48 protein-coding genes and 3 tRNA genes (1 of these 51 only partly in view) are annotated in these 56,237 nt (G+C 73.3%); 26 read left to right on the forward strand and 25 right to left on the reverse strand.

Annotated features, from left to right (window positions below; all coding sequences use genetic code 11):
- Nucleotides 1-138 precede the first annotated feature (138 nt).
- The 3 genes from ACZ4WV_RS05710 to ACZ4WV_RS05720 all read right to left on the reverse strand — a co-directional run bounded on the left by ACZ4WV_RS05710 (nt 139) and on the right by ACZ4WV_RS05720 (nt 2,191).
- On the reverse strand, nt 139-714 hold the full coding sequence (locus ACZ4WV_RS05710) for a TerD family protein (protein ID WP_465743135.1): 576 nt from the start codon (nt 712-714) through the stop codon (nt 139-141).
- Nucleotides 715-922: 208 nt separating this feature from the next.
- Complete coding sequence (locus ACZ4WV_RS05715) at nt 923-1,381, reverse strand: peroxiredoxin (RefSeq protein WP_465743137.1); 459 nt, start codon at nt 1,379-1,381, stop codon at nt 923-925.
- A gap of 369 nt (nt 1,382-1,750) precedes the next feature.
- A complete protein-coding gene (locus tag ACZ4WV_RS05720; RefSeq protein WP_465743139.1) occupies nt 1,751-2,191 on the reverse strand; it encodes a DUF3052 domain-containing protein in 441 nt (146 codons plus the stop codon).
- A gap of 516 nt (nt 2,192-2,707) precedes the next feature.
- Here ACZ4WV_RS05720 and aceE point away from each other — a divergent pair.
- Both aceE and ACZ4WV_RS05730 read left to right on the forward strand, forming a co-directional pair.
- Nucleotides 2,708-5,458 (forward strand): pyruvate dehydrogenase (acetyl-transferring), homodimeric type, encoded by a 2,751-nt coding sequence (aceE, locus tag ACZ4WV_RS05725; RefSeq protein ID WP_465743141.1) that lies wholly within the window; start codon nt 2,708-2,710, stop codon nt 5,456-5,458.
- Between the two features lie 106 nt (nt 5,459-5,564).
- The gene (locus ACZ4WV_RS05730; RefSeq protein WP_465743143.1) at nt 5,565-6,023 is read left to right on the forward strand and encodes a nitroreductase/quinone reductase family protein; all 459 of its coding nucleotides are present in this window, start codon (nt 5,565-5,567) and stop codon (nt 6,021-6,023) included.
- 114 nt (nt 6,024-6,137) lie between these two features.
- Here ACZ4WV_RS05730 and ACZ4WV_RS05735 read toward each other — a convergent pair whose 3' ends face one another.
- Nucleotides 6,138-7,742 carry an MFS transporter gene (locus ACZ4WV_RS05735; RefSeq protein WP_465743145.1) on the reverse strand — a complete coding sequence of 535 codons (1,605 nt, stop codon included), beginning with the start codon at nt 7,740-7,742 and terminating at the stop codon, nt 6,138-6,140.
- 225 nt (nt 7,743-7,967) lie between these two features.
- Between ACZ4WV_RS05735 and ACZ4WV_RS05740 the strand changes: the two genes are divergently transcribed.
- The 7 genes from ACZ4WV_RS05740 (at nt 7,968) to ACZ4WV_RS05770 (ending at nt 15,111) form a co-directional block, all read left to right on the forward strand.
- The gene (locus ACZ4WV_RS05740; RefSeq protein WP_465743147.1) at nt 7,968-8,648 is read left to right on the forward strand and encodes a TetR/AcrR family transcriptional regulator; all 681 of its coding nucleotides are present in this window, start codon (nt 7,968-7,970) and stop codon (nt 8,646-8,648) included.
- A 121-nt stretch (nt 8,649-8,769) separates the two neighbouring features.
- Complete coding sequence (locus tag ACZ4WV_RS05745; RefSeq protein WP_465743149.1) at nt 8,770-10,071, forward strand: sensor histidine kinase; 1,302 nt, start codon at nt 8,770-8,772, stop codon at nt 10,069-10,071.
- On the forward strand, nt 10,068-10,745 hold the full coding sequence (locus tag ACZ4WV_RS05750) for a response regulator (protein ID WP_465743151.1): 678 nt from the start codon (nt 10,068-10,070) through the stop codon (nt 10,743-10,745). The genes ACZ4WV_RS05745 and ACZ4WV_RS05750 overlap by 4 nt, the downstream gene beginning before the upstream one ends.
- 119 nt (nt 10,746-10,864) lie before the next feature.
- A complete protein-coding gene (locus ACZ4WV_RS05755) occupies nt 10,865-11,989 on the forward strand; it encodes an alpha/beta hydrolase (protein ID WP_465743153.1) in 1,125 nt (374 codons plus the stop codon).
- A 36-nt stretch (nt 11,990-12,025) separates the two neighbouring features.
- Entirely contained in the window at nt 12,026-13,255 is a 1,230-nt protein-coding gene (locus ACZ4WV_RS05760; RefSeq protein ID WP_465743155.1) for an acyltransferase family protein, read from the forward strand.
- 110 nt (nt 13,256-13,365) lie between these two features.
- Nucleotides 13,366-13,731 carry an MmcQ/YjbR family DNA-binding protein gene (locus ACZ4WV_RS05765; protein ID WP_465743157.1) on the forward strand — a complete coding sequence of 122 codons (366 nt, stop codon included), beginning with the start codon at nt 13,366-13,368 and terminating at the stop codon, nt 13,729-13,731.
- A gap of 165 nt (nt 13,732-13,896) precedes the next feature.
- Nucleotides 13,897-15,111, forward strand: a complete 1,215-nt coding sequence (locus ACZ4WV_RS05770; RefSeq protein ID WP_465743159.1) for an alpha/beta hydrolase — start codon at nt 13,897-13,899, stop codon at nt 15,109-15,111.
- Between the two features lie 16 nt (nt 15,112-15,127).
- Here ACZ4WV_RS05770 and ACZ4WV_RS05775 read toward each other — a convergent pair whose 3' ends face one another.
- Nucleotides 15,128-16,108 carry a helix-turn-helix transcriptional regulator gene (locus tag ACZ4WV_RS05775; protein ID WP_465743161.1) on the reverse strand — a complete coding sequence of 327 codons (981 nt, stop codon included), beginning with the start codon at nt 16,106-16,108 and terminating at the stop codon, nt 15,128-15,130.
- 124 nt (nt 16,109-16,232) lie between these two features.
- Between ACZ4WV_RS05775 and ACZ4WV_RS05780 the strand changes: the two genes are divergently transcribed.
- Nucleotides 16,233-16,811, forward strand: coding sequence for a TIGR03086 family metal-binding protein (locus tag ACZ4WV_RS05780; RefSeq protein ID WP_465743163.1), 579 nt, complete (start codon nt 16,233-16,235; stop codon nt 16,809-16,811).
- A gap of 162 nt (nt 16,812-16,973) precedes the next feature.
- Here ACZ4WV_RS05780 and ACZ4WV_RS05785 read toward each other — a convergent pair whose 3' ends face one another.
- Nucleotides 16,974-17,987 (reverse strand): aldo/keto reductase, encoded by a 1,014-nt coding sequence (locus tag ACZ4WV_RS05785; protein WP_465743165.1) that lies wholly within the window; start codon nt 17,985-17,987, stop codon nt 16,974-16,976.
- Nucleotides 17,984-18,487 carry a MerR family transcriptional regulator gene (locus tag ACZ4WV_RS05790; protein ID WP_465743167.1) on the reverse strand — a complete coding sequence of 168 codons (504 nt, stop codon included), beginning with the start codon at nt 18,485-18,487 and terminating at the stop codon, nt 17,984-17,986. Before ACZ4WV_RS05790 ends, ACZ4WV_RS05785 begins: the two co-directional genes overlap by 4 nt.
- A 124-nt stretch (nt 18,488-18,611) precedes the next feature.
- Between ACZ4WV_RS05790 and ACZ4WV_RS05795 the strand changes: the two genes are divergently transcribed.
- Nucleotides 18,612-19,454 (forward strand): serine hydrolase domain-containing protein, encoded by an 843-nt coding sequence (locus tag ACZ4WV_RS05795; RefSeq protein ID WP_465743169.1) that lies wholly within the window; start codon nt 18,612-18,614, stop codon nt 19,452-19,454.
- Between the two features lie 14 nt (nt 19,455-19,468).
- Here ACZ4WV_RS05795 and ACZ4WV_RS05800 read toward each other — a convergent pair whose 3' ends face one another.
- Entirely contained in the window at nt 19,469-20,245 is a 777-nt protein-coding gene (locus ACZ4WV_RS05800; RefSeq protein ID WP_465743171.1) for a pirin family protein, read from the reverse strand.
- A gap of 358 nt (nt 20,246-20,603) precedes the next feature.
- Here ACZ4WV_RS05800 and ACZ4WV_RS05805 point away from each other — a divergent pair, with 358 nt between their 5' ends.
- From ACZ4WV_RS05805 to fabF, 5 genes are all read left to right on the forward strand, one after another.
- Nucleotides 20,604-21,800 carry a PucR family transcriptional regulator gene (locus ACZ4WV_RS05805; protein ID WP_465743258.1) on the forward strand — a complete coding sequence of 399 codons (1,197 nt, stop codon included), beginning with the start codon at nt 20,604-20,606 and terminating at the stop codon, nt 21,798-21,800.
- Between the two features lie 91 nt (nt 21,801-21,891).
- Complete coding sequence (locus ACZ4WV_RS05810; protein ID WP_465743173.1) at nt 21,892-22,851, forward strand: ACP S-malonyltransferase; 960 nt, start codon at nt 21,892-21,894, stop codon at nt 22,849-22,851.
- The gene (locus ACZ4WV_RS05815) at nt 22,848-23,879 is read left to right on the forward strand and encodes a beta-ketoacyl-ACP synthase III (protein ID WP_465743175.1); all 1,032 of its coding nucleotides are present in this window, start codon (nt 22,848-22,850) and stop codon (nt 23,877-23,879) included. Before ACZ4WV_RS05810 ends, ACZ4WV_RS05815 begins: the two co-directional genes overlap by 4 nt.
- A gap of 80 nt (nt 23,880-23,959) precedes the next feature.
- On the forward strand, nt 23,960-24,202 hold the full coding sequence (locus tag ACZ4WV_RS05820) for an acyl carrier protein (protein WP_465743177.1): 243 nt from the start codon (nt 23,960-23,962) through the stop codon (nt 24,200-24,202).
- A 181-nt stretch (nt 24,203-24,383) separates the two neighbouring features.
- Complete coding sequence (fabF, locus tag ACZ4WV_RS05825) at nt 24,384-25,646, forward strand: beta-ketoacyl-ACP synthase II (RefSeq protein ID WP_465743178.1); 1,263 nt, start codon at nt 24,384-24,386, stop codon at nt 25,644-25,646.
- A gap of 126 nt (nt 25,647-25,772) precedes the next feature.
- On the opposite strand, the gene ACZ4WV_RS05830 is transcribed toward fabF, so the two are convergent.
- Nucleotides 25,773-26,267, reverse strand: a complete 495-nt coding sequence (locus ACZ4WV_RS05830) for a DUF3145 domain-containing protein (protein WP_465743179.1) — start codon at nt 26,265-26,267, stop codon at nt 25,773-25,775.
- Nucleotides 26,268-26,619: 352 nt separating this feature from the next.
- Entirely contained in the window at nt 26,620-27,645 is a 1,026-nt protein-coding gene (locus ACZ4WV_RS05835; protein WP_465743180.1) for an NADP-dependent oxidoreductase, read from the reverse strand.
- A 106-nt stretch (nt 27,646-27,751) separates the two neighbouring features.
- On the opposite strand from ACZ4WV_RS05835, the gene ACZ4WV_RS05840 reads away from it, so the two are divergent.
- Both ACZ4WV_RS05840 and ACZ4WV_RS05845 read left to right on the forward strand, forming a co-directional pair.
- Nucleotides 27,752-28,216 (forward strand): MarR family winged helix-turn-helix transcriptional regulator, encoded by a 465-nt coding sequence (locus tag ACZ4WV_RS05840; RefSeq protein WP_465743181.1) that lies wholly within the window; start codon nt 27,752-27,754, stop codon nt 28,214-28,216.
- Nucleotides 28,217-28,335: 119 nt separating this feature from the next.
- Nucleotides 28,336-29,862: an LCP family protein gene (locus tag ACZ4WV_RS05845; RefSeq protein ID WP_465743183.1), complete on the forward strand. Its 1,527-nt coding sequence runs from the start codon at nt 28,336-28,338 to the stop codon at nt 29,860-29,862.
- A 24-nt stretch (nt 29,863-29,886) separates the two neighbouring features.
- On the opposite strand, the gene ACZ4WV_RS05850 is transcribed toward ACZ4WV_RS05845, so the two are convergent.
- Nucleotides 29,887-30,798 carry a 1-aminocyclopropane-1-carboxylate deaminase/D-cysteine desulfhydrase gene (locus ACZ4WV_RS05850; protein WP_465743185.1) on the reverse strand — a complete coding sequence of 304 codons (912 nt, stop codon included), beginning with the start codon at nt 30,796-30,798 and terminating at the stop codon, nt 29,887-29,889.
- 292 nt (nt 30,799-31,090) lie between these two features.
- Nucleotides 31,091-31,164: transfer RNA gene (locus tag ACZ4WV_RS05855), tRNA-Ile, on the reverse strand.
- Nucleotides 31,165-31,354: 190 nt separating this feature from the next.
- Between ACZ4WV_RS05855 and ACZ4WV_RS05860 the strand changes: the two genes are divergently transcribed.
- Together ACZ4WV_RS05860 and ACZ4WV_RS05865 are read left to right on the forward strand one after the other, a co-directional pair.
- Nucleotides 31,355-32,215 carry a trypsin-like serine peptidase gene (locus ACZ4WV_RS05860; protein ID WP_465743187.1) on the forward strand — a complete coding sequence of 287 codons (861 nt, stop codon included), beginning with the start codon at nt 31,355-31,357 and terminating at the stop codon, nt 32,213-32,215.
- 131 nt (nt 32,216-32,346) lie between these two features.
- The gene (locus ACZ4WV_RS05865; RefSeq protein ID WP_465743189.1) at nt 32,347-33,093 is read left to right on the forward strand and encodes a trypsin-like serine peptidase; all 747 of its coding nucleotides are present in this window, start codon (nt 32,347-32,349) and stop codon (nt 33,091-33,093) included.
- A 156-nt stretch (nt 33,094-33,249) separates the two neighbouring features.
- On the opposite strand, the gene ACZ4WV_RS05870 is transcribed toward ACZ4WV_RS05865, so the two are convergent.
- Nucleotides 33,250-33,322: transfer RNA gene (locus ACZ4WV_RS05870), tRNA-Asn, on the reverse strand.
- A gap of 62 nt (nt 33,323-33,384) precedes the next feature.
- Nucleotides 33,385-33,457 (reverse strand) — tRNA-Asn (locus tag ACZ4WV_RS05875).
- Between the two features lie 240 nt (nt 33,458-33,697).
- Here ACZ4WV_RS05875 and ACZ4WV_RS05880 point away from each other — a divergent pair.
- The 4 genes from ACZ4WV_RS05880 (at nt 33,698) to ACZ4WV_RS05895 (ending at nt 38,635) form a co-directional block, all read left to right on the forward strand.
- Entirely contained in the window at nt 33,698-33,994 is a 297-nt protein-coding gene (locus tag ACZ4WV_RS05880) for a hypothetical protein (protein ID WP_465743260.1), read from the forward strand.
- 107 nt (nt 33,995-34,101) lie between these two features.
- Nucleotides 34,102-35,553 carry an FGGY family carbohydrate kinase gene (locus ACZ4WV_RS05885; protein WP_465743191.1) on the forward strand — a complete coding sequence of 484 codons (1,452 nt, stop codon included), beginning with the start codon at nt 34,102-34,104 and terminating at the stop codon, nt 35,551-35,553.
- A gap of 157 nt (nt 35,554-35,710) precedes the next feature.
- Nucleotides 35,711-37,114, forward strand: coding sequence for a glutamate decarboxylase (locus ACZ4WV_RS05890; RefSeq protein ID WP_465743193.1), 1,404 nt, complete (start codon nt 35,711-35,713; stop codon nt 37,112-37,114).
- A gap of 438 nt (nt 37,115-37,552) precedes the next feature.
- Nucleotides 37,553-38,635 carry a helix-turn-helix domain-containing protein gene (locus ACZ4WV_RS05895; protein ID WP_465743195.1) on the forward strand — a complete coding sequence of 361 codons (1,083 nt, stop codon included), beginning with the start codon at nt 37,553-37,555 and terminating at the stop codon, nt 38,633-38,635.
- 18 nt (nt 38,636-38,653) lie between these two features.
- Here the strand turns inward: ACZ4WV_RS05895 and ACZ4WV_RS05900 are convergent, their stop codons facing one another.
- The 5 genes from ACZ4WV_RS05900 to ACZ4WV_RS05920 form a co-directional block, all read right to left on the reverse strand.
- Nucleotides 38,654-39,778, reverse strand: a complete 1,125-nt coding sequence (locus ACZ4WV_RS05900; RefSeq protein WP_465743197.1) for an RNA polymerase sigma factor — start codon at nt 39,776-39,778, stop codon at nt 38,654-38,656.
- Nucleotides 39,779-40,053: 275 nt separating this feature from the next.
- Nucleotides 40,054-41,958, reverse strand: a complete 1,905-nt coding sequence (gene dnaG, locus ACZ4WV_RS05905; protein WP_465743199.1) for a DNA primase — start codon at nt 41,956-41,958, stop codon at nt 40,054-40,056.
- A 113-nt stretch (nt 41,959-42,071) separates the two neighbouring features.
- Nucleotides 42,072-43,382 carry a deoxyguanosinetriphosphate triphosphohydrolase gene (locus ACZ4WV_RS05910; protein WP_465743201.1) on the reverse strand — a complete coding sequence of 437 codons (1,311 nt, stop codon included), beginning with the start codon at nt 43,380-43,382 and terminating at the stop codon, nt 42,072-42,074.
- Between the two features lie 159 nt (nt 43,383-43,541).
- Nucleotides 43,542-44,537: an SGNH/GDSL hydrolase family protein gene (locus ACZ4WV_RS05915; RefSeq protein WP_465743203.1), complete on the reverse strand. Its 996-nt coding sequence runs from the start codon at nt 44,535-44,537 to the stop codon at nt 43,542-43,544.
- A 211-nt stretch (nt 44,538-44,748) separates the two neighbouring features.
- A complete protein-coding gene (locus ACZ4WV_RS05920) occupies nt 44,749-45,693 on the reverse strand; it encodes a PAC2 family protein (protein WP_465743205.1) in 945 nt (314 codons plus the stop codon).
- Nucleotides 45,694-46,415: 722 nt separating this feature from the next.
- Between ACZ4WV_RS05920 and ACZ4WV_RS05925 the strand changes: the two genes are divergently transcribed.
- Complete coding sequence (locus ACZ4WV_RS05925; RefSeq protein ID WP_465743207.1) at nt 46,416-47,150, forward strand: GNAT family N-acetyltransferase; 735 nt, start codon at nt 46,416-46,418, stop codon at nt 47,148-47,150.
- Here the strand turns inward: ACZ4WV_RS05925 and ACZ4WV_RS05930 are convergent.
- Nucleotides 47,140-48,405 (reverse strand): ADP-ribosylglycohydrolase family protein, encoded by a 1,266-nt coding sequence (locus ACZ4WV_RS05930; protein WP_465743209.1) that lies wholly within the window; start codon nt 48,403-48,405, stop codon nt 47,140-47,142. The genes ACZ4WV_RS05925 and ACZ4WV_RS05930 overlap by 11 nt on opposite strands.
- A 109-nt stretch (nt 48,406-48,514) precedes the next feature.
- On the opposite strand from ACZ4WV_RS05930, the gene ACZ4WV_RS05935 reads away from it, so the two are divergent.
- Complete coding sequence (locus tag ACZ4WV_RS05935; protein WP_465743211.1) at nt 48,515-49,510, forward strand: hypothetical protein; 996 nt, start codon at nt 48,515-48,517, stop codon at nt 49,508-49,510.
- 37 nt (nt 49,511-49,547) lie between these two features.
- On the opposite strand, the gene ACZ4WV_RS05940 is transcribed toward ACZ4WV_RS05935, so the two are convergent.
- From ACZ4WV_RS05940 to ACZ4WV_RS05960, 5 genes are all read right to left on the reverse strand, one after another.
- Nucleotides 49,548-50,069: a ribonuclease gene (locus tag ACZ4WV_RS05940; protein WP_465743213.1), complete on the reverse strand. Its 522-nt coding sequence runs from the start codon at nt 50,067-50,069 to the stop codon at nt 49,548-49,550.
- 230 nt (nt 50,070-50,299) lie between these two features.
- On the reverse strand, nt 50,300-53,008 hold the full coding sequence (gene ppdK / locus ACZ4WV_RS05945; RefSeq protein WP_465743215.1) for a pyruvate, phosphate dikinase: 2,709 nt from the start codon (nt 53,006-53,008) through the stop codon (nt 50,300-50,302).
- 563 nt (nt 53,009-53,571) lie between these two features.
- Nucleotides 53,572-54,741, reverse strand: coding sequence for a tRNA dihydrouridine synthase DusB (gene dusB, locus ACZ4WV_RS05950; protein ID WP_465743217.1), 1,170 nt, complete (start codon nt 54,739-54,741; stop codon nt 53,572-53,574).
- 101 nt (nt 54,742-54,842) lie between these two features.
- Complete coding sequence (locus tag ACZ4WV_RS05955; protein WP_465743219.1) at nt 54,843-55,616, reverse strand: DUF4097 family beta strand repeat-containing protein; 774 nt, start codon at nt 55,614-55,616, stop codon at nt 54,843-54,845.
- 2 nt (nt 55,617-55,618) lie between these two features.
- On the reverse strand, nt 55,619-56,237 hold the 3' portion of the coding sequence (locus ACZ4WV_RS05960; RefSeq protein WP_465743221.1) for a response regulator. Its footprint extends 26 nt past the window's final position; the window shows 619 of its 645 coding nt (coding positions 27-645); the start codon falls outside the window, past its right edge — the gene reads right to left on this strand; its stop codon occupies nt 55,619-55,621.

Consider the following 56,237-nt stretch of genomic DNA (forward strand, 5'->3'; position numbering starts at 1 on the left):
CTTTCCCACCCCCCCCCCCCCCCCCCCCCCCCCCCCCCCCCACGCCCCCCCCCCCCCCCCCCCCCCCCCCCCCCCCCCCCCCCCCCCCCCCCCCCCGCCCCGGGAATTCGGCGCACGCAGCCGGGCGCCGACGCGGACTCAGACGTTGACGCCGAAGTCCTGGGCGATGCCGCGCAGGCCGGAGGCGTAGCCCTGGCCGATGGCGCGGAACTTCCACTCGGCGCCGCTGCGGTACAGCTCGCCGAAGACCATCGCGGTCTCGGTGGAGGCGTCCTCGGAGAGGTCATAGCGGGCCAGCTCCGAGTTGTCGGCCTGGTTCACCACGCGGATGAAGGCGTTGCGGACCTGGCCGAAGCTCTGGCCGCGGGTCTCCGCGTCGTAGATCGACACCGGGAAGACGATCTTCTGCACGTCCGCCGGGACGCCGACCAGATTGACCTTGATCGCCTCGTCGTCGCCCTCGCCCTCACCGGTGCGGTTGTCGCCGGTGTGCTCGACCGAGCCGTCCGGGCTCTTCAGGTTGTTGAAGAACACGAAGTTGCCGTCCGAGGCGACCTTGCCCTGGTCGTTGCAGAGCAGGGCGCTGGCGTCCAGGTCGAAGTCCGTCCCGGTGGTGGTCCGGACGTCCCAGCCCAGGCCGACCACGACGGCCTGGAGCCCGGGGGCCTCCTTGGTGAGCGAGACGTTGCCGCCCTTGCTGAGGCTGACTCCCACTTGTCCTCCAAGAATCGGGAGGCACGGCTGGTGCCCCCGTGGTGGTGCGGTTCGGGGCGCCGACCACGGAAACACGGACGCGCGCCCCACCCCGCCAACGGCCCGAGCGTAGTGCCCGGTTCCCGCACGCACCTGCGAACGGCGCCCCAGCGCGTCCGAACGGGCCCGCAGCACATCCGAACGGGCCCGGGAGCCTGCCGGGGCCGTCTCAGAGGGTGGCGAGGACCTTGAGGTACTCCTGCTCGTCCCGGGCGTCGGGGAGGCCGTTGACGACGCTCCAGCGCACCGTGCCGGCCTTGTCGATCACGAAGGTGCCGCGCAGCGGGCAGCCCTTCTCCTCGTCCAGCACGCCGTAGGCCCGGGCGACCTCGCCGTGCGGCCAGAAGTCGGCGAGCAGCGGGAACCCCAGGCCCTCGCGGTCGGCCAGGACGCGCTGGCTGAACTGCGAGTCGCAGGAGACGCCGAGCACCTGGACCTCGTCGTTCTGCAGCCCGGCCAGCTCCCGCTGGATCGCGCCCAGCTCGCCCGTGCACACCCCGGTGAAGGCGAACGGGTAGAAGACCAGCACCACGTGCTTGTCGCCCCGGAAGTCGGCGAGCCGGACGCTCTCCCCGTGCTGGCTGTTGAGCCGGAAGTCCGGAGCCGGGGTGCCGACCGGGACGGCCATGAGCGAACCTTTCTGACGCGACTCCGGCACGGGCGGGGCGCGGCCGGGCCGCGCGGCGGGCGCGGCAGGGCCCATCCTCGCATCCGTTGACCGGCATTGGGCCGAACGGATGACCCCGCTCCGCCGGGCGGCCCAATCCTTTCGCCCTCGGCGAACACCGGTGAACCGAAGCCAGACACTCCCAATCCCGAATCCCGTATTTCGAATCCCGACCCCGGAGCCGGACCGGCCGCACGGAACCGGGACCACCCGCGCGGCAGCCCGCCGCCAACCCCGGCCCCCAGCCCGGCCCGGCCCGGCCACGCGAAAAGCGCCGGGCCCCGCCGGAGGAGTGCTCCGACGGGGCCCGGCGCGGGGCCCGGGGCCCGTTCAGCGCTGCTTGGGCTGCTTGGCCGTCGACTTGGTGGCCAGCCGGGTGGCCGCCCAGTCCTTGGCGATCGCGATCGAGCTGGTCTGCGAGAGGCCGGCGGTGCGGGCCGCGTCCGCGATCTCGGAGGCCTCGATGTGGCCGTCGCGTCCGGTCTTCGGCACCAGCAGCCAGATCACACCGCCCTCGGCCAGGTACTCCAGGGCGTCGACGAGGGAGTCGGTGAGGTCCCCGTCATCGTCGCGGTGCCACAGCAGGACGGCGTCCGCGACGTCGTCGTAGTCCTCGTCGACGAGATCCGTCCCGGTGATCTCCTCGATGCCCTCGCGGAGGTCCTGGTCAGTGTCTTCGTCGTACCCCAGCTCCTGGATGATCTGGCCCTCTTCGAAGCCGAGACGGGTCGCCGGGTTGGACTTGTCCGCGGGGTCCGCGGTCGCGCTCACGGGAATAACCTCCAGTATTCGGCTCGGCATCCATGCCGAGGCTGTGGCCGTAGTCCACACGGGAGCGGCGGTTCGCGCAAGTACCCGACCCCCGATCCCCTCCAAAGGTTGACGTCTCCCGGCGGAACTCGCCGGTCGAGGTGTCGGGAATCACACCGATTTGCCCTTCTCTGCGTGGGACAAGGATGCTTCGGGTGGTCCCGGCCAACAGGCCGTACGCGTGCCCGAGATGCGAACGGCATTCGGGGTCCGCGTGTGCGCGGGCGTAGAGTCTCCTGTTGGCCCTCACCCCGGCCGCCCGCCATCGGGCGGACGGGACACCAGGTCGGACCACCTCTTTTCGTAACACCCGGGGTGTACGGAGCGGACGAAGACGCCCGCGCCGTGCGCCACCAGACCGGCCCGCCAACCAGGCGGAACGGTTACCGATCGGTAGAGATGACGGATCTCCGAGCGCGGTAGCACGATGGAGGCGGCGCGACACACCTCAGTTTCGACCGACAGTGAAGGAACAGCGTGGCTTCCGGATCCGATCGCAACCCGATCATCATTGGCGGCCTTCCGAGTCAGGTCCCGGACTTCGATCCCGAGGAGACCGCGGAATGGCTGGAGTCGCTCGATGCGGCCATCGACGAGCGGGGGCGTGAGCGTGCCCGTTACCTGATGCTGCGCCTGATCGAGCGCGCCCGCGAGAAGCGTGTCGCCGTGCCCGAGATGCGCAGCACGGACTACGTCAACACCATCGCGACCAAGGACGAGCCGTTCTTCCCCGGCAACGAGGAGATCGAGCGCAAGATCCTCAACGCGACCCGCTGGAACGCGGCCGTGATGGTCTCCCGGGCGCAGCGTCCGGGCATCGGTGTCGGTGGCCACATCGCCACCTTCGCCTCCTCCGCGTCGCTCTACGACGTCGGCTTCAACTACTTCTTCCGCGGCAAGGACGCCGACGGGGAGTCCGGCGACCAGATCTTCTTCCAGGGTCACGCCTCCCCCGGCATCTACGCCCGCGCCTTCCTGCTGGACCGGCTCACCGAGCAGCAGCTCGACGCGTTCCGCCAGGAGAAGTCGAAGGCGCCGTACGGCCTGTCGAGCTACCCGCACCCGCGGCTGATGCCGGACTTCTGGGAGTTCCCGACCGTCTCGATGGGCCTCGGCCCGCTCGGCGCGATCTACCAGGCGCGGATGAACCGCTACCTGGAGCACCGCGGCATCAAGGACACCTCCGACTCGCACGTGTACGCCTTCCTCGGCGACGGCGAGATGGACGAGCCCGAGTCGCTCGGCCAGCTGTCGCTGGCGGCCCGCGAGGGCCTGGACAACCTGACCTTCGTGGTCAACTGCAACCTGCAGCGCCTCGACGGCCCGGTCCGCGGCAACGGCAAGATCATCCAGGAGCTGGAGTCCCAGTTCCGGGGTGCCGGCTGGAACGTGATCAAGCTCATCTGGGACCGCAGCTGGGACCCGCTGCTCGCGCAGGACCGCGACGGCGTCCTGGTGAACAAGATGAACACCACCCCGGACGGCCAGTTCCAGACCTACGCCACCGAGTCCGGCGACTACATCCGCGAGCACTTCTTCGGCGGCGACCTGCGCCTGCGCGCCATGGTCGAGAACATGACCGACCAGCAGATCCAGCACCTGGGTCGCGGCGGCCACGACCACAAGAAGATCTACGCGGCCTTCAAGGCGGCCCGCGAGCACAAGGGCCAGCCGACGGTCATCCTCGCCCAGACGGTCAAGGGCTGGACGCTGGGCCCCAACTTCGAGGGCCGCAACGCCACCCACCAGATGAAGAAGCTGACGGTCGAGGACCTCAAGCGCTTCCGCGACCGCCTGCACCTGCCGATCACCGACAAGCAGCTCGAGGAGGGCTACCCGCCCTACTACCACCCGGGCCGCGACTCGGAGGAGATCCAGTACATGCACGACCGCCGGCAGGAGCTCGGCGGCTACGTGCCGACCCGCAAGGTGCGCCCGCGCAAGCTGGAACTGCCCGGCGACGACGCCTACAAGGCGGTCAAGAAGGGGTCCGGCAACCAGACCATCGCCACCACCATGGCGTTCGTCCGGCTGCTCAAGGACCTCATGCGGGACAAGGGCATCGGCAACCGCTTCGTGCCGATCGCGCCGGACGAGTACCGCACCTTCGGCATGGACTCGCTGTTCCCGTCGGCGAAGATCTACAACCCGCTGGGCCAGACCTACGAGTCGGTCGACCGCGACCTGCTGCTGGCCTACAAGGAGTCGCCGAACGGCCAGATGCTGCACGACGGCATCTCCGAGGCCGGCTGCACCGCCTCGCTGATCGCCGCCGGCTCGTCCTACGCGACCCACGGCGAGCCGCTGATCCCGGTGTACGTCTTCTACTCGATGTTCGGGTTCCAGCGCACCGGTGACCAGTTCTGGCAGATGGCCGACCAGCTGGCCCGTGGCTTCGTGCTCGGTGCCACCGCCGGCCGCACCACGCTGACCGGTGAGGGCCTGCAGCACGCCGACGGCCACTCGCACCTGCTGGCCTCGACCAACCCGGGCGTCGTCGCGTACGACCCGGCGTACGGCTTCGAGATCGCGCACATCGTCCAGGACGGTCTGCGCCGGATGTACGGCTCCAGCGCCGAGCACCCGAACGGCGAGGACGTGTTCTACTACCTCACCGTCTACAACGAGCCGATCAAGATGCCGGCCGAGCCCGAGAACGTGGACGTCGAGGGCATCCTCAAGGGCCTGCACCGGTACGCGCCGGGCACCGCCGGCCAGATCCCGGCCCAGATCCTCGCCTCCGGCGTGGCGGTGCCGTGGGCCCTGGAGGCCCAGCGCATCCTCGCCGAGGAGTGGAACGTCAAGGCCGACGTCTGGTCCGCGACCTCCTGGAACGAGCTGCGCCGCGACGCGGTGGAGACCGAGGAGTTCAACCTGCTGCACCCCGAGGAGCAGCAGCGCGTGCCGTACGTGACCCGCAAGCTCCAGGGCGCCGAGGGCCCGTTCGTCGCCGTGTCCGACTGGATGCGTGCGGTGCCGGACCAGATCGCCCGCTGGGTGCCGGGCCAGTACCAGTCGCTGGGCGCCGACGGCTTCGGCTTCGCCGACACCCGTGGCGCGGCCCGTCGCTTCTTCCACATCGACGCGCAGTCGGTCGTCCTGGCGGTGCTCACCGAGCTCGCCAAGCAGGGCAAGATCGACCGTTCGGCACTGAAGGACGCGATCGACCGCTACCAGCTGCTGGACGTGGCCGCGGCCGACCCGGGCGCCGCCGGCGGCGACGCCTGATCACCCGCTGACGCCTGAAGGGGCCGGACTCCGTACGGAGTCCGGCCCCTTCGGTGTTCGCCGCGGGTTGACCCTCACACCGGTGTGAAGCCCTACGCTCGGCGGCATGACGAACGAGAAGACCCCCGGGGCCGCCGGTCGGCACCCGGAACCCGCCGACGGCGCGGCTGAGTTCAACCGGCGGGTGATCGCCGAGTTCCGCGCCGGGCGGGGCGCCGTCGGCGGCGAGTTCGCCGACACCCCGCTGCTGCTGCTCACCGTGGTCGGCGCCCGCAGCGGGGAGCCGCGCACCACTCCGCTGGTCTACCTGCCGGACGGCGAGCGGCTGGTGGTCTTCGCCTCCAACGGCGGCAGCCCCACGCACCCGGCCTGGTACCGCAATCTCATCGCCCACCCCGAGGTCACCGTCGAGGTCGGCGCCGAACGCTATCCGGCCGTGGCGACCCCGGTCGGCCCCTCCGAGCACGAGCGGCTCTGGGCCCGCCAGATCGCCGCCCAACCGCAATTCGCCGGCTTCCGCACCGACGCGCGGACGGTCCCGCTGGTGGCGCTCAGCCGGGCCTGAAACGGGTCCGAACGACGCGGGTCCGAACGGCACGGACGCGAAAGGCACGGGTCCGAACGGCACGACGGCGGCCCCGGACCGGTGGGTCCGGGGCCGCCGTGGCGCGCGATCGGATCAGATGTGCACGGCCGGCCCCGCGTCGGTGCTGCCGCGGCGGGTGAGCAGTCCGAGCACGGCGGCGGCGAAGGCCACCACGGCGGCCACCGCGAAGGCGAGCGACATGCCGCTGACGAAGGACTCGTGCACCGCCCCGGCCATCGCGTCCACCGCCTGCTGCGGGGTGCCGGGCGGGGCCGGCGGGGCGATGCCCAGCTGGGCGGCCTGCTTGAGGCCCTCGGCCTGCGGGCCCTCGACCGGTGGCAGGCCGGCCCCGGCCCACTTGCCGGGCAGCACGTCACCGACCTTGGCGGCCATCAGGGCGCCCAGCACGGCGGTGCCGAGGCTGCCGCCGACCTGCATCGCGGCCTGCTGCAGGCCGCCGGCCACACCGGACAGCTCCAGCGGGGCGTTGCCCACGATGACCTCGGTGGCGCCGACGATGACCGGGCTGATGCCGAGGCCCATCAGGACGAACCAGAGCGACATCACCCCGGTGCCCGAGCCGGTGTCCAGGGTGGACATGCCGAACATCGCGGTGGTGGTGATCAGCATCCCGGCCGTGATCGGGATCCGCGGGCCGAGCTTGCCGATCGCGAGGCCCGCCAGCGGCGAGCCGACGATCATCATGCCGGTCATCGGCAGCAGGTGGACTCCGGCCTCGACGGGCTTCATCCCGTGCACGTTCTGCAGGTAGAAGGTCACGAAGAAGATCGCGCCGAAGAACGCGAAGGCCATCAGCACCATCAGCAGCACGCCCGCCGACAGCGGCACCGAGCGGAACAGGCTGAGCGGGATCAGCGGTTCCCGGGCCCGGCCCTGCCACAGCGCGAAGAGCACCATCAGCACCACCGCGCCGCCCAGGAACAGCAGCGTCCTGGCGTCGCCCCAGCCCCACGCGGGGGCCTTGATGATGCCGAAGACCAGCGCGAACATCCCGGCCGAGAGCAGGGCGATGCCCGGGACGTCGAAGGACCTGGCGGCGTTCTCGGCCCGGACGTCCTTGAGGATCCACAGGCCCAGGAGCACCGCGGCCAAGCCCACCGGGACATTGATGAAGAACACCGACTCCCAGTTGACGTGCTCGACGAGCAGGCCGCCGACGATCGGGCCGGCCGCGGTGGAGGCGCCGATCACCCCGCCCCAGATGCCGATCGCCATGTTGAGCTTCTCGGTCGGGAAGGCCCCGCGCAGCAGGCCGAGCGCGGCCGGCTGGAGCAGCGCGCCGAACAGGCCCTGGAGGACGCGGAAGGCGATCACGGTCTGGATGTTGCCGGCGAAGCCGATCGCGGCCGAGGTGGCGGCGAAGCCGACGGCGCCGACCAGGAAGGTGGTCTTGTGGCCGAACCGGTCGCCGATCTTGCCGGCGGTGATCAGGAAGACCGCCAGCGCCAGCAGGTAGCCGCTGGTGACCCACTGGATGTCGGAGGGCGCGGCGTTCAGCTTCTCCTGGATCACCGGGTTGGCGATGGCGACGATCGTGCCGTCCAGGGCCACCATCATCACGCCGACGGCGACGGTCAGCAGGGTCAGCCAGGGGTGCCCCTTGAGCACACCCCCGGTGGGCGGATTCGGCGGCGGCGGTGCCTCCGCCCTGGAGTTCTTGGCGACGGACTGGCTCATCTGGCCCTCCGGGGGGCGTAGCGGAGTTCGACATCGGACGGACGTGGTCGTGGCGCTGCGACGGCCCACCCGTCCCCACGAGTGCCCGGCCGACGAGCGCCACTCCCGGGAGATTATGTCAGCCTCTGACAATCGGCAAACGATGACTAGTGACCTGAACTGACATTTGTCAGGAGGCTAAGGTTGTGCTCCCACCCGCCCCACCAGCGCCCGGAAGGCCCCGCCATGGCCGCTCACACCCCCCGTCCCGCCGGCACCCCCGAAGGCCTGGAACGGGCGCCCGGACTGCGGGAGCGCAAGAAGCAGCAGACCCGGGACGCCCTGGTGCAGGCCGCCCACCTGCTCTTCCTCAGCCAGGGCTTCGCCCGCACCACCGTCGACGAGATCGCCTCCGCCGTCGACGTCTCCCAGCGCACCTTCTTCCGCTACTTCGCCAACAAGGACGAGGTCGCGCTCGCCGTCATGGCCGAGGCCGAGGACTACTTCATCGAGTGCCTGCGCCGCCGCCCGGCCGAGGAGACCCCGCTGCAGGCCCTGCGCGCCTCGATCGTCAAGGCTTGGCGGGACCTCGGCAACGACCGCGCCTCCGGCCCCGGCTCGATCAGCAGCGCCCTGGAACTGCTGCGGATCATCGAGGACACCCCCGCGCTGCTCGCCGCCCACCTGCGGCGGGTCACCGAGCAGGAGCGGCTGGTGGTCAAGGTGCTGGCCGAGCGCGAGGGCCTGGACCCGGCCGAGGACCTGCGACCGGTCGTGCTGGCCGCCGTCTTCGGCAGCCTGGTGCGCTCCGCCCACCTGTCCTGGACCGCCGAGCAGGAGCCGGCCGGCCCCGAGGGCATGGTCGCGGTGATCGAGCGCCACTTCGATCAGCTCGGCCCCGCCCTGGCGGGCCACTGGAACACCTGAGCGCCCCGGCCGGCCTCTGGGGGGGCGGGCCGCCGCTCGGGCCGGGTCATACCCGGGTACTACCGGGGATCCCGGTCCCCGGTCGGACGCCGGACGGCCACCGCGCCCCTAGGCTGGCCCGATGATCGCCTCGTCCCCCCGGTCCGGGCCCGCCGGCACGGCACGGGCCCTGCTCGGCACGCTCGTCCGGCCGTCCGCCGACCACACCCCGCTGCTGGCCCAGTCCGCCCGCCCCTGGATCCACCACCTCCCCTACGTCCTCGCGGTGGCCGCGATCGCCACGCTGCTGCCGAGCGGCATCAACGTGATGGCCCACGACTACGGGCTGGACGGGGGCCTCGCCGGCGCCCTCGCCGTCGCGCAGACCGCACCGCTGCTGCTCGCGGTGAGCCGGCCGCTGGCCGCCTGGTGGATGATCGGCGTCACCGACCTGCTGGCCGCCGTGCTGGTCCTCACCGTCGGCAGTGGCTCCGGCGGCCCCTGGCCGTGGATCCCTACCAGCCTCATCGGCTACCTGTTCCTGATGGTCCCGCTCTCGCTCCGCGAGCCGAGGCGCACCCTGGTCGCGGTCTGGCTGGCCACCGCCGGCTCCGGGCTGGTCCTCTCGCTCGTCGGTGCGGGCTCCCACTACAGCTCGGGCGACGCCGTCCTCGGCATCGCCCTGACCGGCGCCGTCCTGGTCCTCGGCGGCGCCCTGCGGGAACGCGCCGAGGCCCGGCGGCTGCTGTCCGAGCAGACGCACATCAGTGAGGTGGAGCGCGATCGGCGCACCCTGCTGGAGGAACGCGCCCGGATCGCCCGGGAGTTGCACGACGTGGTGGCCCACCACATGTCGGTGATCGCCGTCCAGGCCGCCAGCGCTCCGTACCGGATCGAGGGCGTACCGGCCGACGCCGCCGAGGAGTTCACCACGATCGCCGGCACCGCCCGCGAGTCGCTGGCCGAGATGCGCCGACTGCTCGGCGTGCTGCGCAGCGAGGAGGCCTCCGCGGAGAAGGCCCCGCAGCCCGGGGTGGGCCAACTCGCCCAGCTGGTCGAGACGGTGGGCCGCGCCGGGGTACCCGCCGAACTGGCCGTGGAGGAGGCCCTGGCCGAGCGGGTGCCGCAGGCCGTGGGCCTGTCCGTCTACCGGATCGTGCAGGAGGCGCTGGCCAACGTCGTCCGGCACGCCCCCGGCGCGCGGACCTGGGTGTCGCTTTCGACGGACGGCCCGGACCTGCGGCTGACCGTGGTCAACGCGCCCCCGCCGCAGCGCACCGAGTCGCTGGAGGCCTCCGTCGAGGGCACCGGGCAGGGTCTGGTCGGGATGCGCGAACGCGTCCGGCTGGTCGGTGGCAGGCTGGACACCGGCCCGCTGCCGGACGGCGGCTTCAAGGTGGCCGCCGTCCTGCCGCTCGACCTTCCCCTGGAGACACCCGCATGACCATCCGCGTGATCATCGTCGACGACCAGGCCATGGTGCGGGCCGGCTTCGCCGCCCTGCTGGGCGCCCAGAGCGACATCGACGTGGTGGGGGACGCGGCCGACGGCGCTCAGGCCCTGGAGGTCAACGGACGCACTCACCCGGACCTGGTGCTGATGGACGTCCGGATGCCCGTCATGGACGGCCTGGAGGCTGCCCGCCGACTGCTCGACCCGGCCGTGCCGGGCGCGCACCGGCCCAAGGTGCTCATGCTGACCACCTTCGACGTGGACGACTACGTGTACGAGGCGCTGCGCGCCGGGGCCAGCGGCTTCCTGCTCAAGGACGCCCCGCCCGCCGACCTGATCGCCGCGGTCCGGGTGGTCGCGGCCGGCGAAGCGCTGCTCGCGCCCTCCGTCACCCGCCGGCTGATCGAGGACTTCGCCCGCAACCGCCCGGCCAGGCGCCGCGACCCCAAGCTGCGGCTCAACGGCCTGACCCCGCGTGAGACGGAGGTGCTGGAGCTGATCGCCCGAGGCCTGTCCAACCAGGAGATCGCCGGGCACCTGGTGCTCGCCGAGCAGACCGTCAAGACCCACATCGGGCGCATCCTCGCCAAGCTCGACCTGCGCGACCGCGCCCAGGCGGTGGTGCTGGCGTACGAGTCCGGCCTGGTGACGCCCGGTCAAGCGTGACGGCCCCCTGATACCCGGGTAGCACCCGGGAGTTGGCCCCGCGGTGTGACGTCCGCGGGGCCGTCGCATTCCTACCTTCCTCTCCGTCGGAACGCCGAACGGCTGAGGGAGCAGGGACTATGCGCAGGTTTCGGGTCAGGCGGGCGATCGCCGCCACCGCGGTGGCACTGGCGGCGGTGCTCGGCGCGGGCGGCTGGGCCGCCGACACCCAGGCCGCCGTCACCGGCCCGCCGCCCGGCAGTGCCGCCTGGACCGCCGACACCGCCCTCGGCCTCCCCCTGCCCGACCCGGCCACCACCACGCCCGCCCGGATCGCCACCTTCTTCGGCGCCCTGACGCCCGCCCAGCAGGACGCCCTGGCCACCCGGCACCCGCTGGTGGTCGGCAACCTGGACGGCGCGCCCGTCGCGCTCCGCTACCGCGCCAACGCCCTGGCCCTCGCCGCCGAACGCGGCCGGGAACTCGCCCGCGCCGCCGACCCGGCCCTCACCCCGCAGGACCACCGGGCCGCCCGCACCCGCGCCGAGCGCTACCGCACGCTGCTGGACGGCGGCCGGCAGATCCTCTCCTTCGACCCGCGCGGCCGCGGCCTGGTCGCCGAGGTGTACGGCGACCTCACCACCGCCGGCCGCACCGCCGTCGTCGTCCCCGGCTCGGACATCGACCTCCAGAGCTTCGACCGCGCCGGCGACCCGTACGGCACCCCCGCCGGAATGGCCCGCGCCCTGCACGGAGCCACCGACGGGCGGACCGCCGTGATCGCCTGGGCCGGCTACACCACGCCCGTCGGCCTCGGCCCGGACGCCGCCACCGAGGACCTCGCCCGGGCCGGCGCCACCCGGCTGACCCGACTGCTCGACGGACTCGCCGTCAGCACCCGCCCGCAGGCCCCGCCCACGGTGTTCTGCCACAGCTACGGCTCGGTGGTCTGCGGCCTGGCCCGCCCAGGCCCCGCCCAGGCCTCCGGCCTGGTGGTGCTCGGCTCGCCCGGCATGGGCGTCGGCTCCGCCGCCGACCTCGACCCGGGCGTCCCGCTCTGGGCCACCGCCCGCAACGGCTCCGACTGGATCGGCGACGTGCCCCACGTCCGGCTGCTCGGCCTCGGCCACGGCGCCGACCCGACCGACCCCGGCTTCGGCGCCCGCCCCCTGCCCGCCACCGGATCCCACGGCCACTCCGGCTACTTCGCCCCCGGCACCGCCTCCCTCACCGCCTACGCCGCCATCGCCCTCGGGCGCGGCTGACCCCCGTTGAAGCCCCGCACCGGAAGGAGCACCGCCATGGCCCACCCGCTCACCACCCTGCGCCGCGCCGCCGAGGAGGTCGACGCGCAGACTCCCGCGAGCCGCGACCGCGCCCTGGACGGGCTGCGCGCCGTCGCCCTGCTCTCCGTACCGATCGGCCACTGGATGCTCGGCGGCCTCACCCTCTCCCCCGACGGCGCGCTGCACAACGCCAGCCCGCTCTCCTCGCTCGGCTCCTTCGCCCCGGTCAGCTGGGTGCTCCAGATGCTCGGGGTGTTCTTCCTGGTCGGCGGCCACTCCTCGGTCCGCTCGCTGGACCGGGCCCGGGAGAAAGGCCAGACGTACGGGAGTTGGCTGCGCGGCCGGACGGTCAGGCTGCTGCGCCCGGTGCTGGGGGTGACGGCCGTCTGGGCGCTGCTGATCCCGCTGCTGCCCCGGCTCGGCGTCCCGGCGCAGACCCTGCGCACCGGCGCCACGCTGGTGGTACAGCCGCTCTGGTACATCGGGGTCTACCTGGGGCTGACCGCGCTCACCCCGCTCTGCGCGGCCTTCGCCCGGCGGCTCGGCGGCTGGTCCGCGGGCCTGCTGGTGGCCGTGGTCGCGCTGGTCGACCTGCTGCGGTACGGGCCGTGGGCGGAGGCGGTGCCGTCCTGGGTCGGACTGCTGAACATCCTGCCGGGCTGGCTGTTCGGCTACCAGCTGGGCGTGCTGTGGGCGCGGGGCCGGCTCGCCCGGCCGGCCGCGCGGGTGCTGCTGCTCGGCGGCGGGGCGCTGTTCGCCGCGCTGCTGCTGGCGTTCCACTACCCGGCCAGCATGGTCGGCGTGCCCGGCGTCGAGCGGACCAACTCGCACCCGCCGTCCCTGCTGGTGCTCGCCCTCGCGGCGGTGCAGTGCGGCGCCGCGGTGCTGCTGCGGGAGCGGCTCGGGCGGCTGCTGGCCCGCCGGCCGCTGCTGTGGCTGCCGGTGGTGGTGGTCAACCTCTCGGCGATGACGATCTTCTGCTGGCACCAGAGCGCGATGCTCGCGGTGGCCGTGCCCGGCGCGGCCGGTCTGGGTGCCGTCCCGGGGCTGACCACGGCGCCGGACTCGCTCGGCTGGGTGGTCGCGCGGCTGGCGCTGCTCCCGCTGTTCGCCACCGCCCTGGCGGCGATGGGGTGGTTCACCCGGCGCTTCGACGGCCCCTGGACGGCCTTCTCCCGGGTGGGCAAGGCGGCGGCGGGCACGGCGGCGGCGCTCTTCGCCGCCTACGCGCTGGGCGTGGTGTGATCGCGCCCCCGGCCCGCGCCCCCGCCGGCGGTCAGAGCGGTTTACGCGCCCCCGGTGCGCCACGCGCGCGCCGGGGGCGCGCTGTCGGCGCCCTGACCTAACCTGCCGTCATGGTGACGTTCGACGAGTTCCGCGCGATGGCCCTGGCCCTGCCGGAGTCCGCCCAGGAGCCGACCTGGGGCATCGAGACCCTGCGGGTCCGGCACCGGATCTTCGCGATGGGCGCGTCGGAGGGGGACAGCGTCACCGTCAAGGCCTCCCCGGAGGACCAGGCCGAACTGCTCGCCGCCGAGCCCGAGGTGTTCTCCGTCGCCCCGTACGTCGGACGGCACGGCTGGGTGCGCGTCCGGCTGGACCTGGCCGACCCGGAGGAACTGCACGACCTGGTCACCGAGGCCTGGCGGCGGACGGCGCCCAGACGGCTGGTGCGCGAATTCGACGCCCGGCCCTCCGGACGGGGCGTCGGAACGCCCTGATGCGGACGCCTGGAGGGCACCGCCGGTTCATGTGATCCATCCCACAGTTTAGGCGCATCCGTCACTCACCTGTGACCTCTACGCTTGCGCAGGGAAGTCAGCAGTCCAATCGCACCCTCCGGGCACCGCCCGAGAAACGGTGACGGGCCCAAGGGAGTTGGTGCGGTGCGCAAGCGTCGACGCTGGAAGCGGGTAATGATCGGGGCGTTCGCGGGTTGTGCCGTGCTCGCCGACGCCGGCGCCTCGGCGGCCGCGGCCGCGGTCTCCTCGGAGCAGCTGGCGATCTCCACCCCTCCGGCCGGCAGCGCCGCCTGGATCCAGGACCACTCCTTCGGGCGCGCCCTGCCCGACCCGGCCGTCACCAGCCCGGCCGAGGCCGCCGCCTTCTTCGCCTCGCTCGCCCCCACCGAGCTGGACCGCCTGGTCAAGGCCTACCCGCTGGTCGTCGGCAACTACGACGGCGCCCCGCTGGGCCTGCGCTACCGCGCCAACCGCATCGCGCTGGCGAACGAGCGCGACGCCGCCCGGGCCCGCGCCGCGGACAAGAGGCTGGACGCCGAAACCCACGCGCTGGCCGTCTCCCGCGCCAACGACGTCGAGCGCCTGCTCGCCCCCGGCCGCCAGATCCTGGCCTTCGACCCGCGCGGTCGCGGCCTGGTCACCGAGGTGTGGGGCGACCTCGCCGACGCCGAGCGGATCTCCGTCCTCGTCCCGGGCTCGGACGCCGACCTCGGCCACTTCGACCAGACCGCCGAGCCGCTGCGCTCCCCGGCCGGCATGGCCCGCGCCCTGTACGCCGAGGAGCGGCGCCAGGCCCCGGCCACCCGCACCGCCGTGATCGCCTGGACCGGTTACGTCACCCCCTCCGGCCTCGGCCCGGACGCCGCCACCTCCCGACTCGCCGACGTCGCCGCGCCCCGGCTCGAGCGACTGCTGGCCGGTCTCAAGGAGACCACCCGGCCGGACGCGCCCCCGGCGCTGCTCTGCCACTCGTACGGCTCGGTGGTCTGCGGCACCGCCGCCCCGAAGATCCCGCGCGCGGCCGCCTCGCCGTCCGACACCTCGGGCATCACCGACATGATGGTGTTCGGCAGCCCTGGCATGGGTGTGCAGAGCGCCTCCGAGCTGGGCGGCGGCGTCCACGTGTGGGCCACCCGCAACCCCGGCGACTGGATCGGCAACGTCCCGTTCCTGGAGGTCGGCAAGCTCGGCCACGGCGCCGACCCGACCGCCGGCGGCTTCGGCGCGGAGCAGATCTCCTCGGCCCGGGCGTCCGGCCACAACGGCTACTTCAGCGACGGCACCGAGAGCCTGCACAACTTCGCGGCGATCTCGCTCGGGGACTACCGGGACGTCGTACGGGCCACGCCCGAGTCCTGAACCGGCCGGGCTCGTCTCAGTCCTGGTAGAGCCGGAGCGCCTCCGCCGCCGACCGGGCCAACTCGCGCCGGGCGGCCGGCGGGGCCAGCACCTCGGCGTCCGCCCCGAAGGCCAGCAGCGAGCGGACGGCCGCCGGGGACGGGAAGGCCATCACCAGCTCCGTCCACTCCTCCCCCGGGCCTGGCACCGCCTCCGGCGGCAGCTCGGTGATCCGGCTGCCGTGGATGCGCAGGAACATGTCCAGCCGGCCGCGCCTCACCCGCACCCGCACCGGTAGCTCCGCGGGCGCCCGCTCCACCTGCTCGCGCAGCGCCGCCCAGACCTCACCGAGCCCCACCCCCGCGCGGCGGCGCACCGCCTCCTCGGTGGTCTCGGCGGCCAGCACCCGGTCCGCCCGGAACAGTCGCGGCTCGCCGTGCAGATCGGCCACCAGGTACCAGACCGAGGCCTTGCTCACCAGCCCGTACGGGTCGACGGTGTACTCCACCGGCGCGGGCGTGCCGCTGTGCCGGTAGCGCAGCCGCAGCCGCCGGTCGGCGAACACCGCGTACTGCAGCTCCCCGAGGTCCGGGCCGCTCCCGGCGCCGGGCTGGGGCCCCTGCATCCAGCGCGCCGGATCGACCAGGATGCGCTCGCTGACCCGCTCGGCCGCCGGGCGGTGCGGGGCGGGCAGCGCGGCCATCACCTTGCGCAGCGCCGAGCCGAGCGCGCCGTCCAGCCCCAGATCGCTGTGGGCGCCCTGCGCGGAGAGCACGAACAGCGCCCGGGCCTCGTCCGCCGTCAGCCCCGTGACATCGGTGCGGTAGCCGGGCAGGAGGTTGATGCCGCCGTGCCGGCCGCGCTCGGTGAACACCGGCACCCCGGCGGCGGACAGCGACTCGACGTCGCGGTAGATGGTGCGCACGGACACCTCCAGCCGTTCGGCCAGCTCGGTGGCGGGCACCCGGCCACGGGTCTGGAGCAGCAGGAGGATCGAGAGCAGCCGGTCGGCCTTCATGACAGAAGGATCCCAGTAATCCTGACGGCAGTTGTCAGGTTTTACTGGGAGATTGCGTTCCGGGCCCGACAGGGCCGGAAGCCGCACCACACCGCACCGCACCGCATCAGGGAGCTGACCACCCGTGAACACCGTTCAGGACGCCCGCCCGCAGTACCTGCTCGCCCTCAGCCAGATGAAGGAGCTGTTCGCCGCGATCACCCCGGCCGACCTCGACCGCCCCACGCCCTGCGAGGAGTTCACGCTGCGCGGACTGCTGAACCACGTGGTCGGCGGCATCCACCGCTTCGCGTACATGGGCGAGGGCGGCCGCGCCGAGGACATCCTGCCCGGCATCGAGGACCCGTCGGACGAGGGCTGGCCGGCCGCGCTGGCCCGGGCGAGCGCCCGCGCCACCGCCGCCTGGGCGGACGACGCCAAGCTGGGCCGCCCGACCTTCGCCCCGTGGGGCGAGGTGCCCGGCGGGATGGTGGTCGGCGGCTACGTGATGGAGACGACGACCCACGCCTGGGACATCGCGAAGACCCTGGACAACGGCTTCGCACTGGACGACGGCCTGGCGCACGCCGCGCTGGCCATCGCCCAGGCCGTCCTGCCGGCCGAGAGCCGCGTCGAGGGCGTCCCCTTCGCCGCGGTGCAGCCCGTCGCCGAGAACGCCGACGTCCACACCAGGCTGGCCGCCTTCACGGGCCGCAAGGTCTGAGCGGCCGGGTAGCAGCGCTGCGGGGCGGCCGGGCTCCGGGGAGACCCGCACGACCCGGACGGCCCGGGCCCGGGGAGGGACGGCTCCCCGGGCCCGGCTGTGCCACTCGGACGCCGCTCCGGACGCCGCTCCGCGCGTCGCTCCGCGCGCCGCTCCGGCGCGCTACTCCCGCCCGACGAAGGTGAAGTTCATGTCGGGGTAGCGACCGCCGGCCACCCGCGCCGACACCGGCTCCAGCAGCGCCAGCTCCTCCGCCGTGAGCCGCAGCGTCGCGGCGACGACGTTCTCGGCCAGCCGGCTGCGCTTGCGGGTGCCCGGGATCGGCACCACGGCCAGCCCGTGCACCTCGGCCCGCTGGTGCACCCAGGCCAGCGCGACCTGCGCCATGCTCACCCCGCGGGCTGCGGCGATCTCCCGCAGCGGCGCGAGCAGTTCGGCGTTGGCCGCCGCGTTCTCGCCGGTGAACCGCGGCTGGGAGCGCCGCACGTCGCCCGCCCCGAGCTGTTCGGCGCTCTGGAACGAGCCGGTCAGGAAGCCGCGGCCGAGCGGCGAGTACGGCACGAAGGCGACGCCCAGCTCGGCGGCGGCCGGCACCACCGCCCGCTCGACGTCCCGGGCGAACACCGACCACTCGGACTGCACCGCGGCGATCGGGTGGATCGCGTGCGCCTCGCGCAGCTCGGCCCCGGTCACCTCGGACAGGCCCAGGTGGCGCACCTTGCCGGCCTTGACCAGCTCGGCCATCGCGCCGACCGAATCGGCCAGCGGCACGGCCGGGTCGCGGCGGTGCATGTAGTAGAGGTCGATCTCATCCACGCCGAGGCGGCGCAGCGAGGCGTCCACGGCCGCGTGGATGTACGCCGGGTCGTTGCGGATGCCGCGGTGGGCCGGGTCGTCCTCCTTGCGTTCGATGGCGAACTTGGTGGCGAGCACCACCTCGTCCCGGTGGGCCCGGACGAAGGGGCCGATGAACTCCTCGTTGCGGCCGTAGCCGTAGGCGTCGGCGGTGTCGAACAGCGTGACACCGGCCTCCAGCGCCGCGTCCAGGGTGGCCAGTGCCTCGCCGGGCTCGGTCGGGCCATAGAACTCGCTCATGCCCATGCAGCCGAGGCCCTGGATGCCCACCGTCGGGCCGGCGGTGCCGAGTTCGGCGGTGGGGAGAACGGGGTGAGTCATGCGCTCTGCTCTTCCTCTACTCGGTGGTACGTGCAGACGGCCGGGGCGCCGGTGCTGTCGGCGATCCTCCCGGCGTACAGATCGATCTTGTAGTCCAGGACGGACAGGGTGGCCTGGAGGTCGGCGATCTTCTGCCGGACCTCCTCGCGCTGCGCGACCAGCAGTTGCCGGCGCTCCTCGTAGGTCTGCTCACCGCGGCGCGCCATGTCGACGTACCGGAGCATGTCCGCCACCGACATCCCGGTCAGCCGCAGCCGGCCAAGGAAGGCCAGCCGGTGCAGATCGGCGTCGCAGTAGCGGCGCTGGCCGCCGACCGCCCGGTCGACGGGGTCGAGCAGGCCGATCCGCTCGTACCAGCGCAACGTGTGGGCGGTCAGTCCGCTGGCCGCGGCGACCTCGCCGATGGTGTGCCGCGCGGTCCGGTCCGGCTCGCCGACCGGGTCGGCGAACACCTCGGAGCAACTGCGCAGGCGGCTCTCGACGTACGCGGGTGTGGCCATTGATCGTTCCCCCTGTCCTGTGCGACAACGATGACGCTACCGAGTTCGAGTGCACTCCAAGCAAGCCCGCCGGACAGGTGGCAGCACCACCACCCGTCCGCGGCCCCACGTTAGAGTCGACCGCATGGAGAGCTTGCGGATGATCGAGAACTGGCCCGTGCCCCACGCCGCGGCGGCGGTGGTCCGGGGTACGGACGGTGCGGTGCTGGGTTCGCACGGGCCGCAGCAGCACCTCTTCCCGCTGGCCTCGGTGACCAAGCCGCTGACCGCGTACGCGGCGCTGGTGGCGATCGAGGAGGGCGTGTTCGAGCTGGACGACCCGGCCGGGCCGCCCGGTTCGACCGTGCGCCACCTGCTCGCCCACACCTCCGGCCTGGGCTTCGACGAGGACCGGGTCTTCGCCGAGCCCGGCACGCGCCGGCTCTATTCCAACGCCGGCTTCGACGCGCTCGCCCGCGCGCTCTCCGAGGCCGCCGGGATCGCGTTCCACCGCTACGTCGCCGAGGCGGTGTTCGAGCCGCTGGGCATGCACGACACCGTGCTCAACACCGCCCACAAGTCCCCGGCGGGTGCGGGCGGCCTGTCCACGGTGGCCGACCTGGCCCGGTTCGCCGCCGAGCTGCAGTCGCCCAAGCTGCTGGACCCGTCCACCGTCCGGCGGGCCACCCGCGAGGTCGCCTTCCCCGGCACCAGCGGGGTGCTGCCCGGCTACGGCCACCGCCGTCCGAACGACTGGGGCCTCGGCTTCGAGATCCGCGACGGCAAGAGCCCGCACTGGACGGGCACCGCCAACTCCCCCGCGACCTTCGGCCACTTCGGCCAGTCCGGCACCTTCCTCTGGGTCGACCCGCAGGCCGGTGCGGCCTGCGTCGCGCTCACCGACCGGGACTTCGGCCCGTGGGCCGTGGAGGCCTGGCCGGCCCTCTCCGACGCGGTCCTGGCGGAGCTGGGGACCCAGGGAAGCTAGGCCAGGGAACGGGGTCAGCCGTACGAGACCGGCGAGTGCATCTCCCAGAGCAGGAGTTCGGCGCCGGTCTCGCCCGCCGACGGGTCGGCGAAGGCCTCCCCGGTGATCCGCACGCTGTCGCCGGGGGCCATCGAGCGGCCGCCGCCCTTGGGCCCCGGGACGGTGCGGTAGCCCAGCGAGCCGGCCGTCAGGTGGGCGTACCGCCAGGGCGCCTCGGGCAGTTGCGGCAGCGGCTGCCACGGCCCGGCGACGACCAGCCACAGCGCGGCGTCGCTCCGGCGCAGCCGCAGGGCGCCCGTCCCCGCGTCGCGCTCCATCCCGGAGGCGAGCAGCGTCAACCCGCCGTCCGCCGGTTCCACCCTGCGCAGGCCGTACGCCGGGGCGGCGTCGAACTCGTCCGGCTGGAGCCACATCTGGACGAAGCGCACCGGTTCGGTGGCGCCGCCGAGGTTGCGCTCGGTGTGGGTGACGCCGGAGCCGGCGCTGAGGTGCTGGACCATGCCAGGGCGCACCACGCCGCTGTGGCCGTGCGAGTCCCGGTGGGCCAGCGCGCCCTCCAGCACCCAAGTGAGGATCTCGGTGTCCCGGTGCTTGTGCTCCTCGAACCCGGCGCCCGGGGCGAGGAGTTCCTCGTTGCACGCGAGCAGCGCGCCGAAGTGGGTGTTCCTCGGGTCGTAGTGGCCGGAGAAGGAGAACGCGTGGCGGGTCTCGATGCCCTCGGCCGGGACGGAGCGGTAGCGCTCGGCGGTCCGGCGCAGGTCGGCGCGGGGGCGGTCAGCGGCGTCGGTCACGGCTCCACCGTAGCCTCTCCACCGGCTCGCTCCCGGCGCTCCGGACCGGGTGCCGCAGCCTCCCGCTCCGGCGCTCCTCCGTCACCGGTCGCCCGTCGCTCTTCCCACCGGCCGTCACGCCGGCCTCCGCACCGGTTTCCGCACCGGCGCGTCCGGCGGCTCGCGGTGTGACTCTTGCCACCGCGCCGCTCGGCCGGGGGGTGTGCACGAGCAGTCACTCACGTGAGGCAGTCTTGTCCTTGTGCCAGCCGCTTCCGCGAACTCCACCAGCGAACCCAGTCCCGTCGCACCCGAACCGACCGGGAAGAGTCCGGCGCCCCGGGCGGCCCGCGACCGCCCCGGCCGGGCGGCCCCCCGCCTGACCGCCCAGGAGCGCCGGAACGCCGCCGAGCGGGCCGAGCGCCGGGCCGCGACGCTCAAGCGGCTGGAGAAGTCCTCGGGCAAGCTGGCCAGCGCCGCGATCGCGCGGATGGACGACCAGCTCGGCTGGTACCGCCGGATGCCGCCGGAGCACCGCTCCTGGATCGGCCTGGTCGCCCAGGCGGGCATCGCCGCCTTCACCGAGTGGTACCGCCACCCCGACACCGCCCAGGCGATCTCCACCGACGTCTTCGGCACCGCCCCGCGCGAGCTGACCAGGGCGATCACCCTGCGCCAGACCGTCGAGCTGATCCGCACCACGATCGAGGTGATGGAGGAGGCCATCGAGGAGGTGGCCGCCCCCGGCGACGAGGCGGACATGCGCGAGTCCGTGCTGGTCTACGCCCGGGAGATCGCCTTCGCCACCGCCCAGGTGTACGCCCAGGCCGCGGAGGCGCGCGGCGCCTGGGACGCCCGGCTCGAGGCGCTGGTGGTCAACTCGCTGCTGTCCGGCGACGCCGACGAGGGGGTGCTCTCCCGGGCCGCGGCCCTCGGCTGGGGGCAGCCCAGCCAGGTCCGGGTGGTGATGGGCAGCGCCCCTGACGGCGACAGCGAGCTGGTGGTCGAGGCGATCCGCCGGGCCGCCCGGTACGCGAAGCTGCACGTGCTGACCGGCGTCCTGGGCAGTCGCCTGGTGGTGGTGGTCGGCGGTGACAAGGAGCCGGTGCACGCCGCCCGGGCGCTGATCGGCCAGTTCGCGCCGGGCCCGGTGGTGATCGGCCCGACCGTGCCGGACCTGCTCTCGGCGACCCGCTCGGCGCACGCCGCCGCGGCGGGCCTGCGGGCCTGCGCCGCCTGGCCGGACGCGCCCCGCCCGGTGCTGGCCGACGACCTGCTGCCCGAGCGGGCGCTGGCCGGGGACCAGGCCGCCCGGCGCCAGTTGGTGGAGGAGATCTACACACCGCTGGACGAGGCCGGCTCCGCCCTGCTGGAGACGCTGAGCGTCTACCTGGAGCAGGCGTCCTCCCTGGAGGGGGCGGCCCGGATGCTCTTCGTCCACCCCAATACGGTGCGCTACCGGCTGCGACGTGTGACCGACGTCACGGGGTACGCGCCCTCCGACGTGCGCTCGGCGTTCACCTTGCGGATCGCCCTGGCCCTCGGCCGACTGGCCGCGGCCGGGGAGTCCGGCTGAGCCGGGGTGTAGGGACCATACAATCCCGGATGGTTTTCTTCGTTACCGTCGCCTACCCGCCCCTGGGCGCCTGGCGAGAGAGGGTTGAACCGTGCTCGTAATCGTCGCCCCTGGACAGGGTGCCCAGTCCCCCGGTTTCCTCAGCCCCTGGCTGGAGCTCGACGGTGTCGCCGACCGCCTGCGCGGCTGGTCGGAGGTCGCCGGGCTCGACTTGGTGCACGCCGGCACCGAGGCGTCCGCCGAGGAGATCAAGGACACCGCCGTCGCCCAGCCGCTGCTGGTCGCCGCCGGTCTGATGACCGCTCGTGAGCTGTTCCCGGACGAGGACCTCGCCCGCAAGCTGGTCGGCGCCGTCGCGGGCCACAGCGTCGGCGAGATCACCGCCGCGGCCGGCGCCGGGGTGCTCAGCGCCCGGGACGCCCTGACCTTCGTCCGTGAGCGCGGCCGGGCCATGGCCGAGGCCGCCGCCGTCACCGAGACCGGCATGACCGCCGTGCTCGGCGGCGAGCCCGAGGTCGTCGCGGCGAAGCTGGCCGAGCACGGCCTGACCGCGGCCAACAACAACGGCGGCGGCCAGATCGTCGCCGCCGGCACGCTGGCCCAGCTGGAGGCGCTGAAGGCGGACCCGCCGGCCGGTGCCAAGCTGATCGCGCTGAAGGTGGCCGGTGCCTTCCACACCGAGCACATGGCCCCGGGCGTCGAGCGGCTGGCCGCGCTGGCCCCGACGCTGACCGTGGCCGACCCGCTGGTCCGCTACGTCTCCAACAAGGACGGCGAGGTCGTCGGCTCCGGCGCCGAGGTGCTGTCGCGTCTGGTGTCGCAGGTCTCCAACCCGGTCCGCTGGGACCTCTGCATGGAGACCCTGGGCCGGCTCGGCGCGACCGCCGTGATCGAGCTGTCCCCCGCGGGCACCCTCACCGCGCTGCTCAAGCGCAACCTCAAGGGCGTGGCCACCCTCGCCCTGAAGACCCCGGCCGATCTGGACAAGGCCCGTGAACTCGTCGCGGAGCACGGCGGTCAGGATCAGCAGCACCAGGAGGACCAGGCATGACCAAGCCGCAGATCCGGCCCGCCGCCGGCGCGCAGTACTCCCGCATCCACGGGGTCGGCGGCTACCGCCCGGTCCGGGTCATCCCGAACTCCGAGGTGCTGGAGTGGATCGACTCCTCGGACGAGTGGATCCGCACCCGCAGCGGGATCGCCGAGCGGCGCTGGGCCGGCCCGGAGGAGTCCGTCGCCGAGATGTCGGTGCAGGCCGCCGGCAAGGCCATCGCGCAGGCCGGGATCACTCCCGAGCAGATCGGCGGCGTGATCGTCGCGACCGTCTCGCACCTCAAGCAGACCCCGGCGATCGCCACCGAGATCGCCGAGCGGCTCGGCTGCGGCACCGCCCCGGCGTTCGACATCTCGGCCGCCTGCGCCGGCTTCGGCTACGGCCTGGGCCTGGCCGACGGCATGATCCGCGGCGGCAACGCCGAGTACGTGCTGGTGATCGGCGTCGAGCGGCTCAGCGACCTGACCGACACGTCGGACCGCTCGACCGCGTTCATCTTCGGCGACGGCGCCGGCGCGGCGATCGTCGGCCCCTCGGACACCCCCGGGATCGGCAAGCTGATCTGGGGCTCGGACGGCTCGCAGTCCGACGTCATCTCGCAGACCCAGGCCTGGGACACCGCCTTCGCCAAGCCCGGCGCCATCAACGGCCAGGGCGAGGAGTCCAAGTGGCCGGCCCTGCGGATGGAGGGCCAGCCGGTCTTCCGCTGGGCGGTCTGGGAGATGGCCAAGGTGGCCCAGCAGGCGCTGGACGCCGCCGGGATCGCCGCCGACCAACTCGGCGCGTTCATCCCGCACCAGGCGAACATGCGGATCACCGATGCCATGATCAAGGCGCTCAAGCTTCCGGAGTCGGTGCCGGTCGCTCGGGACATCGCCGAGACCGGCAACACCTCCGCGGCCTCCATTCCGCTGGCGATGGAGCGCATGTTGGAGAGCGGAGAAGCCCACAGCGGCGACCTCGCACTGATCATCGGGTTCGGGGCGGGTCTCGTGTACGCCGCGGCAGTCGTTACGCTCCCCTAGGCGCGTTTCGCCCCATCCATCCACAAGCCTGTGTCCGGCCGCCGGTCGGACACGCTCAACACCGAAGAGGAGCAGCCAGTATGGCTACGCAGGAAGAGGTCCTGGCCGGTCTCGCCGAGATCGTCAACGAGATCGCCGGCATCCCGGCGGAGGACGTCCAGCTGGACAAGTCCTTCACCGACGACCTCGACGTCGACTCGCTGTCCATGGTGGAGGTCGTCGTGGCCGCCGAGGAGCGCTTCGACGTCAAGATCCCGGACGACGAGGTCAAGAACCTGAAGACCGTCGGCGACGCGGTGACGTACATCCTCGACAACGCCTGAGCGGTCGACTCCTTCGAGTCACCCAGCCCGTCCGGCGTCAGGAACGTCCCGGACGGCTGACCCGTCGGCCCGGCTCCCCGAGCCGAGCCGACCCGCCGGCCGGGACGCCCCACCGGGCGCCCGGCCGGGCCCTTCCCCGGCTCGCCGCCGACCCCCGCACAACGTGAAAGAAGAGAAACCAGTGACCGCTGAAAACCGTACCGTGGTCGTCACGGGTATCGGCGCCTTCACGCCGCTGGGCGGCGACGCCGCCACCACCTGGGAGAACCTGGTCGCCGGGCGCTCCGGAGTGGCGGCCCTGACCGAGGAGTGGGCCCAGGACCTGCCGGTCCGGATCGCCGCGCGCACCGCGGTGGAGCCGGGCGAGATCCTGCCCCGCCCGCTGGCCCGCAAGCTGGACCGCTCCGCCCAGTTCGCGCTGATCGCCGCCCGCGAGGCCTGGGCCGACGCCGGCTTCGAGACCCCGGCCACCGACGAGTCCTCCAAGCTCGCCCCCGAGCGCCTGGGTGCCGTCATCGCCTCCGGCATCGGCGGCGTGACCACCCTGCTCGACCAGTACGACGTGCTGCGCGAGAAGGGCGCCCGCAAGGTATCCCCGCACACCGTCCCGATGCTGATGCCCAACTCCCCGGCGGCCAACGTCGGTCTGGAGGTCGGCGCCCGCGCCGGCGTGCACACCCCGGTCTCCGCCTGCGCCTCCGGCGCCGAGGCGATCGGCTACGCGATCGAGATGATCCGCAGCGGCCGCGCCGACGTCGTGGTGGCCGGCGGCACCGAGGCGGCGATCCACCCGCTGCCGATCGCCGCGTTCGCCAACATGATGGCGATGTCCAAGAACAACGACGAGCCCGAGCGCGCCTCGCGTCCGTACGACAAGGCCCGTGACGGCTTCGTGCTGGGCGAGGGCGCCGGCGTGGTCGTGCTGGAGAGCCTGGAGCACGCCGAGGCGCGCAGTGCCCGGATCTACTGCGAGGCCGTGGGCCAGGGCCTGTCCTCGGACGCCCACCACATCGCCCAGCCGGAGCCGACCGGCGCCGGTGTGGCCCGCGCGCTGGCCGACCTGTTCGAGCGCAACGAGCTGGACAAGGCCGAGATCGTGCACGTCAATGCGCACGCCACCTCGACCCCGCAGGGCGACACCGCCGAGCTGAAGGCGCTGCGCAAGGAGCTGGGCGAGGACCTCGACCACATCTACGTCTCGGCCACCAAGTCGATGACCGGTCACCTGCTGGGCGGTGCCGGCGGCATCGAGACCGTCGCCACCGTGCAGGCCCTGTACCACCGGGTCGCCCCGCCGACCATCAACGTCGAGGAGCTGGACGACGACGTGGACGCGAAGATCGTGCGCGAGGCCACCCCGCTGCCCGAGGGCCGGATCGCGGCGCTGAACAACTCGTTCGGTTTCGGCGGCCACAACGTGGTGCTGGCCTTCCGCAGCCGCTGAGGCATCTGACGAAGGGGCCGGCGCTCTCCGCGAGCGCCGGCCCCTTCGTCGTTCCGTCCTGGGCTGTCCGGGTGTGGCCTGGGCTGGCTGTCCAGCTGTGTCCGCCCGGGACTGGACCGTCCGGGCTCAGACCACCTGGTGCAGCCAGCGCACCGGCGCGCCCTCGCCCGCGTACCGGAAGGGCTCCAACTCGTCGTCCCAGGGCTTGCCCAGCAGCCGGGAGATCTCGGCCTCCAGGTCGGCCCCCTCGCTGCGGGCCCGGCGCAGCACCGCGCGCAGCCGGTCCTCGGGGATCAGGATGTCGCCGTGGATGCCCGTGACGGCGTGGAAGATGCCGAGCGAGGGCGTGCTGCTGTACCGCTCCCCCTCCGCCGTGGCGCAGGGCTCGCTGGTCACCTCGTACCGCATGAGCTGCCAACCGCGCAGTGCGGAGGCGAGCTTCGAGGCCGTGCCGGGCTCCCCCTGCCAGGAGAGTTCGGCACGCCAGTGCCCGGGTGCGGCCGGCTGGCGGATCCAGTCCAGGCTCACCCGCACACCGAGCACCCCCGCGACGGCCCACTCGACGTGCGGGCACAGCGCGCGGGGCGCGGAGTGGATGTAGAGAACTCCACGTGTCGTCACCGGGACCTCCAGGCTGTGGACGAGGGTCGCCTTCCCCAGCTGCCTCGTTGCCTGCAGTGATCCACAGTTACCCACGTTAGTCGACATTAAGCTACTAAATTGAGCAAAACGGACAGGCTTTCGCTCAATGCTAGTCGAATCCTCAACGAGGTCTACCCCTCGGCCGGATCTCTCCCCCGAACGGCCCCATCGCCGGGCGGGACCACCGTACCGCGCGGCGCCCCACCGCCGCTGACGCACTTTCGGATCCGGCCGGAATGCGGTAGTGCGGCCGGATGCCCTGCGCCGTGCACGCGAACCGCCCCGCACGCCCGGAGGGGCGGCGGGGCGGTTCCGGGTCGCTGACGGAGGGTCAGCCATCCAGGCGGACCACCATCTTGCCGGTGTTGACGCCGCGCAGCAGGTCGATGAAGGCCTGGGCGGCGTTCTCGAAGCCGTCCACCACGGTCTCCTCGGTGCGCAGTTCGCCGGACTTCAGCCAGCCGGCCATCTCGGCGACGAACTGCGGCTGCAGGTCGGCGTGGTCGCTCACCAGCATGCCCTCCAGGCGCAGCCGCTTGCCGATCGCCATCGCGAGGTTGCGCGGGGCGGTCGGCGCGGTGGTCTCGTTGTACTGGGCGATCGCGCCGCAGAGCACCGCACGGCCGTGCACGCCGAGCGCGCCGATCGCGGCCTCCAGGTGGTCGCCGCCGACGTTGTCGAAGTAGAGGTCGATGCCGTCCGGGGCGGCCGCGGCGAGCTGCTCGGCGACGGGGGCGTCCTTGTAGTTGAAGGCGGCGTCGAAGCCGTACTCGTCGACCAGCTTGGCGACCTTCTCCGCCGAGCCGGCCGAGCCGACCACCAGGGAGGCGCCCTTGAGTCGGGCGATCTGGCCGACCAGCGAGCCGACCGCACCGGCCGCGCCGGAGACGAAGACCTTGTCGCCCTCCTTGAGGCCGCCGACGGCGAGCAGACCGGCGTAGGCGGTCAGGCCGGGCATGCCGAGCACGCCCAGGTAGGCGGAGAGCGGCGCGGCCTCCGGGTCGACCTTGACGGCGTGCTTGGCGTCCAGGGTGGCGTACTCGCGCCAGCCGAGCCCGTGCAGCACCGCGTCACCCGCGGCGAAGCCCTCGGCCCCGGAGGCGAGGACGTAGCCGACCGCGCCGCCGTCCATGGCCTCGCCGAGCCGGAACGGGGGAACGTACGACTTCACGTCGTTCATCCGGCCGCGCATGTACGGGTCCACCGAGAGGTGGGTGTTGCGGACCAGGATCTCGCCCGGACCGGGGGTCCGGACCGGGGCCTCGACCAGGGAGAAGTCGGTGGGCACCGGCCAGCCCTGGGGGCGGGCGGCGAGGTGCCATTCACGGGCGGTGGCGGGGGCGGCCTGCTCTGCCATGGAGGTGCTCCTCGGAGGGGGTTCGACAGGGTGAAAGGTTGAGCAACTGAAGTAACGATGGACATGAAAGGTTCACCTTGTCAACTTTTCAGGTAGACTCGGGGCCATGGACACTCAGCCGACCCGGGCCGCCGCCCGGCAGTCCGACGAGATCACCCGCGAGGTCGTCGACCTGATGGCCAACCTGGTCGCGCTCTTCCACCGCGAGTACGAGGACGCCGCGGCCGCCCGCTCGCTCACCGGCGCCCAGGCCAAGGTGCTGGCCCTGCTGCGGCGCGGCCCGCTGCCGATGCGGCAGATCGCCCAGACGCTCAGCTGCGAGCCGTCCAACATCACCGGCATCGTGGACCGGCTGGAGGCCCGCGGCTTCGTCACCCGGGAGGCCGACCGGCAGGACCGCCGGGTCAAGCTCGTCGCCGCCACCGACACCGGCGCGGCCGCCTCCGAGGAGCTGCGCGAGTCGCTCAACTTCGCCCGCGAGCCGCTCGCCGCACTCGGCCCGGAGGAGCGGACCGTCCTGCGCGACCTGCTGCGCCGGATGCTCACCGGCGCCTCCGGCCCCGGCGCGTGAGCAGCATCACAGCTCCGGCGGCCCATTCCCCCACCCTCCGGGGGTAACCGAACGGCCCCCCAGGACGTCTAACGTTCGAACGTCGAACGCGAGACACCTGAAGACGGGGGGCACGGAGGATGAGCACCAGCACGCGCCGGCGCCGCTACCTGCGGACCGCCATCGGCCTGGCCGCCGTTCTGGTGCTGTCGGTCGTGGGAGCCGGGGCCTGGTTCTACCACCGGCTGGACAGCAACATCACGACCTTCGACGCGGGCGGCGTCGCCACCGAGCGCCCGCCCGCCCCCGTCCCGGCCTCCCCCGGCGCCCAGGTGCCGGTCAACGTGCTGCTGCTGGGCTCGGACACCCGGGACGACGGCAACAACGCCCTCGGCGGCGGCGACACCGGCCCCGGCCACTCGGACACCGCGATCCTGGTGCACGTTTACGCCGACCACAAGCACGCCGTCGGCGTCTCGATCCCCCGCGACACCCTGGTCACCCTGCCGGCCTGCAAGCTGCCCGACGGCACCTGGACCAAGCCGCGCACCGACCAGATGTTCAACTCGGCCTTCAGCGTCGGCGACTCCCCCAAGGGCAACCCGGCCTGCACCCAGAACACCGTGGAGAAGCTGACCGGGCTGCGGATCGACCACACCGTCGTCGTCGACTTCAAGGGCGCCGCCGCGATGGCCGACGCCGTCGGCGGCGTGGACGCCTGCGTGCCCAACGACGTCGACGAGTACGGCATCCACCTCAAGAAGGGCATCCAGAAGCTCACCGGGCAGTCCGCGGTGGACTACCTGCGGGCCCGCCACGGGATCGGCGACAACTCCGACATAGGCCGGATGAAGCGCCAGCAGGCCTTCCTCTCCTCGATGATCAAGAAGGTGCAGAGCCAGGGCTTCTCGCTGCCGACCCTGCTCCCGCTGGCGGACGCGGCCACCAAGTCGCTCACCGTGGACGAGGGGCTCGGCACCGCCATGAAGCTGGTGGACTTCGCCCGCTCGGTGCAGGACATCAAGCTCTCCGACGTCACCTTCGTCACCGCCCCCTGGCGCTTCGCCGGAGAACGGGTGCGGCTGGTCCAGCCGGACGCCGACACCCTGTGGAAGCTGCTGCGCGAGGACCGCACCCTGGACGGGCAGAGCACCGCCGGCACCGGTGCCGCCGCCTCCCCCGCCCCGACCACGAGCCCCACCGCCGACGCCCCGCTCAGCCCCGAGCAGGCCGCCGTCCCGATCACCGTGGTCAACGGGGTGGGCACCGCCGGACTGGCTGGCTCCGGCGCCGAGGCGCTCAAGGGCCGCGGCTTCCAGAACGTCGTGCTGGGCGCCAACAAGCCCGGTGAGCAGCGGACCGCAATCTCCTACGGCCCGGCCCAGAAGGCCGCCGCCGACCAGGTCGCGGCGCTCTTCCCCGGCGCCCGTACGGTCGAGGAGCCCGGCGCGGACGGCATCACCGTCACCCTCGGCCCCGACTACCGCCCGAGCGGAACCACCCAACTCGACTCGGTCACCAGCCCCTCGGCCACCCCCGGCACGTCGGCCACACCGGGTACGTCGGCCACACCGGGTACGTCGCCGAGCGGCATCCCGACCGGCATAGCGGAGAACACCCGCGGCGCCGACACCGACCCGTGCGCCGACCTGACCTTCGGCTCCTGAGGCGCCCCGGCCCGTCCGGCCGCGCTACCGCGGGTCCGGCAGGCCGGTGACCACGGCGGTCAGGCGGGTGCCGCGCGGGAACGCGCCCGCCCCCGCCAGGTCGGCCAGCGCCGCGAGCAGCTTGGCGACGTAGCGGCGCTCCACCGGGATGCCGTGGCGGTGCTCGAACTCCTCGGCGAAGACGGCCAGTTCCGGCCGGACCTTGCCGTACCCGCCACCGTGGTGGGCGTGGTCGATCCGCCAGTTGGCGAACTCGCGCCCGTACCCGGCCCGGTGCAGCCGGGCGACCTCCGCCTCCAGGTAACCCTCGCCGCCACGCAGCACGGCCACCCCGAGCGCTCGCGCGCCCGACGGCAGGCCCGCCGCGATGCCGGCCAGGGTGCCGCCGGTGCCGACCGGGCAGCAGACCACGTCCCGCTCACCGAGGTCGGGCAGCTCCGCCGGGATCGCGGCCGCGCCGATCGCGGCCAGGGCGTTGGAACCGCCCTCGGGCAGCACCAGACAGCGGCCCCAACGGCGCTGCAGGGCCACCGGGCCGTCCTCGCCCCCCGCCCGGCCGACCGCCTCCCGGTAGGCGCCCCGGGTCAGGAACTCCAGCAGCATCCCGTCCCGTTCCGCCGCCCGCAGCGACCAGTTGCGCGGCCGGTCCGCCAACTCCTCACCCCGCACCAGCCCAACGCTCTCCAGCCCGAGTGCCGAGGCGGCGGCCGCGACCGCCCGCAGATGGGTCGAGTAGGCCCCGCCGAAGGTCAGCAGCCGGGTGTGCCCCTGCTCGACGGCGACGGCCAGGTTGGGCGCGAGCTTGCGCCACTTGTTGCCGGGCACGGTCGGGTGCAACAGGTCGTCCCGCTTCAGCCGCAACTCCACCCCGGCCCGGGCGAAGACCCCGTCGGTGCACTCCACCAGCGGAGTCGGCAACAGGGCGGCTTCGAGCACCCGGCCAGCTTAGATCCCGCCCCGGCTCCCGCTCACCCCACCGGGTGGCCCGCCCCCACCGCACGGTCCACGCCGGAACCGCCGCTCGCCGGGCCGTTCTTGGGCGGGTGGTCTCGTGATCGCGGATCCGCGGCGGCTCCGGGGGCGGCCGACCACGGGTGGGTGAATTCCGGCGCGCCACCGACTGGAAGCGGGGGCCGCGTCCTAGACTCTCCGTCGTCACGGGCGGCGGAAGCTCCAGCTCAGGAGCCCACCCGTGAACGGTCGTACGACACTCGTCACGTCACAGAGGTGGGGCGGGTGGGACTCGAACCCACGACCAAGGGATTATGAGTCCCCTGCTCTAACCGGCTGAGCTACCGCCCCGGTTCGCCGCGCGTGCCGGTCGTCGGCCACGGCAGCAGCAGACGGCCCCGCGAGGCCGTCCCGGGCAGCATAGCCGGTCGATCACCCGTGGTGCGCGCCGGGGGCGCACCTGGGTGCGCGACGGTGCGCGCCTCTCCGGGCGGCGCAGCACGGCTGGCGTCGGGGGCCCGGTCCGGGGCAGCCTGGGCTGATGACGATGCGTGGGACGGGAGCGGCGGCCGGGGCCCTGCTGGTGGCGCTCGCGGTGACCGGCTGCACCACCGCGACGCGGTCCGGCGGGATCGTGCCGACCGTCACCTCGGCCTTCCCCTCCGCGTCCCGGGCCGGCTCCTCGGACACCCACGGCTGGAGCAAGCAGCGGTTCAAGGGCGCGATCGGCAAGCACACCGGGGTCACCCGCACCGCCAAGCCCACCGTGCTCAACGGCCTGGTCGGCGCGGTGTTCACCCGCAACGCGGACGGCGACCACTTCTGCACCGCCAGCGTGGTGGACAGCGCCGGGCTCAACCTGATCGTCACCGCCGCCCACTGCGTCTGGGACCCGAAGCTCGGCCAGCGCAGCGACCTGGTCTTCGTCCCCGGCTACCGGAACGGCGAGACCCCCAGCGGCGTGTGGCCGCTGCTGGCGGTCACGGTGGACGACGGCTGGAAGGATCACGCCGACCCGGACGTGGACGTCGCGTTCGCGGTCGTCCAGGCCCAGAACGGTCAGCAGGTGCAGCAGGTGCTCGGCGCCAACGAACTGGGCGTCAACCGCGGCTACCGCGTCCCGGTGCGGGTCACCGGCTACCCGGGCAGCAGCGACGTCCCGATCACCTGCTCCAACACCACCGGCGAGCAGAGCCCCACCCAGCTGCGGATCGACTGCCCCGACTACACCGGCGGCACCAGCGGCAGCCCGTGGGTGACCGACTTCGACCCGACCACCAGGACGGGCACGGTGGTCGGCGTGATCGGCGGCTACCAGGAGGGCGGCGAAACCCCGGACACCTCGTACAGCAGTTACTTCGGCGACCGGATCCAGGCGCTCTACGACCGGGCCACCGGTTGAGCCGCGCCTGAGTACCGCAGCGGCCGAACACTCGGCAGTGGCGCCCGCGGGCGCGGCCTGGTAGATCTTCCTCACGAACGGCGGAACGCACGGCCCGGATGCCCGCCCCGAGGAACGAGACGGAGCACCCGATGGCGCCCCGCCCGGTACCGCGTGCGCGCACGGCCAAGGCGACCACGCTGGCCGCCCTGCTGCTGGCCGCCGGCACCGCGTGCGGCGGGCCGGACAAGCCGCCGAGCGCCGAGCCCGCCCCGCCGAACCCGGTCCGCGACCGGATCGGCACCCTGTCCATCCACACCGCGCAAGGCCCGCGGGCGTGCACCGCGAGCGTGGTGCACAGCCCCCGCCGCAATCTGCTGGTGACCGCGGCGCACTGCGTGCAGAACCGGCGGATCGGCCTGCTGGACGGGCTGGTGTTCACCCCCGGCTACCGCAACGGGTACACGCCGTACGGCACTTGGCCGGTGCGGTCGATCACCGTCGACCCGCGCTGGGCGCAGGACGACGACCCCGACTACGACGTGGCCTTCATCACCGTCAGCCCGGTAGACGGCCGGGAGATCGAGGACGCGGTCGGCGGCAACCCGATCGGCACGGACCAGGGCATCGGGCTCGCCGTCTCGGTGACCGGCTACCCGAACGAGAGCGACGAACCGATCACCTGCTCCGTGAAGACCCTCCCGCAGGGCTCGACCCAGGAGCGCTTCGACTGCGAGGGCTACACCGACGGCACCAGCGGCAGCCCGTGGGTGACCGGGAGCGGCACGGTGGTCGGCGTGATCGGCGGCTACCAGGAGGGCGGCGACAGTCCGGGCACCTCGTACAGCGTGGCCTTCGACCAGCGGGTCGCGGACCTCTACCGGCGGGCGACCACCTGAGCGCCCTCGGCGGGGCTCGCCGGGCCGGCGGAACCCGCCGGGGGCCCGGCTCCAGCCGCCGGTGACGGACGCGACACCCGCCCCGGGCAACACGAAGGCCCCCCGGTCATCCGAGGGGCCTTCGCTCTGAGCAGTCACCGGGCGCACCCGGTGCAGCTCCCGCAATTGGACTCGAACCAATAACCTGCCGGTTAACAGCCGGCTGCTCTGCCAATTGAGCTATGCGGGATCGCGCTACTCGACTTCGGTACCACGCACAGGAAACGGGCTCCTGAAGAGCCCCCTCCCGAGCTCCCCCAATTGGACTCGAACCAATAACCTGCCGATTAACAGTCGGCTGCTCTGCCAATTGAGCTATGGGGGATCGGCTTCCGCTTCGGCTCCCGTGACCCGGGCTCCTCGGCGCTCGCTGCGGGACATACATTAGCGCACTCGGGGGGGTGGTCCGCCAATCGCTTTCCCCGGCCACCCCGGCACCGCCGTCCCGGCGCGCCCGCCGCGCGCCCGCGACGTCCCCCGGGGATGCTGGGGGCGCGGACGGTTCGCCGTCCCGACCAACGGGTAGGGCAATGCGGCAGAAGGCCGCCAGGAGAGGGTGGATCCGATCATGTGGAAGCTGTCGTTGGCCGTGGGTTTCGCGGCCGGCTACGTCTTGGGCTCGCGGGCCGGGCGCCAGCGCTACGAACAGATCGCCAAGGTCACCCGGCAGATCGCCCAGAGCCCCACGGTTCAGGGGGCGACGGAACGGGCGCGGCAGCAGGCCGGCGCCGTCGCCGGGAAGGCCGCCGGCGCGGTCGCGGACCGCGTCGGGGACCGGCTGCCGACCTCGGTCACCGAACGGGTGCCGTACTTCAACCGCTCCCGGGCGGAGGACGACGGCTGGGGTACCTTCCGCCCGTGACCGGGCGGTGAGATCCGGGCGAAGGAAGGCCCAACCGGGCGTTCCGAACCGGCAACGGCTCACCCGGCCCGGACGCGTCCCGGGCCGGGCTGAGGCATGATCTCGACATGGCCATCGTCGCGGGGATAGACAGCTCGACCAACCGCACCAGGATCGTCGCGTGCGACGCCGACACCGGCGCCGTCCTGCGCTCGGGGAAGGCCCCCCATCCCGTCCCCGAGGACCTGGACCTGCGCGCGGGCGAGGCCGACCCGCAGATGTGGCTGCACTCGCTGGGCGACGCCGCGGCCGGCGGCCTGCTGGAGGGCGTGCGGGCGATCGGCGTCAGCGCGCAGCAGCACGGCATGATCGGCCTGGACGCGGGCGGGGTGCTGGTCCGGCCCGCGATGCTGTGGCACGACCCGCGTTCCAGCGGCGCCGCCGCCAAGCTGCTGGACGCCCTCGGCGGCCCGGCCGCCTGGACCGCCGCGATCGGCGCGGTGCCCGGCCCCACGTACACCATCGCCAAGCTCCGCTGGCTGGCGGAGTTCGAGCCGGCCAACGCCCGCCGGGTCGCCGAGGTGCTGCTGCCGCACGACTGGCTGGTCTGGCAACTGCTCGGCCACCCCAAGCGCCGCACCACCGACCGCGGCGACGCCTCCGGGACGGGCTACTGGTCCCCGATCACCGGCGAGTACCGGCAGGACCTGGTCGAGCTGGCGCTCGGCCACCCGCTCAAGGTGCCCGAGGTGCTCGCCCCCGCCGAGCCCGCCGGACACACCCCCGAGGGCCTGCTGATCTCGGCCGGCACCGGTGACAACATGGCCGCCGCGCTGGGCCTGGGCCTCGGCCCCGGCGACGCGGTGGTCTCGCTCGGCAGCGCCGGGACGATCTTCGCGGTGCACGAGCGGGCCGTCGTTGACCCCTCCGGCCTGGTGTCCTCCTTCGCCGACGCCAGCGGCCGCCACCTGCCGATGGTCGCCACCCTCAACGCCGCCCAGGTGCTGCGCTCCACCGCCGCCCTGCTCGGCCGGGACCTGGACGGGCTGAGCGACCTCGCCCTGCACTCCTCCCCCGGCGCCTACGGCCTGGTGCTGCTGCCCTACCTGGACGGCGAACGCACCCCCGCGCTGCCGCACGCGGCCGGCACCCTGACCGGCCTGCGGGCCGAGGCGATGACCCCCCAGCACCTGGCCCGGGCCGCCGTCGAGGGCATGCTCTGCAACCTCGCCGACGCGCTGGACGTGCTGCGCGCCCAGGGGGTCGGGATCAAGCGGGTGTTCCTGCTCGGCACGGCCGGCCGGCTGCCCGCCGTCCGGCACATCGCCCCGATGCTGTTCGGCGTCCCCGTGGTGGTGCCCCCGCCGGCCGCCCACGCCGCCCGCGGGGCCGCCCGGCAGGCCGCCTGGGCGCTGGCGGGCACCCCGGAGCCGCCGGAGTGGGAGCTGCCGGACGCCGAGACGGTCGAGCCCGAGGGCGAGCAGGACCTCGCGATCGGCGCCGCGGTGCGCCGGCAGTACCGCGCCGCCCGCGACCAGATCCACCCGGAGGCCTCGTCCTCCCAGAACGGCCGGTCCTGAAACCCGCGCCGGGACGGTGCTGAACCCCGGACCGGGACGGTCCTGAAACACCGGGGCACGGCATTGGCTGGAGACCGCCGCTGAAGATGCGTCACCCGGCGCCCGGTGGCAGCGTGGGTCGGAACACGGACACCGGACGCGAAGGGCGGCAGTTCCCATGGCCTTGCACAAGGGGGCCGGCGACGGCCGCCGGTTGAGCGTCAGCCCGCTCCTGGGCATCACCGACCCGCTCGGCGCGATGGAACTCGCCCCGCCCGTGCACCGGCTCGCCGACGGACCGGTCGCGGCGGACACCGCGTACCAGCTGATCCACGACGAGCTGATGCTCGACGGCATCGCCCGGCTCAATCTGGCGACCTTCGTCACCACCTCCATGGAGGTGCAGGCCACCCGGCTGATGACCGAGTGCCTGGACAAGAACATGATCGACAAGGACGAGTACCCGCAGACCGCCGAGCTGGAGCGGCGTTGCGTGGCCATCCTCGCCGACCTCTGGCACGCCCCCGACCCGGACGCCGCGGTGGGCTGCTCCACCACCGGATCCAGCGAGGCCTGCATGCTGGCCGGGATGGCGCTCAAGCGCCGCTGGATGCGCCGCAACGCCGAGCGCTACGCGGCCGGGGCCCGACCCAACCTGGTGATGGGCGTCAACGTCCAGGTGTGCTGGGAGAAGTTCTGCAACTTCTGGGAGGTCGAGGCGCGCACCGCCCCCATGGAGGGCGAGCGCTTCCACCTCGGTCCCGAGCAGGCGGTCGCGCTGTGCGACGAGAACACCATCGGCGTGGTCGGCATCCTCGGCTCCACCTTCGACGGCTCGTACGAGCCGATCGCGGAGATCTGCGCGGCCCTGGACGAACTCCAGGAGCGCACCGGCCTGGACATCCCGGTGCACGTGGACGGCGCCTCCGGCGGCATGGTGGCGCCCTTCCTCGACCCCGAGCTGGAGTGGGACTTCCGGCTGCCCCGGGTGGCCTCGATCAACACGTCCGGGCACAAGTACGGGCTGGTCTACCCGGGCGTCGGCTGGGCGCTGTGGCGGGACAAGGAGTCGCTGCCGGAGGAACTGGTCTTCCGGGTCAACTACCTGGGCGGCGAGATGCCGACCTTCGCCCTCAACTTCTCCCGGCCCGGCGCGCAGGTGGCGGCGCAGTACTACGTGCTCCTGCGGCTCGGCCGGGAGGGCTTCAAGGCGGTCCAGGGCGCCTGCCGGGACGTCGCCGGCTACCTGGCCGGGGAGATCGAGAAGCTGGGCTGCTTCCGGCTGCTGACCCGCGGCGACCAACTGCCGGTGTTCGCCTTCACCACCACCGTGGGCACGCCCTTCGACGTGTTCGACGTCTCGCGGCGGCTGCGGGAGCGGGGCTGGCAGGTGCCCGCGTACACCTTCCCGGCGAACCGGGAGGACCTCTCGGTGCTCCGGGTGGTCTGCCGCAACGGCTTCTCGCGGGACCTCGCCGACCTGCTGCTGGCCGACCTCAACCGGCTGCTGCCGGAGCTGCGGCGCCAGCCCGTCCCGCTCAAGGAACTCGGGGTGCCGGTCAGCGAGGGCTTCCACCACTAGCCACTGCCGCTGCCACAACCACTGCCGGCTGCCGCCGTCGAGGCGTGTCCGAGTGGAAAGCCCCGGTGGGAGGACGCGGCGAAGCGTCTCCCACCGGGAGCGTCCCGGCGGTCGGGGCAGCCTCCCCCCGCGAGGCTGCCGCGACCGGTGGGGGATCCGGGACTCGTGCCGGGCCGACAACAGCCGGTCGGCCGGGACCGAGCGAAGCGGCCGGGGCGGCGAACCGCACCGACCAGAGAACTGTGCACGACGAACAGTTGAGTGTTCGAGGGCTCCGGGGGGTTGTGAGACACTTCCGTCCGTCTCAACCCCATGACCTGGTGTTTGGGACACCAGGCCGCTGAGGTTGGAGAAGGAGAGACACCGAACGGCCAGGGCCGGGCGCGCTCCTCCCGCCCTTCCCCCCGTGTCCCGTCTCGCGACCGTTGGAGGGCCGCTTTGGCTGCCGCCTGGAAAGACCTGCCCGAGGAGCTTCCCCGGCCCGCCCGACGGCTGGCGGAGAAACTCCGCGCCGTCAAGGACGCCGCCGGGCTCTCGCTGGCCGAACTGGCCGGACGGACGCACTACAGCCGGGCCTCCTGGGAGCGCTGGCTGAACGGCAAGCGGGTGGTGACCGAGCAGGCGCTGGAGGCTCTGGTCGGGGCGGTGGAGTGCGACGCGGCGGAGCTACGGCGGCTGTGGCGCCTGGCGGTGGAGCCCGTGCCCGTGCCGGTTGATCCGGCCGTTGCGGGCCCGGCTGATCCGGCCGACCCCGGTGACCAGGCCCCTCCGGGAGAGGCGTCGGCGGACGAGGACCTGGTGACCGACGGACCGACGGCCGAGGAGGCCGAGCGGCCCGCCGTCTCCTGGTGGCGGCGCCGGGCGGCGCTGGCCGCGGGCGCGGCGGTGGTGGCGCTGCTGGTGGTACTGGTCGGCCTGCGCGTGACCCGGCACGACGAGCAGGCATCGGCGGCCGGCGTCCCGACCCCGCCCGCCGTCCCCAGCGCGCAGCCCGTCCCGTCCACGCCCGTCTGCCAGGCCGTCGGCTGCGCGCACAAGGACCCCAAGACCACCGGCTGCGGCAAGGACGCCCGGACGCTGCAGACCCAGGTCATCGGCAAGGTGGTCATCTACCTCCGGTACAGCCGGGCCTGCCAGGCCTCCTGGGCGGCGATCACCGAGGGCGAGCCCAAGGATTACGCGGTGATCACCGACAGCACCGGGGAGAGCGAGACGGCCCTGATCCACTGGGGCTACGACAACTACTCGGCGATGCTGAACGCGGCGGACCCGGCGGTCGGGTTCCAGGTCTGCGGCTACCAGCCGGCCGGGCACGACTGCACCGGGACGGTGGTCGACCTGGCCTCGGTGGTGGCCTCCACCCCGATCCCGATCGGCCCCGCGTCGCCGCCCCCGGGCACCCGGGCCACGGCGACCCCGGACGGCCCCGCCGACCCGACCGGCTCCACCAGCCCCACCAGCCAGGCCGGCCCGACCACCGATCCGGCCCAGGCCTCGCCGAGCCCCTCCGCCGCCGGCTAGCAGGTCCACACAGACGCCCTAGTCCAGGTAGCCGCGCAGCTGCTCGGCGTAGGCGTGGTCGCGGAGCTTGAGCAGCGTCTTGGACTCGATCTGACGGATCCGCTCCCGCGTCACGCCGAACACCGCGCCGATCTCCTCCAGGGTGCGCGGGCGGCCGTCGTCCAACCCGTAGCGGAGCTTGACGACCTGACGCTCCCGTTCGCCGAGGGTGGCGAGCACCGCGTCCAGGTGCTGGCGCAGCAGCAGGAAGGTCGCGGACTCGGCGGGCGAGGCGGCGTCGGCGTCCTCGATGAGGTCGCCGAGCGCGATGTCGTCCTCCTCGCCGACGGGGGTGTGCAGCGAGATCGGCTCCTGGGCCAGCCGGAGCAGTTCGCGCACCCGCTCCTCGGTGAGTTCCAGCGCGGCGGCGACGTCGGCCGCGGTCGGCTCCAGGCCGCGTTCCTGCAGCAGCCCGCGCTGGACCCGGACGACGCGGTTGATCAGCTCGACCACGTGGACCGGCACCCGGATCGTCCGGGCCTGGTCGGCGAGCGCCCGGCTCATCGCCTGCCGGATCCACCAGGTCGCGTAGGTGGAGAACTTGTAGCCGCGGGCGTAGTCGAACTTCTCGACCGCCCGGATCAGGCCGAGATTGCCCTCCTGGATCAGGTCCAGCAGGGTCAGCCCGCGGCCGACGTACCGCTTGGCGACGGACACCACCAGGCGCAGGTTGGCCTCGATCAGACGGCGCTTGGCGATCCGGCCGAGGACCACCAGGCTGTCCAGCTCGCGGGCCAGCGCATCGGGCGGCGGCGGGTCGCCGTCGAGCCGCTCCTCGGCGAACAAGCCGGCCTCGATCCGGCGGGCCAACTCGACTTCCTCGGCGGCGGTGAGGAGCCGGATCCGGCCGATTTCGCGCAGGTACTGGCGCAGCAGGTCGGCGGCCGGGCCGGTGCCACCGGCGGACGAGGCGGGCTCGGGGGCCTCGTCCGCACCGTCGGGTTCGTCGGGTTCGTCGGGTTCGTCGGCATCCGGCTCGGTCGTCGACCCGGTTGCCGGCTCGGCTGCCGGCCAGGCCTCCGCTGCGGGGGCCGCATCCGGGCTGTCCGGGTGGCCCTCCGGCAGGCCTTGGGTGGGGATCCGGGCGCCGACCGGGAGCGCCACCCGGGCCCTGCCGTGGTCCGTCTCCTGTTCCGACTCCGCTTCCGGCCCCGGCGCCGGCCCCGGTTCCGGCTCCCCGGCCGGTTCGCCGGCCTGGGTTCGTCTACTGGCGGTGGTCGCTGCGGCGAGGCCTTGCTCCACGGCATCCCCTCGGGGCGGGCGCGACTCGGTCGGACCCGCGCTGTTCGGAGACAGGACGCCCTCCAGTGTGCGGTACGCCACACTCCGCGGCCGAGACTCGTGCGCCGACTTTCTGCGCAGCAGCTCCGCGGCGAGGCCTACAGCGCGGCCGCGCCCCGGCTGCGGAGCTGCTGCCCGTACTGCTGGAGCTGCCACAGCTCGGTCTGCACCGCGTGCAGCTGCTCGGCGTCGGCCCGGGGGCCGAGCCGCTGGAGGTAGCCGCGGACCTCGTCGATCCGCCGGTCCACCGCCAGCAGGCGCAGCTTGACGAGGAACTCGCCCGCGTAGATGGCGTCGGCCTTGCGGCGCGAGCGCACCGGTTCGACGGTCAGCTCCGTCACCAGTGAGCGCACCCGGTCGTCGGGGGCCGCCTCGCGCACCGCGCTGGTGAAGTCGGGCAGGGTCGCGCCGTACGCGGCGCCGCCGGCCTTGGCGATGGCCTGCCGGACGGCGGCGTACGGCGGGGTGGGGAACTCGTCGTCGCCGTAGTGGTCGAAGGCCGGACTGACCAGCTCCGGGTGCTGGAGCGCCAGTTTGAGCAGCTCGCGCTCGACGAACTGGGCCGGGTCGCGCGGGTTGAGCCGGAAGGCGGGCTGGGCGGGGCGCTGCGGCTGGACCGGCTCGGGGCGGCGGGCGCCCGTGCCGCGCGGGTTCTGCTGGCGCTCGCGGTCCCAGCGGGCGAGCTGGGAGACCCGGCGGACCACGAACGGCTCGTCCAGGATCCCGAGCATGCCGGCCAGGCGGACGGCGTACTCGTGCTGGATCGAGCGGTCCTTGATCTTGGCGACGATCGGGGCCGCCTCCTCCAGTGCCGCGGAGCGCCCCTCGGGGGTGTCCACCCGGTGCCGGGCCACCACCGAGTTCAGCGCGAACTCGAACAGCGGGACGGGGTTGTCGATCAGCTGCCGGACCGCCTCGTCGCCCTGGGCGAGCCGCAGCTCACAGGGGTCCATGCCGCCGGGGCTGACCGCGATGGAGGTCCTGGCGGCGAACTTCTGGTCGTCCTCGAAGGCGCGCAGGGCGGCCTTCTGGCCGGCCGCGTCGCCGTCGAAGGTGAAGACCGTCTCGCCCCGGTACTGGGAGGTGTCCATCAGCAGCCGGCGGATGATCTTGATGTGGTCCTCGGCGAAGGCGGTGCCGCAGGTGGCCACCGCCGAGGTGACCCCGGCCAGGTGGCAGGCCATCACGTCGGTGTAGCCCTCGACCACCACCGCCCGGCCCGACTTGGCGATCTCCTTCTTCGCCAGGTCGATGCCGTACAGCACGTGGGACTTCTTGTAGATCGGCGTCTCGGGGGTGTTCAGGTACTTCGGGCCGTTGTCGTCCTCGCGCAGGCGGCGGGCGCCGAAGCCGACCACCTCGCCCGCGATGTCCCGGATCGGCCAGACCAGCCGGCCCCGGAAGCGGTCGATCAGCCCGCCGCGCTGGCCCTGCGAGGCCAGGCCGCCGACCAGGATCTCCTTGTCGCTGAAGCCCTTGCCGCGCAGGTAGCGGACCAGGTGCTCCCATCCCACGGGCGCGTAGCCGACGCCGAAGGTCCTGGCGGCCTCCTCGTCGAAACCGCGCTCGGCCAGGAACCGGCGGCCGATCTCCGCCTCCGGCGAGGCCAGCTGCTCCTGGTAGTAGGCGGCGGCCACCTTGTGCGCCTCGACCAGGCGGGTCCGCTCGCCCTGCTGGTGGCGGGGGCTGTAGCCGCCCTCCTCGTAGCGGAGGGTGATGCCGGCCTGGGCGGCCATCCGCTCGACGGCCTCGGCGAAGGTGAAGTGCTCGATCTTCATCAGGAAGGCGATGGTGTCGCCGTTCTCCTGGCAGCCGAAGCAGTGGAAGACGCCCTTTGCGGGGTTCACGTAGAAGGAGGCGGACTTCTCGTCGTGGAAGGGGCAGACGCCCTTGTACTCGCCGCCGCCACCGTTGGTCAGCTGTACGTAGTCGCCGACCACCGCGTCGATCGGCAGTGCGCTGCGCACCGCCTGTACGTCTTCGTCCCTGATCCGCCCGGCCACCCCGGAAGTCTACTGGGGCGGCCCGGGTTTCCGGCCGCGCCGGCCGTTGCCCGCCACCGGCCCGCCCCGGGCCCGCGCGGATGGGAGCCCGGGGGTCGGTCGAAGGCCGGCCGCTACGCCCAGGCGGCGCCGACGAGCTTGGCGTGCCGGGCGAGCGCCGAGGCGTCCGTCAGGGTGGCGATCTGGTCGACGACCGTGCGCAGGGCGGCGCGGTCGTCCTCGGCCTCCTCGTACATCGCGGCGAAGACCGGGTCCAGCCCCTCGGGGGCGCGCTGGGTCAGCACGTACGCCAGCTCGGCGATCACGATCCGCTGGCGGGCCCGCAGCTGGGCCTGCTCGTCGCGCTGCATGACGAAGCGGACGGCGACCGCCTTGAGCACCGCGCATTCCAGCCGGACGTCCCTCGGGACGACCAGCTCGGCGGCGTAGCGGGTGAGCCGGCCGGGGCCGTAGCGGGCCCGGGTGGCCTGCTCGGCGGCGAGGCAGAAGCGGCCGATCAGCTGGCTGGTGAGGTCCTTGAGCCCGGCCCGGGCCCGCGCCGTGCCGTCGTAGCTGCGCGGCCACCACTCCTGGGCGAGCAGCCGGTCCAGGGCGGCGGCCAGTTCCTCCGGCTCGGCGTCCGGGGCGTAGCGCTCGGCGACCTTGAACAGTTCGCCGCGCTCGCTCGGGGCGCGCAGCGCGTCCGGGTGGATGTGGCCGGCCTGGAGACCGTCCTCGACGTCGTGGGTGGAGTAGGCGACGTCGTCGGACCAGTCCATCACGGTGGCCTCGAAGCACTTGCGTCCGGCCGGGGAGCCGGCCCGCAGCCAGCGGAAGACGGGGAGGTCGTCGGCGTAGACGCCGTACTTGGACGAGGCCGGGTCGGTGGGGTGGGCGCCCTTCGTCCACGGGTACTTGGTGGCGGCGTCGAGGGCGGCCCGGGACAGGTTGAGGCCGACGCTGCGGCCGGGCCAGGGGGCGAGCCGGGCGGCGGGCCGGTCGCCCTGGGGCGCGAAGCGCTTGGGCTCGAGCCGGGTGAGGATGCGCAGCGACTGGGCGTTGCCCTCGAAGCCGCCACAGGCCTCGGCGGCCTGGTCGAGGGCCTCCTCGCCGGTGTGGCCGAAGGGCGGGTGGCCGATGTCGTGGGCCAGGCAGCCGGTCTCCACCAGGTCCGGGTCGCAGCCCAGGGCGGCGCCCAACTCCCGGCCGACCTGCGCGCATTCGAGGGAGTGGGTGAGCCGGGTGCGCGGGAAGTCGCTGCGCATCGGGGCGACCACCTGGGTGGTGCCGGCCAGTCGGCGCAGCGCCGCGGAGTGCAGCACCCGGGCGCGGTCGCGCTGGAACGCCGTACGGCCGGGGCGCTTGTCCGGTTCGGGGACCCAGCGGGCCTCGGCGGCGTGGTCGTACGGGATCGGGGCGGCGAGGCGGTGCGTGGTGTCATCCATATGACATTCACGGTACGCCGCACCCCCGACACGGGGGGTGTGCCGCGCACGAAGGAGCGCGGGCCGGGGCGTGAACGGCGGGCAGCGCGCCGGTGATCGCCCTCGCGAACCGCTCGTACCCGGACGGCCCGGTTCCGGCACCGTTCCCCGGAGCCGAGGTCAGCCCCGGACGGCTTTGAGCAGCACGGCGGCCACCGCCTCCTGCCCCTTGGCGTTGGGGTGCACCGGCGCCAACCCCCGGGCGGGGAAGGGCGGCTCGATCCAGCGGGCGTCCTCCCCCGCGCACATGTCGTGCCCGGCGGAGGGGCCGGCGGTGTCCACGAAGACCGCCCCGGCCGCTTCCGCGCGCTGCTTGAGCATCCCGTTGAGCTGCTGCTCCTTCTCCATCAGGAAGCCGAGGTCCGCCGCGGCGATCGTGGTGCCGAGCACCGGCGCGCAGCGCGCCGGTTCGGCCGGGAGCAGCGCCGGGTAGCCGACCACGTAGACCCGGGCCTGCGGGGAGCGCCGCCTGATGTCCCGGAGGACCGCGGAGACCTGCTCGCCGGCCGCGTCCACCCTGGCCCGGAGCTGGTCGCCGCCGCCGGCGGAGTAGTGGTCCCGGCAGGGCGCGCCACCCCCGTGCTCCTCGCCGACCAGGTCCTTCACCGCACCCACCAGGTTGTCCTTGGCGCACTCGGTGACGACCTCCATGAACCCCGCGTCATTGCCGCCGATCCCGACGGTGACCAGCCAGGTGGCCGGGGTCAGGGCGTCCAGCTGGGCCGGATTGGGCCCGCCGTCGGTCTGCTGCGGGGCCCGCAGGTCCCCCGTGCGGGCCCCGCTGCAGCTGACGTCCCGGAACTGCGCGGGCGGCAGGCCGAGCCCCTTCGCCACCAGCGCGGGGTAGTCGGCCCCGGAGCGGAGGCAGCCGCTCGGCTCGCCGACCTGCGGGGTGATCTTGATCCCGGCCGTGTACGAGTCGCCGAGCGCCACGTACGGGCCGGTGGGCGCGGGGGTCGGTGTCGGGGTGGCCGAAGCGGTCGCCGTCCGGCCGGGGAGCTCGCCGGCGAAGCCGGGCGCCGCAGCACCGGGAGCTCCCCCGCCGCTGCACCCGGCCAGCAGCAGGGCGGCCAGCCCGGCCGTCGCGGCGACGGTCGGGCGTGTGGTCCTCGGCATGGCGTCCCCCCGGGGTACGAGTCACGGGCAGCTCCGTACGGCGGCCCGTCCCCCGGGCACCTCAGGGGGCAACGCACGGGCGGCGGCCGATGACTCCCGACCGGAGCGGAACCAGCCGACCGGCGCAGCCCCGCGGAGCCGACTCCGCCGCCGGTGCGCGGGGTTGAACGGTGTCGAGTGGCGAGTGTCGAGCGGTGTCGAGCCCCCGGTGCTACTCGGCGCCGCGCTCGTGCTCGGCGAGGAACTCCTCGAAGCGCCGCCCCAGCTCGTCCGCCGAGGGCAGGTCGACCGGCTCGGCGAGCAGGCTCTCCCGGCCGTCGGCGCCCACCACCGCGTCGTACTGGCCCTCCATGCCGCGGATCGCCGAGCGCAACTCGCCGTCCCCCTGGGCCAGCTGCTCCTCGATGTCTGCGTAGACCTCGCCGACCCGACGGCGCAGCGGCTCGCCCGGCAGCACCAGGCCGGTGGCGGACTGCACCGCCTCCAGGATCAGCACGGCGGCGGCCGGGTAGGCCGAGCGGGCCACGTAGTGCGGGACGTGCACCGCGAAGCCCAGCACGTCGTGCCCGGCCTCGGCGAGGCGGTACTCCAGCAGCGCCTGGGCGCTGCCCGGGACCTGCGCCTGCTCGAACCACTGCGGGTAGCCCGGCGCGAGGTCGAGCCGGTTGCCGTGCGGGGTCAGCCCGACCGGGCGGGTGTGCGGGACGCCCATCGGGATGCCGTGGAAGTCCACGCTGAGGCGGACCTCGAACCGCTCGGCCAACTCGCGTACGGCCCGGCTGAAACGCTCCCACTCGACGTCCGGCTCGGGGCCGCTGAGCAGCAGGAACGGCGCGCCGGCGGCGTCCCGGACGAGCTGGAGCAGGATCTCCGGCGGGTCGTAGGACGTCCACTGGTCGCGGTCGAAGACCATCGCGGGTCGGCGGGCCCGGTAGTCGACCAGGCGGTCGTGGTCGAAACGGGCCACCACCTGCGGCGATCCCGCCTCCAGGAGATGCGCCACCACCTGGCCGCCGGCCTCACCGGCGTCCATGAAGCCCTCGAAGTGGTGGAGCAGCACCAGGCCGGCGCCGGTGTCGCGCAACTCCGCGGCGGCCGCGGCGACCGCGGCCACGCCCTGCTCGTCCAGCTCGTACAGCGCCTGGAAGTCACGCACGCGCACCCATCCCCGTTCTCCGCTCGACCCGATCCGTCCGGCTTCTCGTCGTCTCCAGCGCGCCGGGCGGCGCCGGAATTCCCGCCGCGGCGAAAGGCCTGCCGGACGACCCGGTGAGGCACCCTCCCCCGCACCCGGCCCGCCGGCCGGCGCGGCACCCGTCGGACGACCCGCCGGGCGACCCGCCGGGCGGCCCTGCGAACCATGATCGCATCCGACGGGAAAAGCCCTGGTCACGGGTGTTCAGCCAGCCGGTCCGGAACCCGCCGCGCAGGCCCGCGCGGCCATTCGCGTGCCGCGAAGTGACGCACCGCCTTCTGGCGGGTATCGTCCTCTCGCTGCCTCGCATCGTCGCGTCGTCGTCACGTCGTCCGTAACGCCGTCGGCCACGTCCCGGATCGATGCTCAGGCAGCCACCCACGACGCATCTTGCCTTCACCTGGCCGCCTGCTTCCCTTCGCGCACTCGTCTCCTTCTCGGCCATTTCGCGGACGCACACTGTCCCCTCGCTCTTCCCGCCGGACCGGTCCGAGGATCCGTGTCCGTTCCGGCACCCGCGCCGCCCGTTCCGGGCCGCCGCCCCCCGCATCGCCCGACCGGAAGCCTCCGGCATGCACGGGTACCCGGAGGGCGGAGACCGGACCGGGGGTCCGAGTCCACCGCACCCGCGCCGCACCCTGGCGCGGGAGGCACCCTACGACCGATGAAGGACCGAAGGTTCCGTGCCCGTACCTGTCATCCTCACCGGCCGCACCGTGCGGCTGGAGCCCCTCGCCGCGCACCACGCCGAGGCCATCGCCGAGGCCGGCGCCGAGGACCGTACGACCTACGCCTTCACCCCCGTCCCGCACGGCCTGGAAGCCGCCCGCGATTACATCGCGCGGGCGCTCGCCGACCAGGCAGCGGGCCGGTCGGTGCCGTTCGCGACGGTGAGCGTCGCGGACGGCCGGGTCGTCGGCTCCACCCGCTTCCTGGAACTCGACTACTGGCAGGGCCCGCTGGTGTGGCCGCCGGTGCCGGGCGTGCCGTTCGGCGATCCGGAGACGGCCGTCCCGGACGCGGCCGAGATCGGCAACACCTGGCTCTCGCCGCGTGCCCAGGGCACCGGCGTCAACACCGAGGCCAAGCTGCTGATGCTGCGCCACGCCTTCGAGGTCTGGGGCGTGCAGCGGATCTCGCTGCGCGCCGACGCCCGCAACCTGCGCTCGCGGGCCGCGATCGAGCGGCTCGGGGCGACCTCCGAGGGCGTCCGCCGGGCCCACTCGCGCGGGCTGGACGGGGTGGTGCGCTCGACGGCGTTCTACTCGATCCTGGACTCCGAGTGGCAGGCCGTCCGGGACATCATCGAGCTGCGGATCGCCGCCGCCACCTCGCCGAGCGCCCCGGATCCGGCGATCAACCAGGAGTGCCTTAGACACGGCGGCAGCGGCGCAGGGCAGCTGATGATCACGGCCTGAGCGGCACCCGCTCACCGGTGGCGGCGGTCTTCAGGATCCAGCTGAGGACCGCCGTGCCGCCGGGTTCCTCGGGCAGGGCCGGCCGACGGCCGGGGCTCGTCTCGGCGACCGCCGAGACCGGGCGCCAGCCGCCGCGCAGCCGGGTGACCGCCACCTCCCAGACCGGATGGCCGTCCTGCGCACGGCAGATCCTGACCGAGCCCTCGTGGGTGTGCACGGCCCAGCGGCCGTCCAGCGCGTCCGTGTGCCGCACGGCCCGGATGCGCTGCCACTGCTCGTCGGTCCACGCCACGTCGGGGACGGGGTGCGGGCGCGGCACGAGCATGTCCGCGCGGCCCCGGCCGCCGGTGACGGACCCGGGCTCTGGGAACGCCCAGCCGGGCAGCGGCTCGCGGGCGGCCGTCCAACTCGCGGGGATGCCACGGGCGCCGGTGTACGACGCGACCACACCGCCGGTGATCGCGGCCATGGTGTCCATGTCACCGCCGGCCGCGATCGCCTCCCACACGGCGGCCGGATAGTCGGTGAGGCGCCGGGCGGCGCACCACAGGGCGTACGGGACGGTGTCGGCCGCGGAGGTCCGGCTACCGTTGCCGAGCACCCGCGCGGCGACCCGGAGGTCCGGCTCGGCGAGCAGCCCGATCGCCTCGGTCAGGCCGTCGTGGACGGCGCCCGGCGGGGTGTGGTGCCTGACCTCGACGAGGAAGTCCGCCGGCGTCGTGCCGCCGGTTGCGGCCCGGACCGCCAGGGCCGCCGCCACCGCGACGGCGACGGCCCCGTCCACCGCCTGCGGATGGGTGTGGGTGATCACCGCTGTCCGGGCGGCCAGCCGGACGACCTCGTCGAGGTCCTCCGCGTACGCCGCCCCCAGCGGAGCGACCCGCATCGCGGCGCCGTTGCCGTACGAGCCCTGGCCGTCGAAGAGTTGCGCGGCCAGCGCCGCGGCGTCACCGCCCTCCCGGATCAGCCGGAGCATCCGGTTGGCGGCCGGGCCGTAGCCGCGGTCGAAGTCGTGCCGGCCGGCGAAGGCGTGGGTGAGGTCGAAGGTGTCGATCGCGCCGCGTTCGCGGTGGGCGGCGTACACCGAGCAGGCCATCTCGGTGTCGTCGGTCCACGGCCAGGGGCCGGGCGGTTCGGTGCGGGAGTCGAAGTGGGCCCGGGCGGTGGCCGGGACGAAGAACTGGGCGCCGAGGGCGTCGCCGACGGAGAGGCCGTTGAGCGCGTCGAGCGCGGGGCCGTTGGGTTCGGTCATCATGTGCGGCCAAGCTCAACGGCTCCGCCGCCGTTCGTCAACACCGTTTGGCCGGGGCCCCCGAAGGGGGATGTTTCGCATACCTCCGATCCGGGTGGGGCAGCACCGGGGTATGACCCGCGCGAACCCGCTCGACCCCGTCGTCCTGCTCGGCGCCGACCAGCAGCACATCGCCACCCGAGCGCAGTTGCGCCGGCTCGGCGTGCCCTCCGGCACGATCGCGCACCGGCTGCGGCCCGGCGGTCCGTGGCAGCAGGTGCTGCCGCGGGTGATCTGCCTGCAAAGCGGCAGATTGACGACTCATCAGCGGATGCGCGCCGCCCTGGCGTACGCGAGTCCGAAGGGCCGGGAGCCGCAGTCCGGGGAGGTGCTGCTGACCGGGCTGGCGGTGCTGGCCGACGCCGGGCTGCCGAGTGCCGGGCACCCGGCCGACGTGGCGGAGGTGGACGTCCTGATCCCGGCCCAACGGCGGGTGGGCGACCGGGAGTTCGTGCGGGTGCACCGGGCGTCGGGGGCGATGCCCAGTGGCTTCGAGCGGGACGACGGACTGTGGAGCGTGACGGTCGCGCGGGCGTTGGCGGACCTCGCGCCGCGGGGTGTGCCGCCGCGCCGGTTCCGGGCGCTGTGCGCCGAGGCCGTGCAGCGGCGACACTGTGAACTCGGCGAGTTACTGGACCAGTTGCTGGCCCGGCCGGGGGCGCTGGCGCTGCCGCAGGTGGCCCGGGTGGTGGAGGACCTGACCGCCGGGGTGCGCTCGGTGGTGGAGGGCGAGGCCCGCCAACTGCTCGCGCACGCGGGCCTTCCCGATCCGCTCTGGAACCCGGTGCTCTTCCTCGACGGCCGCTTCCTCGCCGTCCCGGACGCCTACTGGCCGCACGCCTGCGTGGCCCTGGAGATCGACTCCCGGGCCTACCACCTGCGCCCGGCCGACCACGAACGCGGCCTCGCCCGGGCCAACCGCCTCGCCACCGCCGGTCTCCCGGTCGTCCGCACCACCCCGGTCCAGCTCCGGCGCGATCCGGCCCCGGTCCTGCACGAGTTGACCGCGCTGGTCACCACCGGCCCGCACGGCCCGCACGAGCGCGTCACCTGGCGCCGGGCGCGGTGAGCCGGTGGGCTGGTGGGCCGGGCGGCGGGGGCGGGGTTCAGCAGCGTGGGTCGATCTCCTGGAAGGTGGCGTAGTGGTCCGCGGACCAGTACCGCTCTCCGGCGGTGCCGGTGACGACCCGGCGGGTGCCGCGGTCGTCGGAGCCCGGGGTGACGACGGTGAACTCGTGGTAGTAGCCGCCGGACTTCCTGGGCAGCCGGCTCTCGCGGTTCTCGAAGACGATGCCGTCGCGGTTGTACGGGTAGGGGCCGCCCTTGGCGATCAGGGTGAGGGTGTCCTGGGCCTGGCTGGGGAGTTTGCTGCGGCAGACGTCGGCCAGCGCCGGGTCGGTGGGGACCCAGGTCCCGGCGGGGGCGGGGCCGGTGCCGGAGGGCGGGGACGGCTTGGGGGTCGAGGGCTTCGCCGCGGTGGCGGCGCTCGTGGTCGCGCTCGCGGCGGCGCTCGCGGCGGCCTTGGGGTGGCCGCTGCCGCCCTTGCCGGCGAGCAGGTAGCCGACTCCGGCGAGGACCGCGAGGATCAGGACGGCCACGACGACGAGCGGGCTCTTGCTTCTGGTCATGCGGTCCAGCTTGGCAGGCGTCGGCTCCCGGCCGGGCCGGGTACGGCCGGGTGCGCACGTGGCCGAGGCCACACGCACGTACGGCCGGGCGGGGACGGACGCCGTTGTCCGTCCCCGCCCGGCCGTGTCACGTACGCCGGTTCTCCTGCGCCGAGCTCCGGTGTACGCCCTCCCGACGGGAGGGTGAGCGGTCAGTCGTGCCCGCGCTCGAGTAGGGGATGCCTACCCTCTCAGCGCGAGTCGCTGCCCGCCGTCTCGATGGCGGCGCGGCCGGCCTCCAGGCGCGCCACCGGGATCCGGAAGGGGGAGCAGGAGACGTAGTCCAGCCCCACCTCGTGGAAGAAGTGGACCGAGTCCGGGTCGCCGCCGTGCTCGCCGCAGACGCCGAGCTTGAGGTCGGGGCGGGTGGCCCGGCCGGCCTCGACGGCGTGCTTGACCAGCGAGCCGACGCCGTCGCGGTCGATGGTCTCGAACGGGGAGACCCCGAAGATGCCCTTCTCCAGGTAAGCGGTGAAGAACGAGGCCTCCACGTCGTCCCGGGAGAAGCCCCAGACGGTCTGGGTGAGGTCGTTGGTGCCGAAGGAGAAGAACTCGGCGGCCTCGGCGATCTGACCGGCGGTCACCGCGGCGCGCGGCAGCTCGATCATGGTGCCGAGCTTGATGTCCAGCTGGACGCCGGTGGACTGGGCGACCTCGGCGAGCACGCGCTCGCACTCGTCGCGGACCAGCTCCAGCTCCTGGACGGTGCCGACCAGCGGGATCATCACCTCGGGGCGCGGGTCCGCGCCGGCCAGCTTGCGCTCGGCGGCGGCCTCGGCGATGGCGCGGACCTGCATGCCGAACAGGCCGGGGATGACCAGGCCGAGGCGCACGCCGCGCAGGCCCAGCATCGGGTTCTGCTCGTGCAGGCGGTGGACCGCCTGGAGCAGCCGCAGGTCGTTCTCGTTCGGGTCCTTGCGGGCCTCGGCGAGGGCGACGCGCACCGACAGCTCGGTGATGTTCGGCAGGAACTCGTGCAGCGGCGGGTCGAGCAGGCGGACGGTGACCGGCAGGCCGTCCATCGCCTGGAACAGCTCGACGAAGTCGCTCTTCTGCAGCGGCAGCAGGGTGGAGAGCGCCTGCTCGCGGTCCTTGTCGTTGTCCGCGAGGATCAGGTGCTCGACCTCCTTGCGGCGCTCCTCGCCGAGGAACATGTGCTCGGTGCGGCACAAGCCGATGCCCTGGGCACCGTAGCGGCGGGCGCGCGAGCCGTCCTCGGCGTTGTCGGCGTTGGCGCGCACGGCCAGCCGGCGGCGGCCGTCGGCGTGCGCCATCAGCCGGTGGACGGCCTGGACCAGCCCGCCCTGGACGTCGGCGCCGGCGTGCAGCGTGCCCTCGAAGTACTCGACCACGGGGGACGGCAGCACGGGTACCTCACCGAGGTAGACCTTGCCGGTGGCGCCGTCGATCGAGACCACGTCGCCCTCCTCGACGACCAGGCCGTCGGAGGTGGTGAAGCGGCGGGACTTGGTGTCGACCTCCAGCTCCTCGGCGCCACAGACGCAGGTCTTGCCCATGCCGCGGGCGACGACGGCGGCGTGCGAGGTCTTGCCGCCGCGCGAGGTGAGGATGCCCTCGGCGGCGATCATGCCGTCCAGGTCGTCCGGATTGGTCTCGCGGCGGACCAGGATGACCTTCTCGCCGGAGCGGGACCACTTGACGGCGGTGTAGGAGTCGAAGACGACCTTGCCGATCGCGGCGCCGGGCGAGGCGGCGAGGCCCCAGGCGATCTGCTTGGACTCGGCGGTCGGGGCGAACCGCGGGAACATCAGCTGGGCCAACTGGCCGCCCGTGACGCGCATCAGCGCCTCGTCCAGGTCGATCAGGCCCTGGTCGACCAGCTGGACCGCGATCCGGAAGGCGGCAGCGGCGGTGCGCTTGCCGACGCGGGTCTGCAGCATCCACAGCTTGCCGCGCTCGATGGTGAACTCGATGTCGCAGAGGTCGCGGTAGTGGTTCTCGAGCGTCTGCATGATCGCCATCAGCTCGTCGTACGACTTCTTGTCGAGCTTCTCCAGCTCGGCCAGCTGCAGGGTGTTGCGGATGCCGGCGACGACGTCCTCGCCCTGGGCGTTGGACAGGTAGTCGCCGTAGACGCCCTGGGCGCCGGTGGAGGGGTCGCGGGTGAAGGCGACGCCGGTGCCGGAGTCCTCACCGAGGTTGCCGAAGACCATGGTGCAGACGTTCACGGCGGTGCCGAGGTCGTTCGGGATGCGCTCCTGGCGGCGGTACAGCCGGGCGCGGTCGCCGTTCCAGGAGTGGAAGACGGCGTGGATGGCGAGGTCCATCTGCTCGCGCGGGTCCTGGGGAAAGGCCCGGCCGGTCTCGCGTTGGACGATGCCCTTGAACACCTCGACGAGTTCCCGGAGGTCGGAAGCGTCCAGGTCCAGGTCGTTGACGGTGCCCTTGGCGTGCTTGGCCTCGTCCAGGGCCTCCTCGAACAGCTCGCCGTCGACGCCCAGCACGGTCTTGCCGAACATCTGGACCAGGCGGCGGTAGGAGTCCCAGGCGAAGCGCTCGTTGCCGGACTGGGCGGCGAGGCCGACCACCGAGGCGTCGGAGAGGCCGATGTTGAGGACGGTGTCCATCATGCCGGGCATGGAGAACTTGGCGCCGGAGCGGACCGAGACCAGAAGCGGGTTGTCGGCCTGGCCGAGCTTCTTCCCCATCTGCTGCTCGAGGGCGTCCAGGTGGGCGCTGATCTCCTCGTGCAGCGAGGAGGGCTCGCTGCCGGTCTCCAGGAAGACCTTGCAGGCCTCGGTGGTGATGGTGAACCCCGGGGGGACGGGGAGCCCCAGGTTGGTCATCTCGGCCAGGTTCGCGCCCTTGCCGCCGAGAAGATCCTTGAGGTCCTTGTTTCCTTCGGTGAAGGAGTAAACAAACTTCTGCTGGGACGGCACGGGTCGGTCTCCTCGTACGCGGTTGCCCTGACGCCGGAGAACATACCCATTTCGAAGGCACTTCTCTGCCCTGAATAGGCCACCCGAGGCCGGTACCGAGTGGTAACCCCTTGGATCGAAAGCACATAAAGGCGTTCACCTCTGTTGGTGAAATCGTCCTCCTGACGCGAGCTTGCCTTCAAGTCTTGAAGGCGACGAAACGGAAAGCCGCCCCACTCGGACGCTGGGTAGCGGTCATGCGTCCGTCGCGTTGCCCCGGCTTGATTTCCTGCAACCGGATCGGCCGTTCTCCGGCCGACCGGCTTCGGGAAGCGATCCACGCCCGACCTGTCCATTTCGTCCACTGACGCGGCGTCAGCCGCCACCCCGTGTGGCAAGCGTCACCAGCACATCTCAGCGATCGAACGTAAACCTGCCGCGCCCATCGTCGCACTGAGCTCTGGTTCATGCCCGCTCAGTGATGGTCGGGCGCCGAAAAGGAGCCCTCTTGTCCAGCATGGACAAGAGGGCTGCGACCGAGTGGCAATCGGCCCGAGAGGGCAGATTTCGCCGCTTCGGACAGATCATCCGCCGGAGGTGTCCGATTCGGCGTCCACGCCCGGCCGGGCGCAGTCATACGGATCGTCCAACCACCCCTCGGGCAGGACCACCCGGTTGTTGCCACTGGTGCGGCCACGCGGGCCGTCCGCGCCGATCGGCCAGGACTGGTTCTGCTCCACCTGGGCGAGGGTTTCGGCCAGATCGGCCAGCGAAGAGGCGTTCGCGAGCCGCACCCGCAGCTCCGAGCCGACCGAGAAGCCCTTGGTGTACCAGGCGACGTGCTTGCGGAAGTCGATCACGCCGCGCGTCTCGTCCCCCAACCACTCGCCGAGCAGCTGCGCGTGGCGCACCATCGCCCGGGCGACGTAGCCGAAGTCGGGGCGCGCGTAGTCCGCGTCGCCCTCGAAGATCGACACCAGATCCTTGAACAGCCACGGCCGGCCCAGGCAGCCGCGCCCCACCACGACGCCGTCGCAGCCGGTCTCGCGCATCATCCGCAGCGCGTCGTCGGCCGACCAGATGTCCCCGTTGCCCAGCACCGGCACGTGCGCCGGGACGGACTCGCGCAGCCTGGCGATCGCCGACCAGTCGGCCGTGCCGCCGTAGTGCTGGGCGGCCGTGCGCCCGTGTAGGGCGATCGCGGCCACGCCCTCCTCGGCACCGATCCGGCCGGCGTCCAGGTAGGTGAGGTGGTCGTCGTCGATGCCCTTGCGCATCTTCATGGTCACCGGGAGGTCGCCCGCGTTGGCCACCGCCTCGCGCAGGATCTCGCGCAGCAGGTTGCGCTTGTACGGCAGCGCCGAGCCGCCGCCCTTGCGGGTGACCTTGGGGACGGGGCAGCCGAAGTTGAGGTCGATGTGGTCGGCCAGGCCCTCGTCCGAGATCATCCGGGCCGCCTTGCCGACGGTCACCGGGTCGACCCCGTACAACTGGATCGAGCGCGGCTTCTCGCTCGGGTCGAACTTGATCAGCTGCATGGTCTTGGCGTTGCGCTCGACCAGCGCCCGGGTGGTGATCATCTCCGAGACGTACAGTCCCTTGCCGCCGCTCTGCTCGCGGCACAGGGTGCGGAACGGCGCGTTGGTGATGCCGGCCATCGGTGCCAGCACGACGGGCGGCCACACCTGGAGGGGGCCGATGTCCAGCGGCGCGAACTCGGTCTCGGGCGCGGTGGGTGCGGGCGTGGCTGTCATGCGCGGCTGACCTCGGGTAGGGGGACGGGACTCTCCATTGTCCCCCACCCGGGTGAGCGGGCCGCGCCGCGGCCGAGCGGCCCGGAAAGGGGGCGCCCGCGCTACGACGGATTGATCGAGATCGACCCCGAGGTGACCTCGACGTGGACGCGGTTCGGGCTGCCGGCGTCCGCCAGCTGCGGGTCGATCCGGCCGCTGCCGCTGCCCATCTCGGCGGAGAAGGCGTAGTGGCTGTACCGCGGCAGGTTCATCGTCACCGAACCGGAGGTCGCCCGGCCGGTCACCTCCTGCGGGGCCTTGGCGAAGGCCAGGTCCACCGAGCCCGAGGTGCTCCGCGCCTCCACCCGCCGGGCACTCAGGCCGGTGGCCCGGATCTGCCCGGAGGTGGCCTGCGCGGACACGTCCCCGGAGGTGTCGACCAGCAGCAGCTGGCCGGAGGTGAGCCGCATCCGCACGGGGCCGCTCAGGCCGTCCACCTCGACCGAGCCGGAGTCCGCCGAGCCCGATACCTCCGTCGCCGCCGGTACCTCCACATCGATCCGGGCGCCGCACCCCAGGTCCACGACCGGCACGATCCGGAAACAGCGCATGCTCACGTTCAGGGCGTCGCCGACGACGGTGGCCGACACCACCGGCTTGCGCCACAGCCAGTCCAACCGCTGCCGCACCACCACGTGATCCTCCCGGCCGGCCCGGATCCGGACGGCGGCGCTGCCGGTGTCCAGCGTCAGCCGGTGGACGACCACGTTGTCGTACGGCTGGGACGAGGTCGTCCGCTGCTGCGCCACCAACGACCAGGTCTGCAGTCCGGCGCCGATCATGACCAGGACGATCGCGAGCGTCCCGGTGACCCGCCAGGCCTTCGTCGTTCCCATGGTCACCCGACCTCCAGGAACCGCAGCACCGCCATCACCCGGCGGTGGCTGTCCTCGGCCGGCGGCAGGTCGAGCTTGGTGAAGATCGAGTTGATGTGCTTGGCGACCGCGCTGTCGCTGACCACCAGCGCGGCGGCGATCGCGGCGTTGGAGCGGCCCTCGGCCATCAGGGCGAGCACGTCCCGCTCGCGGGGCGTCAGCTTCTCCAGCGGATCCCGGTGCCGGCGCACCAGCAGCTGGGCGACCACCTCCGGGTCCAGCGCGGTGCCGCCCTCGGCGACCCGCTGGAGCGCGTCCACGAAGTCGTCCACGTTGGCGACCCGCTGCTTGAGCAGGTAGCCGACGCCGCTGGTGTTGGTGGCCAGCAGATCGGCGGCGTAGCGCTCCTCCACGTACTGGGAGAGCAGCAGCACGGCGACCTCCGGCCACTGCCGGCGGATCACCAGCGCGGCCCGCACGCCCTCGTCGGTGAAGCCCGGAGGCATCCGGACGTCCGCGACCACCACCTTCGGGCGGTGCTCCCCGACGGCGGCCAGCAGTTCCTCGGCGTCCCCGACGGCGGCCACCACCTCGAATCCCACCGCCTCCAGGACCTTGACCAGGCCTACCCTCAGCAGGACC

This window comes from Kitasatospora sp. NPDC029312, assembly GCF_055569215.1.

What these genes read in the sequence shown, in the direction of transcription:
- ACZ4WV_RS05735 (WP_465743145.1), bottom strand. Translation starts at nt 7,742, where the DNA reads ATGAGCCAGTCCGTCGCCAAGAACTCCAGGGCGGAGGCACCGCCGCCG.
- ACZ4WV_RS05860 (WP_465743187.1), top strand. Translation starts at nt 31,355, where the DNA reads ATGACGATGCGTGGGACGGGAGCGGCGGCCGGGGCCCTGCTGGTGGCG.
- ACZ4WV_RS05845 (WP_465743183.1), top strand. Translation starts at nt 28,336, where the DNA reads ATGAGCACCAGCACGCGCCGGCGCCGCTACCTGCGGACCGCCATCGGC.
- ACZ4WV_RS05940 (WP_465743213.1), bottom strand. Translation starts at nt 50,069, where the DNA reads ATGACCAGAAGCAAGAGCCCGCTCGTCGTCGTGGCCGTCCTGATCCTC.
- ACZ4WV_RS05760 (WP_465743155.1), top strand. Translation starts at nt 12,026, where the DNA reads ATGGCCCACCCGCTCACCACCCTGCGCCGCGCCGCCGAGGAGGTCGAC.
- ACZ4WV_RS05820 (WP_465743177.1), top strand. Translation starts at nt 23,960, where the DNA reads ATGGCTACGCAGGAAGAGGTCCTGGCCGGTCTCGCCGAGATCGTCAAC.
- ACZ4WV_RS05840 (WP_465743181.1), top strand. Translation starts at nt 27,752, where the DNA reads ATGGACACTCAGCCGACCCGGGCCGCCGCCCGGCAGTCCGACGAGATC.
- ACZ4WV_RS05790 (WP_465743167.1), bottom strand. Translation starts at nt 18,487, where the DNA reads ATGGCCACACCCGCGTACGTCGAGAGCCGCCTGCGCAGTTGCTCCGAG.
- ACZ4WV_RS05930 (WP_465743209.1), bottom strand. Translation starts at nt 48,405, where the DNA reads ATGATGACCGAACCCAACGGCCCCGCGCTCGACGCGCTCAACGGCCTC.
- ACZ4WV_RS05815 (WP_465743175.1), top strand. Translation starts at nt 22,848, where the DNA reads ATGACCAAGCCGCAGATCCGGCCCGCCGCCGGCGCGCAGTACTCCCGC.
- ACZ4WV_RS05910 (WP_465743201.1), bottom strand. Translation starts at nt 43,382, where the DNA reads ATGGATGACACCACGCACCGCCTCGCCGCCCCGATCCCGTACGACCAC.
- ACZ4WV_RS05835 (WP_465743180.1), bottom strand. Translation starts at nt 27,645, where the DNA reads ATGGCAGAGCAGGCCGCCCCCGCCACCGCCCGTGAATGGCACCTCGCC.
- ACZ4WV_RS05750 (WP_465743151.1), top strand. Translation starts at nt 10,068, where the DNA reads ATGACCATCCGCGTGATCATCGTCGACGACCAGGCCATGGTGCGGGCC.
- ACZ4WV_RS05890 (WP_465743193.1), top strand. Translation starts at nt 35,711, where the DNA reads ATGGCCTTGCACAAGGGGGCCGGCGACGGCCGCCGGTTGAGCGTCAGC.
- ACZ4WV_RS05715 (WP_465743137.1), bottom strand. Translation starts at nt 1,381, where the DNA reads ATGGCCGTCCCGGTCGGCACCCCGGCTCCGGACTTCCGGCTCAACAGC.
- ACZ4WV_RS05745 (WP_465743149.1), top strand. Translation starts at nt 8,770, where the DNA reads ATGATCGCCTCGTCCCCCCGGTCCGGGCCCGCCGGCACGGCACGGGCC.
- dusB (WP_465743217.1), bottom strand. Translation starts at nt 54,741, where the DNA reads ATGACAGCCACGCCCGCACCCACCGCGCCCGAGACCGAGTTCGCGCCG.
- ACZ4WV_RS05785 (WP_465743165.1), bottom strand. Translation starts at nt 17,987, where the DNA reads ATGACTCACCCCGTTCTCCCCACCGCCGAACTCGGCACCGCCGGCCCG.
- ACZ4WV_RS05865 (WP_465743189.1), top strand. Translation starts at nt 32,347, where the DNA reads ATGGCGCCCCGCCCGGTACCGCGTGCGCGCACGGCCAAGGCGACCACG.
- ACZ4WV_RS05915 (WP_465743203.1), bottom strand. Translation starts at nt 44,537, where the DNA reads ATGCCGAGGACCACACGCCCGACCGTCGCCGCGACGGCCGGGCTGGCC.
- ACZ4WV_RS05730 (WP_465743143.1), top strand. Translation starts at nt 5,565, where the DNA reads ATGACGAACGAGAAGACCCCCGGGGCCGCCGGTCGGCACCCGGAACCC.
- ACZ4WV_RS05885 (WP_465743191.1), top strand. Translation starts at nt 34,102, where the DNA reads ATGGCCATCGTCGCGGGGATAGACAGCTCGACCAACCGCACCAGGATC.
- ACZ4WV_RS05775 (WP_465743161.1), bottom strand. Translation starts at nt 16,108, where the DNA reads ATGAAGGCCGACCGGCTGCTCTCGATCCTCCTGCTGCTCCAGACCCGT.
- ACZ4WV_RS05955 (WP_465743219.1), bottom strand. Translation starts at nt 55,616, where the DNA reads ATGGGAACGACGAAGGCCTGGCGGGTCACCGGGACGCTCGCGATCGTC.
- ACZ4WV_RS05765 (WP_465743157.1), top strand. Translation starts at nt 13,366, where the DNA reads ATGGTGACGTTCGACGAGTTCCGCGCGATGGCCCTGGCCCTGCCGGAG.
- ACZ4WV_RS05755 (WP_465743153.1), top strand. Translation starts at nt 10,865, where the DNA reads ATGCGCAGGTTTCGGGTCAGGCGGGCGATCGCCGCCACCGCGGTGGCA.
- ACZ4WV_RS05740 (WP_465743147.1), top strand. Translation starts at nt 7,968, where the DNA reads ATGGCCGCTCACACCCCCCGTCCCGCCGGCACCCCCGAAGGCCTGGAA.
- ACZ4WV_RS05935 (WP_465743211.1), top strand. Translation starts at nt 48,515, where the DNA reads ATGACCCGCGCGAACCCGCTCGACCCCGTCGTCCTGCTCGGCGCCGAC.
- ACZ4WV_RS05795 (WP_465743169.1), top strand. Translation starts at nt 18,612, where the DNA reads ATGGAGAGCTTGCGGATGATCGAGAACTGGCCCGTGCCCCACGCCGCG.